This window comes from Pseudoalteromonas sp. Cn5-37, assembly GCF_021532495.1.
In the GTDB taxonomy this organism is placed as follows: domain Bacteria; phylum Pseudomonadota; class Gammaproteobacteria; order Enterobacterales; family Alteromonadaceae; genus Pseudoalteromonas; species Pseudoalteromonas simplex.
Genome location: NZ_JAKGBA010000021.1, coordinates 1 through 54914, shown reverse-complemented (window position 1 = coordinate 54914; position 54914 = coordinate 1). Strand labels below are relative to the sequence as shown.

Annotated in this window: 44 protein-coding genes, 4 tRNA genes and 1 riboswitch; of the genes, 14 read left to right on the top strand and 34 right to left on the bottom strand. The window is 42.6% G+C overall.

Going from position 1 to position 54914, the window contains the following annotated elements; translation table 11 throughout:
• Positions 1 to 259: 259 nt before the first annotated feature.
• The 5 genes from L1266_RS17525 to orn all read right to left on the bottom strand — a co-directional run bounded on the left by L1266_RS17525 (position 260) and on the right by orn (position 1823).
• A tRNA-Gly gene (locus L1266_RS17525) sits at positions 260 to 335 on the bottom strand.
• Between the two features lie 92 nt (positions 336 to 427).
• A tRNA-Gly gene (locus tag L1266_RS17520) sits at positions 428 to 503 on the bottom strand.
• A 264-nt stretch (positions 504 to 767) separates the two neighbouring features.
• Positions 768 to 843, bottom strand: a tRNA-Gly gene (locus L1266_RS17515).
• Positions 844 to 928: 85 nt separating this feature from the next.
• Positions 929 to 1004: transfer RNA gene (locus L1266_RS17510), tRNA-Gly, on the bottom strand.
• A gap of 273 nt (positions 1005 to 1277) precedes the next feature.
• On the bottom strand, positions 1278 to 1823 hold the full coding sequence (gene orn / locus L1266_RS17505) for an oligoribonuclease (RefSeq protein ID WP_054554138.1): 546 nt from the start codon (positions 1821 to 1823) through the stop codon (positions 1278 to 1280).
• Between the two features lie 122 nt (positions 1824 to 1945).
• Here orn and rsgA point away from each other — a divergent pair, with 122 nt between their 5' ends.
• A complete protein-coding gene (gene rsgA, locus L1266_RS17500; RefSeq protein ID WP_058585944.1) occupies positions 1946 to 3004 on the top strand; it encodes a small ribosomal subunit biogenesis GTPase RsgA in 1059 nt (352 codons plus the stop codon).
• An 18-nt stretch (positions 3005 to 3022) separates the two neighbouring features.
• Complete coding sequence (gene asd / locus L1266_RS17495; protein ID WP_235378010.1) at positions 3023 to 3889, top strand: archaetidylserine decarboxylase; 867 nt, start codon at positions 3023 to 3025, stop codon at positions 3887 to 3889.
• Positions 3890 to 3953: 64 nt separating this feature from the next.
• Here the strand turns inward: asd and L1266_RS17490 are convergent, their stop codons facing one another.
• The 8 genes from L1266_RS17490 to L1266_RS17455 all read right to left on the bottom strand — a co-directional run bounded on the left by L1266_RS17490 (position 3954) and on the right by L1266_RS17455 (position 11496).
• The gene (locus tag L1266_RS17490) at positions 3954 to 4709 is read right to left on the bottom strand and encodes a HesA/MoeB/ThiF family protein (protein WP_138601149.1); all 756 of its coding nucleotides are present in this window, start codon (positions 4707 to 4709) and stop codon (positions 3954 to 3956) included.
• 1 nt (position 4710) lies between these two features.
• Positions 4711 to 6234 carry a thiamine phosphate synthase gene (thiE, locus tag L1266_RS17485; protein ID WP_235378009.1) on the bottom strand — a complete coding sequence of 508 codons (1524 nt, stop codon included), beginning with the start codon at positions 6232 to 6234 and terminating at the stop codon, positions 4711 to 4713.
• A gap of 15 nt (positions 6235 to 6249) precedes the next feature.
• The gene (locus L1266_RS17480; protein WP_138601155.1) at positions 6250 to 7032 is read right to left on the bottom strand and encodes a thiazole synthase; all 783 of its coding nucleotides are present in this window, start codon (positions 7030 to 7032) and stop codon (positions 6250 to 6252) included.
• 1 nt (position 7033) lies between these two features.
• Positions 7034 to 7231: a sulfur carrier protein ThiS gene (thiS, locus tag L1266_RS17475; RefSeq protein WP_054554133.1), complete on the bottom strand. Its 198-nt coding sequence runs from the start codon at positions 7229 to 7231 to the stop codon at positions 7034 to 7036.
• Between the two features lie 8 nt (positions 7232 to 7239).
• The gene (locus L1266_RS17470; RefSeq protein WP_235378008.1) at positions 7240 to 8244 is read right to left on the bottom strand and encodes an FAD-dependent oxidoreductase; all 1005 of its coding nucleotides are present in this window, start codon (positions 8242 to 8244) and stop codon (positions 7240 to 7242) included.
• A 73-nt stretch (positions 8245 to 8317) separates the two neighbouring features.
• Positions 8318 to 10270, bottom strand: a complete 1953-nt coding sequence (thiC, locus tag L1266_RS17465; RefSeq protein ID WP_054554131.1) for a phosphomethylpyrimidine synthase ThiC — start codon at positions 10268 to 10270, stop codon at positions 8318 to 8320.
• Positions 10271 to 10415: 145 nt separating this feature from the next.
• Positions 10416 to 10517: riboswitch (TPP riboswitch) on the bottom strand.
• A 63-nt stretch (positions 10518 to 10580) separates the two neighbouring features.
• The gene (locus tag L1266_RS17460; protein ID WP_054554130.1) at positions 10581 to 10982 is read right to left on the bottom strand and encodes an META domain-containing protein; all 402 of its coding nucleotides are present in this window, start codon (positions 10980 to 10982) and stop codon (positions 10581 to 10583) included.
• Between the two features lie 124 nt (positions 10983 to 11106).
• Positions 11107 to 11496, bottom strand: coding sequence for an acyl-CoA thioesterase (locus L1266_RS17455; RefSeq protein WP_054554129.1), 390 nt, complete (start codon positions 11494 to 11496; stop codon positions 11107 to 11109).
• Between the two features lie 123 nt (positions 11497 to 11619).
• Between L1266_RS17455 and L1266_RS17450 the strand changes: the two genes are divergently transcribed.
• A complete protein-coding gene (locus tag L1266_RS17450) occupies positions 11620 to 13719 on the top strand; it encodes a TonB-dependent receptor (protein ID WP_235378007.1) in 2100 nt (699 codons plus the stop codon).
• A gap of 69 nt (positions 13720 to 13788) precedes the next feature.
• On the opposite strand, the gene epmA is transcribed toward L1266_RS17450, so the two are convergent.
• Together epmA and efp are read right to left on the bottom strand one after the other, a co-directional pair.
• On the bottom strand, positions 13789 to 14763 hold the full coding sequence (epmA, locus tag L1266_RS17445; RefSeq protein WP_235378006.1) for an elongation factor P--(R)-beta-lysine ligase: 975 nt from the start codon (positions 14761 to 14763) through the stop codon (positions 13789 to 13791).
• A gap of 225 nt (positions 14764 to 14988) precedes the next feature.
• Positions 14989 to 15555, bottom strand: a complete 567-nt coding sequence (gene efp, locus L1266_RS17440) for an elongation factor P (protein ID WP_235378005.1) — start codon at positions 15553 to 15555, stop codon at positions 14989 to 14991.
• Between the two features lie 41 nt (positions 15556 to 15596).
• Between efp and epmB the strand changes: the two genes are divergently transcribed.
• The gene (epmB, locus tag L1266_RS17435) at positions 15597 to 16610 is read left to right on the top strand and encodes an EF-P beta-lysylation protein EpmB (RefSeq protein ID WP_235378004.1); all 1014 of its coding nucleotides are present in this window, start codon (positions 15597 to 15599) and stop codon (positions 16608 to 16610) included.
• Here the strand turns inward: epmB and L1266_RS17430 are convergent, their stop codons facing one another.
• Positions 16611 to 16823, bottom strand: coding sequence for a hypothetical protein (locus tag L1266_RS17430; protein WP_054554124.1), 213 nt, complete (start codon positions 16821 to 16823; stop codon positions 16611 to 16613).
• Between the two features lie 72 nt (positions 16824 to 16895).
• On the opposite strand from L1266_RS17430, the gene L1266_RS17425 reads away from it, so the two are divergent.
• The 3 genes from L1266_RS17425 (at position 16896) to L1266_RS17415 (ending at position 19365) form a co-directional block, all read left to right on the top strand.
• Entirely contained in the window at positions 16896 to 17186 is a 291-nt protein-coding gene (locus tag L1266_RS17425; RefSeq protein WP_054554123.1) for a hypothetical protein, read from the top strand.
• A gap of 177 nt (positions 17187 to 17363) precedes the next feature.
• Positions 17364 to 18251: an NTP transferase domain-containing protein gene (locus tag L1266_RS17420; protein WP_209328459.1), complete on the top strand. Its 888-nt coding sequence runs from the start codon at positions 17364 to 17366 to the stop codon at positions 18249 to 18251.
• 37 nt (positions 18252 to 18288) lie between these two features.
• A complete protein-coding gene (locus L1266_RS17415; protein ID WP_054554121.1) occupies positions 18289 to 19365 on the top strand; it encodes a phosphotransferase enzyme family protein in 1077 nt (358 codons plus the stop codon).
• A 142-nt stretch (positions 19366 to 19507) separates the two neighbouring features.
• Here the strand turns inward: L1266_RS17415 and polA are convergent, their stop codons facing one another.
• Positions 19508 to 22243 (bottom strand): DNA polymerase I, encoded by a 2736-nt coding sequence (gene polA, locus L1266_RS17410; RefSeq protein WP_235373547.1) that lies wholly within the window; start codon positions 22241 to 22243, stop codon positions 19508 to 19510.
• A 512-nt stretch (positions 22244 to 22755) separates the two neighbouring features.
• Between polA and elbB the strand changes: the two genes are divergently transcribed.
• From elbB to L1266_RS17395, 3 genes are all read left to right on the top strand, one after another.
• On the top strand, positions 22756 to 23406 hold the full coding sequence (gene elbB, locus L1266_RS17405) for an isoprenoid biosynthesis glyoxalase ElbB (RefSeq protein ID WP_235378003.1): 651 nt from the start codon (positions 22756 to 22758) through the stop codon (positions 23404 to 23406).
• A gap of 184 nt (positions 23407 to 23590) precedes the next feature.
• Complete coding sequence (locus tag L1266_RS17400; RefSeq protein WP_054554118.1) at positions 23591 to 23983, top strand: c-type cytochrome; 393 nt, start codon at positions 23591 to 23593, stop codon at positions 23981 to 23983.
• Positions 23984 to 24166: 183 nt separating this feature from the next.
• Positions 24167 to 26746, top strand: a complete 2580-nt coding sequence (locus tag L1266_RS17395) for a bifunctional diguanylate cyclase/phosphodiesterase (RefSeq protein WP_054554117.1) — start codon at positions 24167 to 24169, stop codon at positions 26744 to 26746.
• Here the strand turns inward: L1266_RS17395 and rep are convergent.
• Positions 26736 to 28748 (bottom strand): DNA helicase Rep, encoded by a 2013-nt coding sequence (gene rep, locus L1266_RS17390; RefSeq protein ID WP_054554116.1) that lies wholly within the window; start codon positions 28746 to 28748, stop codon positions 26736 to 26738. The genes L1266_RS17395 and rep overlap by 11 nt on opposite strands.
• Before the next feature lie 111 nt (positions 28749 to 28859).
• Between rep and ubiK the strand changes: the two genes are divergently transcribed.
• On the top strand, positions 28860 to 29123 hold the full coding sequence (gene ubiK, locus L1266_RS17385; protein WP_054561163.1) for a ubiquinone biosynthesis accessory factor UbiK: 264 nt from the start codon (positions 28860 to 28862) through the stop codon (positions 29121 to 29123).
• 44 nt (positions 29124 to 29167) lie between these two features.
• On the opposite strand, the gene can is transcribed toward ubiK, so the two are convergent.
• The 7 genes from can to ilvG form a co-directional block, all read right to left on the bottom strand.
• Positions 29168 to 29830, bottom strand: a complete 663-nt coding sequence (gene can, locus L1266_RS17380; RefSeq protein WP_054554114.1) for a carbonate dehydratase — start codon at positions 29828 to 29830, stop codon at positions 29168 to 29170.
• An 18-nt stretch (positions 29831 to 29848) separates the two neighbouring features.
• Positions 29849 to 31027, bottom strand: coding sequence for a methyltransferase (locus tag L1266_RS17375; RefSeq protein ID WP_054554113.1), 1179 nt, complete (start codon positions 31025 to 31027; stop codon positions 29849 to 29851).
• 50 nt (positions 31028 to 31077) lie between these two features.
• The gene (locus tag L1266_RS17370) at positions 31078 to 32073 is read right to left on the bottom strand and encodes an ABC transporter substrate-binding protein (RefSeq protein ID WP_235378002.1); all 996 of its coding nucleotides are present in this window, start codon (positions 32071 to 32073) and stop codon (positions 31078 to 31080) included.
• Positions 32074 to 32211: 138 nt separating this feature from the next.
• Positions 32212 to 33765 carry a threonine ammonia-lyase, biosynthetic gene (ilvA, locus tag L1266_RS17365; protein WP_138601184.1) on the bottom strand — a complete coding sequence of 518 codons (1554 nt, stop codon included), beginning with the start codon at positions 33763 to 33765 and terminating at the stop codon, positions 32212 to 32214.
• A gap of 2 nt (positions 33766 to 33767) precedes the next feature.
• On the bottom strand, positions 33768 to 35624 hold the full coding sequence (gene ilvD, locus L1266_RS17360) for a dihydroxy-acid dehydratase (protein ID WP_054554111.1): 1857 nt from the start codon (positions 35622 to 35624) through the stop codon (positions 33768 to 33770).
• Between the two features lie 104 nt (positions 35625 to 35728).
• Positions 35729 to 35974: an acetolactate synthase 2 small subunit gene (ilvM, locus tag L1266_RS17355; RefSeq protein WP_054554110.1), complete on the bottom strand. Its 246-nt coding sequence runs from the start codon at positions 35972 to 35974 to the stop codon at positions 35729 to 35731.
• Positions 35971 to 37620 carry an acetolactate synthase 2 catalytic subunit gene (gene ilvG / locus L1266_RS17350; protein ID WP_054554109.1) on the bottom strand — a complete coding sequence of 550 codons (1650 nt, stop codon included), beginning with the start codon at positions 37618 to 37620 and terminating at the stop codon, positions 35971 to 35973. The genes ilvM and ilvG overlap by 4 nt, the downstream gene beginning before the upstream one ends.
• Positions 37621 to 38157: 537 nt before the next feature.
• On the opposite strand from ilvG, the gene L1266_RS17345 reads away from it, so the two are divergent.
• Positions 38158 to 39036 carry a TraB/GumN family protein gene (locus L1266_RS17345; RefSeq protein WP_235378001.1) on the top strand — a complete coding sequence of 293 codons (879 nt, stop codon included), beginning with the start codon at positions 38158 to 38160 and terminating at the stop codon, positions 39034 to 39036.
• A 26-nt stretch (positions 39037 to 39062) separates the two neighbouring features.
• Here the strand turns inward: L1266_RS17345 and modF are convergent, their stop codons facing one another.
• Positions 39063 to 40520 (bottom strand): molybdate ABC transporter ATP-binding protein ModF, encoded by a 1458-nt coding sequence (modF, locus tag L1266_RS17340; RefSeq protein ID WP_235378000.1) that lies wholly within the window; start codon positions 40518 to 40520, stop codon positions 39063 to 39065.
• A gap of 129 nt (positions 40521 to 40649) precedes the next feature.
• Between modF and L1266_RS17335 the strand changes: the two genes are divergently transcribed.
• Entirely contained in the window at positions 40650 to 41273 is a 624-nt protein-coding gene (locus tag L1266_RS17335) for a DUF4097 family beta strand repeat-containing protein (protein ID WP_138601195.1), read from the top strand.
• 13 nt (positions 41274 to 41286) lie between these two features.
• Here L1266_RS17335 and L1266_RS17330 read toward each other — a convergent pair whose 3' ends face one another.
• The 5 genes from L1266_RS17330 to L1266_RS17310 all read right to left on the bottom strand — a co-directional run bounded on the left by L1266_RS17330 (position 41287) and on the right by L1266_RS17310 (position 47563).
• Entirely contained in the window at positions 41287 to 43038 is a 1752-nt protein-coding gene (locus L1266_RS17330; protein WP_235377999.1) for a response regulator, read from the bottom strand.
• 99 nt (positions 43039 to 43137) lie between these two features.
• The gene (locus L1266_RS17325) at positions 43138 to 45474 is read right to left on the bottom strand and encodes a fatty acid cis/trans isomerase (protein ID WP_235377998.1); all 2337 of its coding nucleotides are present in this window, start codon (positions 45472 to 45474) and stop codon (positions 43138 to 43140) included.
• On the bottom strand, positions 45471 to 45851 hold the full coding sequence (locus tag L1266_RS17320; protein WP_054554103.1) for a hypothetical protein: 381 nt from the start codon (positions 45849 to 45851) through the stop codon (positions 45471 to 45473). The genes L1266_RS17325 and L1266_RS17320 overlap by 4 nt, the downstream gene beginning before the upstream one ends.
• Positions 45852 to 45989: 138 nt before the next feature.
• The gene (locus L1266_RS17315) at positions 45990 to 46655 is read right to left on the bottom strand and encodes an SDR family oxidoreductase (protein WP_235377997.1); all 666 of its coding nucleotides are present in this window, start codon (positions 46653 to 46655) and stop codon (positions 45990 to 45992) included.
• A gap of 113 nt (positions 46656 to 46768) precedes the next feature.
• Positions 46769 to 47563, bottom strand: a complete 795-nt coding sequence (locus L1266_RS17310) for a VOC family protein (RefSeq protein ID WP_138601202.1) — start codon at positions 47561 to 47563, stop codon at positions 46769 to 46771.
• A gap of 230 nt (positions 47564 to 47793) precedes the next feature.
• Between L1266_RS17310 and L1266_RS17305 the strand changes: the two genes are divergently transcribed.
• On the top strand, positions 47794 to 49860 hold the full coding sequence (locus tag L1266_RS17305) for a TonB-dependent receptor (RefSeq protein ID WP_235377996.1): 2067 nt from the start codon (positions 47794 to 47796) through the stop codon (positions 49858 to 49860).
• A gap of 65 nt (positions 49861 to 49925) precedes the next feature.
• Here the strand turns inward: L1266_RS17305 and L1266_RS17300 are convergent, their stop codons facing one another.
• The 3 genes from L1266_RS17300 to L1266_RS17290 form a co-directional block, all read right to left on the bottom strand.
• Positions 49926 to 50642 (bottom strand): hypothetical protein, encoded by a 717-nt coding sequence (locus L1266_RS17300; protein WP_235377995.1) that lies wholly within the window; start codon positions 50640 to 50642, stop codon positions 49926 to 49928.
• Between the two features lie 71 nt (positions 50643 to 50713).
• Positions 50714 to 52510 (bottom strand): alkaline phosphatase, encoded by a 1797-nt coding sequence (locus tag L1266_RS17295; RefSeq protein WP_235377994.1) that lies wholly within the window; start codon positions 52508 to 52510, stop codon positions 50714 to 50716.
• 11 nt (positions 52511 to 52521) lie between these two features.
• Positions 52522 to 54111 carry an alkaline phosphatase gene (locus L1266_RS17290; RefSeq protein ID WP_054554097.1) on the bottom strand — a complete coding sequence of 530 codons (1590 nt, stop codon included), beginning with the start codon at positions 54109 to 54111 and terminating at the stop codon, positions 52522 to 52524.
• Positions 54112 to 54914 lie beyond the last annotated feature (803 nt).

The following is a 54914-nucleotide window of genomic DNA, read 5'->3' as shown; positions in this document are numbered from 1 at the left end:
CTGTATCTGTGGTGTCTAACGACTCTTGAACGACTTTTATTTTAAATTCGAGGGAATATCTACGCTGTGACTTTACTTTCATGATTACTGACTCCAAAAAGGTGTCTACTTTTATGGAGTCAGATCAGTAAGCTGTAAGCTGTAAGCTGTAAGCTGTAAGCTGTAAGCTGTAAGCTGTAAGCTGTAAGCTGTAAGCTGTAATCAAATCTTGCTATTAGCTAAATTATTTAAGAAAGTGTTTTTGGGATTTTTTAGAGATTGGAGCGGCACACGAGGCTCGAACTCGTGACCTCAACCTTGGCAAGGTTGCGCTCTACCAACTGAGCTAGTGCCGCATAAATAAGTTGTAAGCTGCAAGTTTCTAGTTTCAAGCTAATGCTTTCAACTTTCCCCTTGAAACTTAAGCCAATTTCTTTTGGTGAGAAATTGGAGCGGCACACGAGGCTCGAACTCGTGACCTCAACCTTGGCAAGGTTGCGCTCTACCAACTGAGCTAGTGCCGCTTTTAAGTAGTCAGTGATTTGTCCGTTGTCGCACAACCTGAAGGTTGCGGTAAAACGTTCTGGCAACTGAGCTAGTGCCGCTTTAAAGTAGTCAGTAATTTGTCCGTTGGCGCACAACCTGAAGGTTGCGGTAAAACGTTCTGGCAACTGAGCTAGTGCCGCATCAAATAGTTTCTAGTTACAAGATTCAAGTTAGAAGTTTGAATAGCTTGGTGCTTTCAACTTTCCCCTTGAAACTTAAGCCAATTTCTTTTGGTGAGAAATTGGAGCGGCACACGAGGCTCGAACTCGTGACCTCAACCTTGGCAAGGTTGCGCTCTACCAACTGAGCTAGTGCCGCACAATAAGTTACTAGTTTTAAGTTACAAGCTTCAAGTTAGTTACTTTCCTCTTGAAACTTAAGCCAATTTCTTTTGGTGAGAAATTGGAGCGGCACACGAGGCTCGAACTCGTGACCTCAACCTTGGCAAGGTTGCGCTCTACCAACTGAGCTAGTGCCGCATTCAAAAGTAGTCAGTAATTTGTCCGTTGGTGCACAACCTTGAAGGTTGCGGTAAAACGTTCCGGCAACTGAGCTAGTGCCGCATTCAAAAGTAGTCAGTAATTTGTCCGTTGTCGCACAACCTGAAGGTTGCGGTGAAACGTTCTGGCAACTGAGCTAGTGCCGCAAATTTCAACTATAAAAGTTTAGCTAAAGACATACCAACCCCGCGGGGGTTAACGTCTTAAGCGGGGCAGGATTCTACAATAATCCGATGTGTTTGCAAATGTTTTTTACAAATTAAAGAATTTTTCTTGGTAAACCTTTAATTCCATGATCGAATCTTTGATATCGTCGAGGGCTAGATGTGAACCTTTTTTGTTCACTTGCGCTAATACGTCAGGTTTCCAACGACGTGCAAGTTCTTTAACGGTACTCACATCAAGGTTACGGTAGTGAAAGTAGTCTTCCAATTCAGGCATGTACTTATTCATAAAACGGCGGTCTTGGCCGATAGAATTACCACACATAGGTGAAGCACCCGCAGGTACCCATTGCTTTAGAAATGCCAAAGTTTGATCAATAGCATCTTGTTCAGTGAATGTGCTTGCTTTACAACGAGCTGTTAAACCAGATTGACCGTGCTGAGTCGTGCACCACTCGTCCATGCCATCAAGCAGTTCATCGCTTTGATGAATAGCAATAACAGGGCCTTCAGCCAAGATGTTTAAATCACTGTCGGTGACAACAGTGGCAATTTCGAGTATTTTATCTGTTGCTGGTTCGAGGCCTGTCATTTCTAGGTCGAGCCAGATAAGATTTGATTTATGAAAAGACATAGTTACCTTAGCGGTGCTTTCCTTTAGATCCAACGCATTTAGATATATCATATTAGTATCATCAGTCGACCTAAAGCTTTTTTTTCAAAAAGCCCGACATTTACTCAAGTTATAGGCCAAAAGTGGCAAAACAAAAGAAATTAAGTAAAGGCCAATCGCGTCGAATTAAGGCCAATCATCAAAAACGCCTCTCTAATGCAGACAAAAAGCAACAGAAAGGGGCAACTGTGCAATGGCAAAATGATAATTTAGGCCCTGCCGAAAATGCGGTTGTGATCAGTCGTTTTGGCCAACACGCCGATATCGAAACCGAATCAGGCGAAGTGCTACGCTGTAATATACGTAGAACAGTATCGAGCCTTGTGTGTGGTGATGAAGTTATTTTTCGCCGTGCAAAAGTTAGCGAAGGCGACTTAGCGGGGGTTATTGAAGCAACCCATGAGCGTCGCTCACAACTAACACGACCTGATTTTTATGACGGCGTGAAAGTCGTCGCTGCCAATATCGACCAAATTTTAATGGTCTCTGCGGTATTGCCTGAGTTTACACCAAACATTATCGACCGCTATTTAGTTGCCTGTGAAGACATGGGTATTGAGCCTATTTTAGTGCTTAACAAAATAGATTTAATAGACGATGAAGGCCTTGCTTTTATTGATGAAATTCTCGATATCTATCGTGAGCTAGGTTATCAAGTACTGTTAGTCAGTAATAAAACCGGTCAAGGCATTGCTGAGCTTAAACAAAAACTAGTTGATAAAAACAGCATTTTTGTTGGTCAAAGCGGTGTGGGTAAATCAACCTTAGTGAACACTGTACTGCCAGATGCAGATATCTTAACCCAAGAAGTCTCTGAGAACAGCGGCCTTGGTCAACACACAACAACCGTATCGCGATTACACCATTTACCAAGTGGTGGTAACCTAATCGACTCACCGGGAATTCGTGAGTTTGGCTTATGGCATTTAGATGTTGAGCGCGTTACATGGTGCTTTAAAGAGTTCCGTGATTTTATTGGTGGCTGTCGTTTTCGCGATTGTAAACATTTAAACGATCCTGGCTGTATAATCCGCCAAGCTGTTGATGATGGTGAAATTTCAGAACTTCGCTTTGACAGTTACCACCGAATTTTAGAAACTATGGCCGACGGCCGTGCTGGTGCACGCGCTCCTCGCGTATAACTATTTAGGAAATAACAAGTGAGTTTAGATAAATTCAAAATTGCTATGCAATATGCCATGCCAAAACATTTCATTTCGCGCATGGTTGGCAAGTTAGCAGCAGCAAAAGCGGGTGGCTTAACAACGGCCTTAATTAAATTGTTTATCAAACAATACAAAATTGATATGAGTGAGGCTAAATACCCAGATCCAGCTCATTACAAAACTTTTAATGAGTTTTTTACTCGCCCATTAAAAGAAGGTATTCGTCCACTTGCTGAAGATAGCGACATTATTGCTCACCCAGTTGATGGTGCAATTAGCCAATTAGGCGATGTAGTCGACGGTCAAATCATCCAAGCAAAAGGCCATGACTACAGCTTACAAGCACTCCTTGGTGGCAAAGAAGAAGACACAGCGCCGTTTTTAGGCGGTAAATTTGTGACTATTTATTTAGCGCCGAAAGATTACCACCGTATTCACATGCCTGTTGATGGTACGCTGAGCAAAATGATTTACGTACCGGGTGATTTATTTTCGGTAAACCCGTTAACAGCGCAAAATGTACCTAACCTATTTGCTCGTAACGAGCGTGTTGTGGCTATCTTCGAAACCGAAATTGGCCCGCTAGCCATGGTACTTGTTGGTGCAACAATTGTTGCTAGCATCGAGACTATTTGGGCAGGCACAGTAACGCCACCAGCAGGTAAAGATGTATTTAGTTGGAACTACCCAACCACAGGTGACAACGCGATTACTCTGAAGAAAGGTGAAGAAATGGGTCGCTTTAAGTTAGGCTCTACCGTTATTTTAGCCTGGGGTGCAAATCAAGCTGAGTTCTTATCAGATCAACACCCAGAAACAGTGACCCGCATGGGCACACCATTTGCGAAAATTAACGACTAATAAGTTCAATTAAGCAAACCACTTGAGCAAAAGTGGTTTGCTTAAAATTCTCTATAAATCGCGCCTATACCCCACGATTACACTCTGAGCACTCACTATCTTTTTGAATATTAAAACGCTGCTGTTTTAGTGTTAGCCCGTCAAATTGAATAAACTCGCTGCCCGTTTTATGGCCAAGCAATATATTGATAGCCAATAAACTTTGCATGCTGCCCATAACACCCAATAACGGGCTCAATACCCCAGCATTGTCACAATTAAGCGCTGTCTGCTCCTCCGTTTGCGGGAATATACAGCCATAGCAAGGGCTTTGTTCATCACGAAAATCAAAACTCATCACCTGCCCCTGTGTTGCAATAGCCGCAGCTGAAACAAGCGGAATAGATTTAGCTAAACAATAGCGATTAACCAAATACCGGGTAGCAAAGTTATCACTGCAATCAAGAATGATGTCAGCACCTTCAAGTAGCTCAGCACAGTTACTTTCATCAAGCTTTTGGCATAGAGGCTTAACCGTAATTTGATTATTTAAACTGCTTAACACCTTGGCAGCCGCCTGTGTTTTTGCCTGCCCCATGTGGTTTACTTTATAGAGTATTTGTCGCTGTAGATTTGAAAGCTCAACTTTATCGTCGTCAATCAAAGTGAGCGTTCCGACTCCTGCAGCTGCTAAATAAAACAGTGCTGGTGAGCCAAGCCCACCCGCTCCGACAACCACAATATGTGCAGACTTTAACTTATGCTGACCCGCATGCCCCACCTCTTTGAGTAGCAAATGGCGGCTATAACGAATTTGTTCTTTGTCGCTTAACGCGCTCATATTATGGCTGACCTTCGACCAGCTGTTTTAACGTGGCAATGGCTGCTTGGTAGTCTTCGGCTTCGGTAATCGCACGCACTACGGCAACACTGCCAACCCCCGTGCTCGCAACTTGCTCAGCACGAGATAAGTCAATCCCGCCAATCGCGACCGTTGGATAATCAGCCATTAACGGCACAAATTTTTCGAGCTTTTCTAAGCCTTGAATCTGCCCTGTCATGTCTTTGGTGGTGGTTGGATAAATAGCGCCAAACGCCATATAACTTGGTCTGTAATTATGTGCACGTAGCATTTCATAAAAGCCATGAGTCGACACACCTAAGCGTAACCCTGCCTCTTTTATGGCAATTAAATTAGCGGTTTGTAAGTCTTCTTGTCCTAAATGCACACCATAAGCGCCGTGCTTAATCGCCAATTGCCAATAATCATTAATATATACCTGCGCATCGTACTTCTGCCCCAGCAAAACCGCACTTGCAATCGACTCTTCAAGTGCTGTATCGTCTGCATTTTTCATTCTTAATTGAACGGTTTTAACCCCTTCGGCTAAACACTTCTCTAACCAATCAACCGTATCAACAACGGCATATAGCCCAAGCTGTTTAGAGTCGCACTCGGCAAAACCTGCTGCCATGGTAAAATCAACCGGGCAATCAAAGTCGAGCTCATCACCCAGCCAACTTCCCGCTTCGATGACTTGTGGGTAATCAGCTAGATTTGTTGGAAAGCAAGTGTGTGCAACGGGGCCAATCCCTTCACCATATCGAATGGCTGCTTTTAATCCTTGGTTTATATAGGCTTTCGCTAAAATAAAGGCATCTTTGAGAGGATACTGTTTGGTTAAACACGCAGCAATCACAGAGGCCATACTGCATCCAGTACCGTGACTATGCGGAGTTTGAATTTTTTCGTTACCAAGCCAATATTCCTGCTCACCTTGCACGCAGTAATCAATGCAATAGCCACTTGGGTAATCCCAGTGACCCCCTTTGATGATCACCGCTTTTGCACCATAGCCTGTTAACTTCTTTGCGGCCTCTTTCACTGCGCTTGGGCCAATCAGGTAAACACCAGTTAATAGCTGTGTTTCGTGGGTGTTCGGTGTTACAACATCGACTAATGGCAATAAACACTCTTTGATAGCACTAACAGTATCTTCTTCTGTTAATAAATCACCACTTGAGGCAATGGCAACCGGATCATAAACAACCAAAGGCGGCTCTGCCCAAGTTGCTTTGTAATGTTTTAAATGCTCACTAATAAGCTGTATTTGCTGCACATTGGCAAGCATGCCAATTTTAATCACGCTGGCAGGCATATCACTGGCTAAGGCTAATAGTTGCGACTCAATCACTTCTGTTGAAATCGGGTTAAGTGCTTCTACACCTAAACTATTTTGTGCCGTTAAAGCAGTAATAACCGTACAGCCATGTACATTAAAACTTTGCATTGCCTTGATATCGGCTTGAATTCCTGCACCGCCGCCCGAATCTGAGCCAGCTATGGTCCATACAACCTGATTCATGTTATTCCTCACATTTTATTCTTGATGCCAAAATGGCATTCCAAGCGTCGGCGTTGATGGGCTTGCTACGTCTTTCTCTGGCATCGCTTTAGCCAAATAGCTATATCGCCCCGCTTCAACCGCACTCTTAAACGCTTTACTCATCGTTACTGGGCAACCTGCACCTGCAATTGCCGAGTTTAATAATACGGCATCATACCCTAATTCAAGCGCTTGGCAGGCATGAGATGGTAAACCTAAGCCCGCATCAACAATTAAAGTATGGTTTGGCAAGCGCTCACGGATCATTTTTAAGTTATAAGGATTCAGCAAGCCTTTACCCGTGCCAATCGGTGCGCCCCAAGGCATAAGTACTTCGCAGCCTAAATCAGCGAGGCGCTGGCACAGCACTAAATCATCTGTGCAATAAGGCAAAACTTTAAAGCCATCGGCCAATAAAATTTTAGTGGCTTCAAGCAATGCGATTGGATCGGGCTGTAAATTATATTCATCACCAATCAACTCTAACTTGATCCAATCAGTGGCAAACACTTCGCGGCACATTTGTGCCAAGGTCACCGCTTCTTTCACGCTATGACAACCCGCCGTATTTGGCAGCACCTTTAACCCGGTATTTTTTATCAATTGCCAAAAATCATCACCCGCAGCAGCGCTTTGCTGACGTCTTAATGAAACGGTGACAATTTCAGCCTGTGAGGCCACTATCGACTCTGTCATAACACTTGGCGAAGGGTACAGTGCTGAGCCAATCAGTAAACGACTCGTAAATTGCTCACCATAAACCGAAAAACTATCCATCTTAGCCTCCTTGAATTGGCGACAATAACTCAATGCTGTCGCCTTCATTGAGGGGTTTAGCATCGCATTGGCTGCGCGGTACAAAGTCACCATTAACGGCAACGGCAAATGGAGGTCTTGCACCAAACTGGCTCAACGCCTGAGTGAGCGATGTATTGTCGTTCACTGTAACTGACTGACCATTAATTAAAATATTCATTTTTATCCTTAAGCAATTAAGCTCACTGCATCATCAACCACCTGAGGCGCAAGTAAATAACCATGGCGGTACAAGCCATTAATACTGATCACTCGACCTTGTTTTGTGACTTTAGGGCGGTTGTCTGCAAACGCTGGACGAAGCCCTGATTGCAAGCTCTCGATACGCCCTTCAGCAAAGCCGCTATGCACGGTATAAGCAGCAGACAATAGCTCCAGCGCCGAGCGCACGGTGACTTTACCGCGGTCTTGCGATTCGATTTCAGTCGCACCAATCACAAATTGATGATTTGGCTTAGGAGCAATATATATGGGGTAACGCGGATGCATCAGCCGTATTGGTCTGGTTAGGTTCACTTCTGGTGCATATAAACGCGCCACCTCCCCTCTTACTCCGCGAAGTAAGGGTTCAGCCTGTTTAGCACCTAAGCCGCGGCAATCAAATACATAATCAAAGCTTTGGCCATTCACTTTATGGGCGTTCAATTCAACTTTACAGCCAAAGTTAAATTGCACTCCTTGCGAGGTAAGCTTTTTAAAACTAGCGCTATAAAATGCCTGATTATCGAGTTGCCCTTCACAAGGTAAATACACACCTTGGTGGAACCGCCCAGCTAGTTCTGGCTCAAGGTCTGCGATTTGAGTGCCAACCAATGCCTGCGCCTGATAGCTTTCAAGCGGTTTTAAGCGCCTCACAAAACTTTGTAAATCGCCCTTATCTTGCTGATGAGCAACCACTAAGCTGCCTGTTTGTTGAAAATACACAGCGTCATCGAGCTCACTTAAAATTTGCTGCCAACGAGTGATGCTATTAAGCCCTTGTAGAGCTAAATCCTGTTCACACAAGACTGATTCAGCAAGGGGGGCTAACATCGCTGCAGCAACGCTGCCAGCACTGTTGCTAGCATGTTCATCATCTTGCTCAAACACACTTAACTGATGCTCTTTAGCAAGTGCCAATGCAGTTAAACGGCCAGTTAAACCAAAGCCCAGTATCGCTATCTTTAAAGACATAAACTTTCTAGGCCCTAGGCTCTAGGCCCTAAGTAAAAACCCAGAGCCTATCGCTGATGCCTAGCTCCATCAATTAAACGGCTTTGTGGTAAATCTCAGAGCCTGTTTTTTTGAACTCGTCTGATTTCGCTTTCATTTCGGCTTCAACATCGACCATTTTGATTTCGATAGCATCGCCTACGTTATTTGGATCAATGCCTCTTGCTTCAAGATCTTTGGCGTAATCACGCACTTCTTGAGTGATCTTCATCGAACAAAACTTAGGGCCACACATAGAGCAGAAATGTGCAATCTTGCCAGATTCTTGTGGCAATGTTTCGTCGTGATATTCGCGGGCGCGTTCTGGGTCTAAACCTAGGTTAAATTGGTCGTGCCAACGGAACTCAAAGCGCGCTTTTGATAATGCATTGTCACGTTCTTGCGCACCTGGGTGGCCTTTTGCCAAATCGGCAGCATGAGCAGCAATCTTGTAGGTGATTAAACCTTCTTTAACGTCTTCTTTGTTTGGTAAACCTAAATGCTCTTTAGGGGTTACATAACAAAGCATAGCGCAGCCGTACCAAGCAATTTGCGCAGCGCCAATACCTGATGTGAAATGATCGTACCCCGGTGCAATATCCGTGGTTAATGGACCAAGAGTATAAAACGGTGCTTCTTCACAGTGTTTTAGCTGCTCTTCCATGTTCTCTTTGATCATATGCATTGGCACATGGCCTGGGCCTTCGATGAACACTTGCACATCATGTTTCCAAGCAAGTTTTGTCAGCTCACCTAAAGTACGTAATTCGCTGAACTGGGCTTCGTCATTAGCATCAGCAATAGAGCCCGGGCGCAAGCCATCACCTAATGAAAAACACACATCATACTGTTTTAAAATTTCACAGATTTCTTCAAAGTGCGTGTATAAGAAGTTTTCTTTATGGTGCGCTAAACACCATTTCGCCATGATTGAGCCACCACGCGAAACAATACCGGTAACACGCTTTGCCGTCATTGGCACGTAACGCAGCAATACCCCAGCATGAATAGTAAAGTAATCAACACCTTGTTCTGCTTGTTCAATCAAGGTATCGCGGAAAATCTCCCACGTTAGGTCTTCAGCCACACCGTTTACTTTTTCAAGCGCTTGATAGATTGGTACGGTACCAATTGGTACTGGCGAATTACGTACCACCCACTCACGGGTTTCGTGAATGTAGCGACCCGTTGATAAGTCCATTACCGTGTCGGCGCCCCAACGAGTCGACCACACCATTTTTTCTACTTCTTCTTCGATTGATGAAGTGACCGACGAATTACCAATATTCGCGTTCACTTTAACTAAGAAGTTTCGGCCAATGATCATCGGCTCAGTTTCCGGGTGGTTGATGTTGTTAGGAAGCACGGCGCGGCCACGGGCAATTTCATCACGCACAAATTCAGGGGTAATAAAATCAGGAATACTAGCGCCAAACGATTCGCCTTTGTGCTGGGCCGCAAGTAACTCTTCACGAATTTTAGCGCGTCCCATGTTTTCACGAATTGCCACATATTCCATTTCAGGCGTTACAATACCTTGTCGCGCATAATGCATTTGCGTTACGTTTTTGCCTGCTTTTGCACGGCGGATCTTTGGTAGATGTTCAAAGCGGATATGATCTAACCCTTCATCTGCCATTCGTTGTTGAGAAAACTGCGAAGTCACTGAGTCTAAAATTTCAGTGTCGCCGCGGCTTTCAATCCACTTTTCACGGTATTTCTCAAGGCCTTTGCGCACATCAAGTTTAAAATCTGGGTCAGTGTATGGGCCCGAGGTATCGTAAACACGAATTGGTGCGTTAGATTCAAATACAGGGTTCTCTTCAGTGCCACCGATAAAGGTATCGCTTAGGGTGATTTCACGCATCCCTACTCGTACATTGTCTTGTGTACCTTCTACATAAACTTTATGAGAATTAGGAAAGGGTTGACCCGTTAAGTTATAAATATAATCTGATGCTGCCGCACGAACTTCGCGGCGAGATGGTTTAGTTGTTGTGTTTGACATGACTTACCTCATTGCTTTAAGGGTTGTCTTGTCAGATATTGCAAATGCAATAGAGAGTGGCAAACGCCATTGGATCGTTAATAAGCTAAATGCTTACTAGTGCAGCCTGCGCCGCTTATACCCCATAAATTTGGCGCACAAGCGCCCAGTGAGGCAGCTTGTTCCCTACGCAGGTGTTAGCCTGATCAGGTTCACGGATCCCGCTTTCGCGATCTCAGCCTTGTTAAAGGCACTCCGACAAGTATAAATTCGTTTCTTTAAAACGCCCTGAGTGTACGCCAGTTAAAAAATTGCTGCAAGCTAAGCCACTTTAGTTTTTTGCAATGAAGGTAAAGTGATGCTCGCCTTGCAGAGTTAGTTTCTCACCTGTTAGCGTAATTGCCGCACCTTCTTTTAGCGCTGACAATAATTGCTGCTCAAGCTCATTAACTTGCTCGCCACATGATTTACGAGTCATACCTAACTTATTTACCGTTAGCGTATCTTCGCTGAGCGCACCTTCACCAAAAAATTTATTACAGCCAGCAAAGCCGTTAACCTGCATCGCTTCGATAAAGCGTATAGAGGCTTTTTGAGATACAGGAATAGCTAAACCATTCACTTTTGATAATTGCCACTGTGTATATTTTAATTGCTCACTAGTGACTGTCCCTGTCGATGAGCAGCCCATGCAAAATAATACAAAAAGAAGAGGCAAGGCTACTAACTTCATATTTTTTAACTATTCAAATTTCAATGTAGTAATAATAACAACATTTAACGCAATTGATCGTTAAAAAAACATGTTTTATCTGTAAAAAATTGTTCTAAGTTAGCTTATCAAAGAACAACGCAGACTATTTGAATAAGTTATCGACTTCTTCTGGTAAAAAAGGACGACCTTTTTCATTTACTGACGTGCCAATCACTAACGCTTGTAGCATCACTTTATCATCATGTTTGCGATACACTGTTTGCCTAAAAGCAAACTTTAATCGGCTGATACGCTCGGGCTCAACGGCAACGTAAAATTCATCACCCGGCATAAGTGATGCCTTGTAATCCATTTCGCTACGCAGTACGACAAGGTTTACTTTTTCTCTTGCGAGCTTTGCAAAATCGATACCTTGGGCATGTAAAAACTCATGGCGTGCATGTTCTAAATAATTAAAATAAACACTGTTGTTTACAATTCCTTGTAAATCACACTCATAATCACGCACTTTAAAGTCTACTTTAAAGGTCATAGTCGTATTCCTAATCAATTTACGTATAATTGCCTGCGTTTATATCATAAAAATTGATTTTATAGCCATTTGGCTAGCTAGGTTGCTAGAATAGCAGTCCCGAAAATGGAGTTAAGAATCCGCATGAAACGACGTTTATCATTATTATCTGCTGCCATCCTGCCTTTATTCGCAGCATCTTCGATTGCATACGCTGAAGACGGTGAGCTTGAAAAAATTGAAGTTACCGGTGATTTCAAAAGAGAAAGCATTCAAACCCTTAGTGCCAGCGCAAGCTTGTTTTCAGACCATGAAATCAATCAACGCGGTGCAAAGTTTTTAGATGAGATGCTTGCTAGTGCAGCGAATGTAAACTTTACCTCAGGGGCATCTCGTGGTCGTTTCGTGCAAATTCGTGGTGTTGGTTTACGCTCACAGTTTGTTGACCCTATTAATCCTTCAGTTGGCTTAGTGATCGACGGTATTAACTACTCTGGTTTAGGCGGCAGTTCACTGTTATTTGATATCGACCAAGTTGAAATTTATCGCGGCCCACAAGGAACTCGCTTTGGTGCTGATGCCTTGGCTGGCATGATTCAAATGGAATCTGCAACACCCACTCTTGACCCAAGTGTGAAAATACAATTAGGTGCGGGCAACTACAACAGCTATGAAGCAGGTATAGCCGCAGGTACGGGTATTACCGACGACACAGCAGTACGCGCCAGCATTTATCAACGTGAGTCTGATGGGTATGTAGAAAACCGTTATTTAGGTGAAGATACCCAGCAACAAGATGAGCTTGTCTCTCGCTTTAAGTTACACAGCCAATTGACCGAGCATTTACGTACTGAACTGAATGTACATTACATCGATATAAATAACGGCTATGACGCATTCACATTAGATAACAGCCGTTACAGTGTTGCTGATGAACCAGGCCAAGACAACCAAGAAAGCATTGCGGTTGGCCTAGCAAACATATACACCGGCTTTGACTTTTTTGATGTTAGCCTAAACCTATCTGGTATCGACAGCGAGCTGTTATACAGCTATGACGAAGACTGGGTGTGTAATGATGAAGCCCAACCTGAGTTATGTGCTGCTGGCTTGCATGATTGGGGCTATAGCTCAACAGATGCTTACTTTCGCGATCGCCAAGATCAAGCGGCTGAGCTGCAATTTAGTGGTAAATCTGGCGAGTGGGTCGCAGGCATTTACTATCAAGGCCGCGAAGTTGACTTAGAACGTCAATACACTTGGCTGGCACAACCATTTGCATCTAATTATGAAACCAGCAATATTGCTGCGTATGGCCAACTAGCAACAGCTATTGGTCCAAAAACAACCTTAATTTCGGGTCTGCGTGTTGAGCAGTATCAAGGCGACTACATCGACAATAACGGTTTTATTGAAGAAACGGATGATGTCATGGTGGGCGGTAAGCTTGCACTTGAATACCAAGTGATTGATCGCACCATGATCTACACTAGCATTACTCGTGGCTATAAAGCTGGCGGTATTAACTCTGAAGCTTTAGCAAAAGCAAAAGACGAAGGCTTAAACCTAGATGCTGATTTCTTTGCTAATCACACATCATTTGCCCCTGAATACCTATGGAGCGGTGAGTTTGGTGTGAAAGGCAGCTCTTTGGACGATAAGTTTGTGTTACGTCTTGCCGCTTTCTACATGTACCGCGAAGATATGCAGTTAAAGTCGTGGCAAGTTGAAGGCCAAAAATTCACAGGCTATATCGATAACGCCAGCTCTGGAGAAAACTACGGTTTAGAAATTGAAGGCAGCTTCCAAGCTACTGACAATTTACTACTAACAGGTAGTGCAGGTTATCTAAATACAGAAATCAATGACTTTGTTGCGCAATCAGGCCTAGATCAAGATGGTCGAGATCAAGCACAAGCACCTAAATACCAATACGCATTCACTGCGCGTTATAACTTTACGCCAGCACTTTATGCATCAATTGGTGTAGAAGGCAAAGACGATTACTACTTCTCTGACAGCCATAACTCACAAGCATCAAGCACTAATTTAGTGAATGCTTCATTTGGTTATGAAAGTGATAATTGGAGCATTAATGCATGGGCACGTAACTTATTTGATGAAGACGTACCAACCCGTGGTTTTGAGTTTGGTAACGACCCATTAGATGGTTACACCACTCATACATACACACAACTTGGCGAACCTATGGTTGCCGGTGTGACATTTATTTACGAGCTATAAACCGTAGGCGCGACTTTATGTCGCGCTTTTAAAATCAATGAAAATCGCGGGGTAAACCCGCTCCTACATTTAAGCCCTTTCAACATCAAAGGCGAGTACGTCTTTAATCTTTTGTTTATTCGTTGCCAGCATAATGAGTCGATCAATACCCAGTGCGACACCCGCACATTGCGGTAAGCCATGTTCTAGTGCAGCTATTAAGCGCTCATCCATTGGCACTTGCTTTAATCCATTCGCTTCACGATATTGATTATCTTCACTAAAACGAGCTGCTTGCTCTTTACCATTGGTCAGTTCATTAAAGCCGTTTGCCAGCTCCATATTTTTAAAATATAACTCAAAGCGTCCTGCGACTCGCTCATCGTGCTGACAAATTTGGGCAAGAGCGGCTTGCGATGCAGGAAAATGATAAACAAAACAAGGCTTTTCTTGGCCAATCGTTGGTTCAACCTTCATACAAAATAATAGCTGCAACAAGGTATCGCGGTGCGTTTCATTCGCGGCAATATCGGCAAAGCCCTGCTCCGCTGCTAATTGTTGTAATGTACCCACATCAGCAGTTAAAGGATCTACACCTAAGGCGTTAATGAAGGCTTGCTGATAAGTTAGTCGCTCTGCGCTATCTACGCCAAGCACTAATTGCATAAGCTCATCCATTTCATCCATAAGCGCAAACTCATCAAAGCCTGGGCGGTACCACTCAAGCATTGTAAATTCAGGATTATGATGACTACCTGCCTCTTCATTACGAAAGGCTTTGCACAGCTGGAAAATAGCCCCAGAGCCCGCAGCAAGTAAACGCTTCATGGCAAACTCAGGTGACGTTTGCAAATAAAGTGGTAAGCCACCAGCATGGCCAGGACCAACAAACTCGGTACTAAAAGTCACTAAATGCACATCGGTTACACTGGCAGCACTAAGGCTTGGCGTTTCAACCTCCATAACATCACGTGCATAAAAGAACTCACGAATACGGCGAATGATGACGGCACGCTCTCGTAAAGTTTCAATATCGGCGCTTGGTTGCCAAAGGACATTAGACATAGTGTTTCCCAAAAAAAATCCCAGCAGAAGCTGGGATTTTATAAAAATTTCATACCAACTCGCTTAATTAAGTGGTCTATTTTGAGGCAATAAAACCTCGTTGATAGCAAGGCAAAAATTTCGTTATTTAGTTGTTCTAAATCAGAAGTTTTTAACGCAGCTAGCGACAGGTTTAATCCCTCAAAATGATTAAGTATTATTGCGAATTGGTATTATAAAAGCCTATTACTTAACACGACTCACGTATTCACCGCTACGAGTATCAACTTTGATCACTTCGCCGATTTGTACGAATAGAGGAACACGAACAACAGCACCTGTGCTTAATGTTGCTGGTTTACCGCCAGTACCCGCTGTATCACCTTTTAGACCTGGATCTGTTTCAGTGATTTCTAATTCAACGAAGTTTGGTGGAGTCACGGCGATTGGGCTACCGTTCCAAAGCGTGATAGTACAAACGTCATTTTCAACTAACCATTTTGCATTGTCGCCAAGCGCTTTTTCGTCAGCAGCGATTTGCTCAAATGTTTCGTTGTTCATGAAGTGCCAGAACTCACCGTCAGTGTAAAGATACGCTAAATCTGTATCCATTACGTCTGCACCTTCAACGCTATCGCCTGATTTAAACGTTTTCTCAAGAACTTTGCCTGAAATTAGTTTACGAATACGAACACGGTTAAACGCTTGGCCTTTACCTGGTTTTACCATTTCATTTTCTAAGATGCTGCAAGGTTCGCCGTCTAACATAATTTTTAGGCCGCCCTTGAACTCATTGGTGCTATAATTCGCCATCGTTTCCTCTGTCTAAATAATTTCGAGTAATCTACGTGTCAATGATACAAAGAAATGAAGTAAATTTGCATAAAAACTGGCAAAAAGAATTGGCAAATGTTGTCACTTGTCCTGAACGCTTGCTAGAAATGCTAGGATTATCAAGCAAAGTAGACGAAAAAGACCTAAAAGCACGCAGTCTTTTTCCTGTCCGCGTGCCACTGCCTTTTATCAAAAAAATGCGTTATGGCGACATAAACGACCCTCTTTTGCTGCAAGTGATGCCAAGACACCAAGAGTTTTTAGCAAAAACCGGTTACGATAAAGACCCTTTAAAAGAGCAAGATAACAACCAACCTGGTTTGTTACATAAGTATCGCTCTCGGGTTTTAGTGATGTTTAAAACCGGTTGTGCGGTAAATTGCCGTTATTGTTTTAGACGCCACTTTCCTTATCAAGAAAACCAATTAAACAAACGCAGCTTGATTGACGCACTGGCTTACATAAAAGCCGACAGCAACATCAACGAAGTCATTTTAAGTGGTGGCGATCCATTGATGGCCAAAGACGATGCTGTGAGTTGGTTTATGGATGAGTTAGAGCAGCTTCCGCAAATTAAACGCATGCGTATTCACAGCCGCTTACCTGTGGTGATCCCTGCAAGAATTACCGATGAGCTATGTACACGCTTTGCTGCATCGCCCTTAAAGGTGGTGTTTATAAATCATATCAATCACGCTAACGAAATTGATGATGACTTTAAAGCGGCCATGCAAAAGTTAAAAGCTGCAGGGGTGACGTTACTAAATCAGGCGGTGTTACTAAAAGATGTGAATGATTCTGTCGAGTCGCAAGTTGCATTAAGTGAAGCGCTATTTGAGGCAGATATACTTCCTTACTACTTACATCTACTCGATAAAGTTGAGGGTGCTAGCCATTTTGACATAGCTGAGAGTCAGGCACGGGAAATCGTAACGGCTATGCTGGCAGCATTGCCGGGTTTTTTGGTTCCTAAGCTGGTGCGTGAGATCGGCGGCGAAAAAAGTAAAACGCCTATCGATCTCAATATACTGTAGTTAAACGTATACGTTTACGTTGTTACCTAGTGTCGCAGTTACCGACTTAGCAGGTGTTTGTGCAGCACTGGTGTTCATTGCTGCGCCTTCGATAAGTGCAAGTGCCGCAGCACCATCAGCCTTTTGCTGTTTTTTAGCAAGTGATGCGCTGTAAACTTCTGCGCTTTCGCCACCGCCACTCATCGCTGGTAAGCTTGATCCTGATATATTCATAGTTCATTACCTGACTTTTTATGACAATCCACGTACTATATCGGCATTGCAGTCTAAAGCTTTAGGAAAAAAATGGATTCAATTATTGAACAACTCAATGCTAACCTAAAAATCGTTTATCGTCAGGCACTTGATGCTGATAAAAAATTAGATGATTTACAGCAGCAAGGCCATGGCAAATTCAAAGCCTTATTTGCAAAAGATGCTGGCTTTGATTTTGAAGCGAAACGCTTTAAACCTTACGTTCTCGATGTTGCAGCTGATGTAGAAAGCTTAAGCAACGACGGTATGGACGAAGAGAAGCTGAAAAAAACCGTTATTAAACTGCAACAGTTATTACAGTTGCTAGCAACCTTCAAATAAACACTTAATCACTACAACGTGCTGATGATTTTTGAGGAGCACTGAGCTCTACTTTGTGCCCTCTTAAATCTCTCTTAACATGGTGCTTTTTAACACTTACAATCCTTATTAACAGCCGTTGCTCGAATATCAAAGGTTCTGGTACACTTTTCCTTTGTTCATCTTATTACTCGCGCAATGACTCATCATTCTCTAACCTTAATCGTATTAGCTGGCGGACTCGGTAGTCGCTTTGGTGGAAACAAACAAATTGCTGATATTCCAGGTCTTAACAGCACTATTATGGAACTAAGTATTCGAGATGCTGTTCAAGTAGGTGTAACTCAAGCTGTTATCATCATAAATGCTAATATTCGAGCCGAATTTGAAGCAAGAATTTTACCCCGTTTGCCTAAATCACTTGAAGTTATCTTAGTTAATCAAGAAATCACTGCAATTCCAGAAAAGTATCTTTCTTTAGCTAAAGAGCGGCAAAAGCCTTGGGGAACAGGCCACGCTCTTTTATGTGCAAAACCCTATGTAAAGAACCCTGCAATTGTAATTACAGCCGATGATTATTATGGGGCCTCTTCGTTTAAAATTATCGCCGAACATTTTAAGCGTAGTAATGATTGGGCTATGGTTGGTTACCCTATAGTTGATACTTTATCGACTCAAGGAGGGGTCAATCGCGGAGTGTGTAGCATCGATGAGCAACAACATTTAATCGATGTTGTTGAATATCTTGATATCAAGCTAGAGCAAGATATTTTGTTAGGTAATAACTCTCTAGGTGAGCGTCAGAGTATTGCTAAGGAAGCTCTTGGTTCAATGAGTTTTTGGGGGATTACAGATGATTTATTCATGGTTCTAGAAAAGGGCTTTGTACAGTTTTTAGAAAATACTGACAACGGTGTCACGAAAGAGTATTATTTACCAAATCAGATACAACTTGCGATTAAAGATTACAATCAAACTGTCGCCGTTTATACCGCACAAGAGCCATGGTACGGCGTAACCTACAAAGCTGAATTGGATGCAATAGCAAGTACATTACGTCAGTTACGCCTCGGGCTTAATGAATAAATCTACACCTCTTCTTACAAAAAGTAATGGAAAATTAATGAAGTCGAATCCTGTTGCAACTTATCTTTCTGAGCATTTTGGCTTAAGTTCAGATCACGTGACACTGAAACCTATTGGCAACGGCCATATAAACACAACGATGCTTCTTAAGTCACAAGATAATGCTGTCGTTGTGCAAAAACTAAATACTGATGTATTTCCTAACCCTGAGCAGCTTGTAGAGAATGCAAGGCTTATCGAAAAGCACCTAAACGACAAACATGTGAAAGGTGAATATAGTCTCGAGATTATTCGTCATGTGCCGACAATAAAAAATGATTTTTTGGTGGAATGTGACCAAGGCGTGTGGCGTGCACTCGAATTTATTGGCGGCAGTTACAGTGAGGATGTTGTAGCAAACATCTCTCAAGCACAAACTGCGGCCAATGCATTTGGTCAATTTGCGCTTGCTTTACAAGACTTTCAGGCTGAGCAACTACATCATGTTATCCCAGATTTTCATAATTTAGCAATGCGTTTTGATGCTTTCAGAAAAGCAATCGAAAATGACCCTGTAAATCGTATCGAGCTTTGCCAACCAGATATCGAGTTCTGTTTAAATCAGCAATCGCTAATTGATGAACTACAGAAACTGGAAGGTAAGATCCCATTAAGACCCTGTCATAATGATACAAAAATCAATAACATGCTTTTTTGTAAAGATTCTGATGATGCAAAAGCAGTTATCGATTTAGATACCTGTATGCCTGGCTATTGGTTATTTGATTTTGGTGACATGGTGCGCACTTTCTGTTCACCTGAGCAAGAGGACTCAACTAACCTGAAAAATGTAACAGTTCGCGAAGAAATTTTTGCAGCTATTGTTAAGGGCTATGTAGAACCATTAAAAAATGTAATCACTGATGCAGAAAAAGAGAGCTTTTGGCTTGGCACAAAAGTAATGACATTTATGATTGGCTTGCGCTTTCTTACTGATTTTATTGATGGTGACAATTACTTTGCGACTAAACATGCTCACCATAATCTCGAACGAGCCCGAAACCAGTTCGCACTGTATCGCGATATTCTTGAAAAAGAGAATACCCTAAAAGCTATTTTAGAAATAAATAAGTAACGAGCTTACAATTAAAGTTTGGGGTTAAACTTTTGGAGCAATTTCACATCAAGCTATGGGGATGATAGGAGCTACCGACCACTCCTTAACTAATCAGACCGAGCCACTCGAATTGTTATATCGGTGGCTCTTAGTTTAGATATTAGTGAGCTTGTTGCCAGTTGTCACCGCTGTCGGCTTCAACAATCAGAGGCACATCAAGAGTAGCGGCTTCTGACATTAACTTACAAATTTCAGCTTTATAGTCGTCCACAGATTCTTCTTTAATTTCGAACACTAATTCATCGTGCACTTGCATGAGCAGCTTAACTGAACCTGCAGCTTGTGCGTTCACCCATTGATGAACTTTTAGCATCGCTTTTTTGATGATATCTGCAGCAGTCCCTTGCATTGGTGCGTTGATCGCAGCACGCTCAGCGGCTTTACGACGAGCACCGTTACGGGCATTGATTTCAGGTAAATGTAAGCGGCGGCCAAAAATCGTTTCTACATACCCTTTATCAGCTGCTTTTTCACGGGTTGTTTCCATGTACTCAAGTACGCCAGGGAAACGCTCGAAGTATTTATCAATATAATGCTGTGCTTCATGACGTGGTACATCTAATTGACGTGATAAACCAAACGCCGACATGCCATAAATTAAACCGAAGTTAACCGCTTTAGCTTTACGGCGCATATCGCTGGTAACCTCTTCAAGGCTAACCCCGAAGACTTCTGCCGCTGTTGCACTGTGAACATCTAAACCATTCGCAAAGGCAGTTAATAGGCCTTTATCTTGAGATAAATGCGCCATGATACGTAATTCAATTTGGCTGTAATCGGCAGCCACAATTTTATGGCCAGGTGCAGCAATAAAGGCTTCACGAATTCGACGGCCTTCTTCTGAACGAATTGGAATATTCTGTAAGTTAGGATCCGTTGAACTTAAACGACCTGTTGCTGTTACAGCTTGATGGTAAGAGGTATGCACTCGCTTAGTGCGCTCATCAACCATTAGCGGAAGTTTATCTGTGTAGGTTGATTTAAGTTTAGATAAACCACGGTGCTCAATAATCACTTTTGGTAACGGATAATCATGAGCAAGTTCTTGTAACACCTCTTCTGCTGTCGAAGGTGCACCCTTAGGTGTTTTCTTGATAACAGGCAGCTCAAGTTTTTCAAACAAAATAGCTTGCAGTTGCTTAGGTGAGCCTAAGTTAAATTTTTCACCTGCAATATCATAAGCTTCTTGCTCAAGCTCTAACAGGCGTTCACCTAAACGTTGGCTATGAGCTGCTAGCATGTTGCTATCAATTGCAACACCAGTACGCTCAATATCAGAAAGCACTGTGACAAGTGGTAACTCAATCTCTTCGAATACCGATTTTAAGTGGCTATCAGCATCAATTTTTGGCCATAATACTTGATGAAGACGTAGCGTTATATCGGCATCTTCAGCAGCATAAGGCGCCGCTTTTTCTAGCTCAATTTGATTAAACGTTAACTGCTTCTTACCTTTACCGGCAATATCTTCAAAGCTGATATTTTTGTGACCAAGGTATTTCAGTGCCAACGAGTCCATATCATGGCGGCTGCCTACACTATTAAATACATACGACTCCAGCATGGTGTCGTATTTAATGCCTTTTAATTCAAAACCTGCGTTAGCTAACACGCTTTTATCATACTTAAGGTTTTGCCCCACTTTCGCTTTGTTTTCGTCAGCTAAGATTGGGCCAATTTTTGCCATTACGGTTTCTAAGCTTAATTGCTCAGGCGCATCTGGGTAATCGTGACCAACCGGAAGGTAAGCCGCTTCACCGGCTTTAACCGCAAAGCTCATACCAACCAATTGCGCTTGCATATAATCAAGGCTGGTTGTTTCAGTATCAAAAGCAAACAATTCGGCGTCATTTAACTGCGCCACTAAGGTATCAAGTTGCTCTTCAGTTAAGATTGTTTCGTAGTGTGCATCAGCAACTTTTGGTAGTTCGTTAGCTTCAGTTGGCACATCTAAATGCGTGTCAGCGTCTTTAGGGTTATCAAGTAGCTCAGCTAACCAACGGCGGAACTCACACTCACCATAAAGTGCAATCAATTCGTCACGATTAGGCTCTTGCAGCTTAAAGCTTTCAAGATCTGACTCAACCTCAACATCACACTTAATTGTTGCTAACTCATAGCTAAGTGGCAAATGATCAAGTGCTGTAGCAAGCTTTTCACCAATCTTGCCTTTTATTTCACCTGCATGATCAATGACACCTTGTAATGATCCATATTTTTGCAGCCACTTCACCGCTGTTTTTGGACCACAGCCATCAACACCTGGGATGTTATCGACTTTGTCACCCATTAGGGCAAGGTAATCAATGATCAATTCAGGACCAACGCCAAACTTCTCAACCACGGTTTCTGGATCTGAAATGCTATCTGTCATGGTATTGATCAGCGTAACATGCTCATTAACAAGCTGCGCCATATCTTTATCCCCAGTCGAGATCAGCACATGACGCTGCTGCTCTGAGGCTATTCGCGCAAACGTACCGATAACATCGTCAGCTTCAACACCTTCAATACTAATCAGCGGAAAACCCATTGCTTTAATAATGTTATGCAGTGGTGCGATCTGTGTGCGTAAGTCATCCGGCATTGGCGGACGATTCGCTTTATATTCGCTGTACATATCATTTCTGAAGGTTTTACCCTTGGCATCAAATACCACCACCATGTGCGATGGATCATATTGCTTGATCAAACTCTTAAGCATATTAACTACGCCATAGATTGCGCCTGTCGCTTCACCTTTTGAGTTAGTAAGGTGCGGTGGCGAATGGTATGCACGGAATAAATAAGAAGAACCATCTACAAGAATAAGTGGATTTTCAGGGATCTGAGCCATGGTGAAATTGGATCCTAATTGAATAACATTAAATTGTTTGTAAGCATGCCATAAGGTCATGAAGAAAACGACTGTGAATTATTAACCAATAAAGCTTTATGACAGAGCAAGCTGTGGATAACTTTGTAGATAACAGACACAGTTAATTCTCCCAAAATGAAAAAACATTTAGGAAAATTAGATAAGCTTATGTTTTTATTTAAAAAAGATATTACGGCGTTCTTTTTTTATTATTTTTGTCCGATGTGGAAAACGGTTTTAGTAGCGATAACCTTTTGCTTATTCGATACCGAATTAACATCCCTTTTCATAACCGGAGGAGTATTCTAGCATAATGGATCAAAGATCATAGCGATCCTTTATACTTTTTTTTTCGTTAGTAATTTATAAAAAGGCATAAACAGCTATTCATCATGCTTTGCGAGTTATCAAGCGACGAAAATTTTTTATTTTGTCGCCATGCTCGTATCCTTGTTAAACTTAAGCTAGTCGCATTAAGGAGAGTTCAAAAAATGAAAAAAGTTGCTGTAATTTTAGCTGGTTGCGGTGTTTACGACGGCGCAGAAATCAATGAAGCCGTGTTAACCTTATTACATATCGCTAAAGCAGGCGCGAGCTATGAATGCTTCGCACCCGATATCGAACAAATGCACACCGTTAATCACCTAACAGGTGAAGAAATGACACCTAATCGTAATGTGCTAGTTGAAGCTGCACGTATTGCCCGCGGTGAAATTAAAGCGCTCACTGAGCTAAATGTAGATGAGTTCGATGCCTTGATCGTACCAGGTGGCTTTGGGGCCGCGAAAAACCTATCCGACTTTGCAGTAAAAGGTGCTGATGCACAAGTTCAAGGTGATGTACTGACAACAGCGAAGGCCTTTGTCGATGCCAACAAAGCAGCTGGTTATATATGTATTGCGCCTGCCATGCTGCCGCTTATTTATGGTAAAGGTGTAAAAACAACCATTGGGAGCGATGCAAAGACCGCTGCAGCTATAGAACAACTTGGTGGAGCACACCAAAGCTGTGCTGTGAACGATATCGTTGTTGATCAACAACATAAAGTGGTCACTACCCCAGCCTATATGTTGGCCCAAAGCATTTTAGATGCAGATGCGGGTATCGAAAAATTAGTTAACAAAGTATTAGAGCTTGCTTAAGCATCAAGCTAAGAGCCAGTATTTTATGCTGGCTTTTCTTGCGCTAACGCAAAAAAATGACGGTTTTTCTCAAGAAAAAGCCTTTTAGATCATTTTATAAATTGTGGCTTAGCGTTATAATCGTTCTAATTTCCGTCATATATATCGTGATTGATCACGTTCAAATCGAAGTGAGCAAGGCAAAATGAAAAAACTATCAGCTGCATTATTACTGCTAGCAACAACGGCATATGCACAAGCGTATGACAACTCTTTGACTGAAGATGCTATCAAAAAGCGTCTAGCGCCAATTGGTTCTGTCTATCTAGAAGGTGATAAAGCTGCAGTCGCTGCTGAACCTACAGGCCCTCGTTCTGGTGAACAAGTTTACCAAGCAGCATGCTTTGCTTGTCACGGCACTGGTGCACTAGGCGCACCTAAATCAGCTGATGATTGGGCTCCTCGTATTGCTAAAGGCATGGACACTTTACTTGACCATGCAATCAATGGTTTCAACGCGATGCCTCCTAAAGGTACGTGTATGGACTGCTCTGATGAAGAGATCAGCGCTGCTATCGATTTCATGACTAGCAAGTAACAGTTTCAAATCTAATACTAAGGGCTTATTTTTATAAGCCCTTTTTTTATGTCTTTATCAGGGCGCGAGGCTAGCTCTGTAGCCAAATATGACCATAATAAATTACTAATTTGTTAACAGCTGTTACTTGACGATCTAATAAAAAAGTGGAACTATTAAGGACGATATTTAAACAATAATAAAATGAGTTCTAAATCATTGGAAGATTCAGCAACACACTTTGATAAGCTTGCACGTAAAAATGTTCGCTTAAAATCGCTTTTACAAAAGTATAAGCAATCACATCACTTGCAACATGCTCTTTTACAATTATCAGAGCAAGCGAGTACTGTTGCCGAATTAACCTTGCTTTACCCTGCTATCCACAACATCCTGCAAGACTATATTCCAAGTAAAAACTTCTTCGTGGTTTTGCATAACCCTGTTTACGATAACCTTGAGTTATCTTATTTTGCCGACGAAAAAGATGGCCTCTCTGTGCCATTGAAGTATGAGCAGTACTTTAAAGAAGGCCTGACAGGTTACGTATTTAAGCAAGGTAAAACCAGCTACTTTACCAAACAACAAACAGAGCTAGCGGTTGAACAAGGCTTACTCAAATGCTTTGGCACACCTGCCGAGCATTGGGTTGGAGTTCCTGTATACCGCGATAAGTCAATAATTGGAGTGATGGTCGCGCAAAGCTATGAAAAAGACCTGAGTTATTCTGAGCAACAAATTGAGTTGCTAGAAGTAATGTCACTTTATTTGGCAACGGCCATCGAACGAGTTAAGAAACGTGAACTGCTCGAATCAGAAGTTAAAATTCGCACTCGTGCACTGACACAAAGTAATCAAGCTCTCAATGAAGAAATACAGCAACGTAAAAAAGCGTTAGAGCGTCAACAGATCCTTTTTAAAATATCAGAGCTGGCAACCTTAAGTGAAAATCTTGACGACGTTTATAAACATGTTCACGAAATTATTAAAACCATTACCTATGCAGACAACCTATATATTGCCCTTTATGATGAGCAAACTCACTGGTTAAGTTTTCCGTACTGTGTCGATGAATATAATGACACAGGCAGGCCGAGACCTTTTGCAAAAGGTTTTAGTGAACTTGTTTTAAGCTCTGAAGAATGCCAAGTCATCGATATTGACAAAGCAAATAATCTAATTAAGTTAGGCGTTGTTGAAAGGCCCGTAGACGTCCCGGCTGAACGAACAGCAACTAGCTGGTTAGGTGCACCACTTAAAACATCGCAAGGTGTCATTGGTCTAATAGTTTGCCAAGCGTATAATAATAAACACGAATTCACGCAAGATGACTGTGAGTTAATTACCTTTGTATCGCATCAAATAGCCAACGTCATTCAAACCCATTTAGCAAATCAAGAGTTAAAGCTAAATCATCAAAAGCTGGAAAACAGAGTTGCAGAGAAAACGAAAGAGTTACGCCAAGCAAACCTGCACTTACAGATGCAAATTGAAGAGCGTAAAAAAATAGAACAACAGCTGTACCACGATGCACATCATGACTCATTAACCAGTTTACCTAATCGCAGTTTATTCCTAACACAGTTAGAAAAAACATTGCAGCATTATCAGCGCTATCCAGAGCAGCAGTTTGCAGTGTTATTTATTGACCTTGATAAATTTAAAGACATCAACGATCACCTTGGTCACCAAGCAGGCGATCAATTTTTAATTGGTGTTGCTGAATCTTTCTCGCATTGTATCCGTGAGCATGATTTACTTGCACGTTTAGGTGGTGATGAGTTTGTGGTATTGCTCACTCACTTAACTGAGCAACAGCAAGCTCAAGATGTTGCCAAACGTATCATCGAAATAATGAGAAAACCTTTCTGTATGAAGGGTCAATGCATTCAAAGTGGTGCCAGTATTGGTATTACTTACTCAAAACCAAGCTACAAGCACACCGATGAAATTATACGTGATGCCGACGCCGCCATGTATTACGCTAAAAATGCAGGCCGTAATCGCTTTGAATGTTTCCATCCGCTGCTTAATGCCAGTAATGTGCAACATGATGCTGACAATATGCATCACTTAGATGACTTGCCTATGCACTTTAGAAGTGCCGAAATCATTACCTTGGATGAGCAAACTCGCGCAGAGTCTTTACTCGAAGCATTTGGTGAACACCCAGTACTTGGCAGCACCAGCTTTGAAGTACTTAAGAAGTTTGCGACCGATAGAGTACAGCACTTTGAGGTTGAACTTAACTTACTAAAACAAGCATTCAGCTTAGTAAGTGACAGTAAGAAAGAAAAAGTATTGTTCCCTTGCTCTGGCTTAGTCCTTGAACGTATTAATTTTCAAGCACTATGTAAGCTATTAAAAGCCCACGATGCGAATAGAATGTGTCTGTTATTCAACGAACAAGAAATTCGTTACGCATCAGCGGTACAAATTGAAAATTTAAAAAACTTGGTCGCACAAGGATTTTCGATTGGGTTGAATGAATTTGCTAAAGATCGCTGTGAGTTAAACTTACTGACTGAGTTTCAATTCGATTACTTGTTATTAAGTTCAACATTTAGCAAGCGCGTATTACAGCAAGAAAACTATCACTTACAACTGCAAGGTGTACTGGCGATTACTAAGCTGCAAAATATCAAAGTAATCGCGAAAGGACCGTCGATTTTTAACTACCGCACGTTACTCGATAAGCACGGGTTGTCGTTGTTTATTGGTAAACAGCATGCGCTGGCGCCCTTCGAATACGAAACACCAAGCGCACAAATAATTACTTCTTAAGCATCGCTCTTAGATTAGCTACACGGGCTTGGCCTTTTTCCATACGCTCAGCCTGTGAAGACGGTGGCTTTTTCGCTTCAAAGGCTAAGTCATCTTGTGGTAACTCCTGCACAAAGCGACTGAGCTCAGTATCTGACGTTTCACCAAATTGACGACGTAACTTAGCATAAGTCATTACCAACTCTTGTTGAGCACGGGTTATACCTACATAAGCAAGACGACGCTCTTCTTCAACGTTATCTTCATCGATACTTACTTGGTGTGGTAGTAACCCCTCTTCCATGCCAACCATGAACACATACGGATACTCCAAACCTTTTGAAGCATGCAGTGTCAGTAATTGTACCGCATCAGATTCGTCTTCCTCTTCGTTGCGTTCAAGCATGTCACGTAAAGTCAGTTTACTAACCACCTCAGCAAGGTTCAGCGGCGGGTTGTCTGCGTCCCCTGTTAGCATGTCAGTGATCCAACGATAAAGCTCTGAAACGTTCTTCATGCGCATTTCAGCAGCTTTTGCACTTGGTGATGACTCATAAAGGTATGCTTCGTAGTTAATTTGTCTAACTAACTCTTTCACAGCCTCAAGGGTATCGCCGCGTACCGCATTATCAGAAAGCTCAACCACCCAGCGAGCAAAGCCAGCTAAGGCATTAAAACCACGGCCTTTTAATCGGTGAGCAAGTTCAGGTTCAAAACAGGCTGCAAATAAGCTGATATGCTTTTCATTAGCAAGGGTGCCAAGTTTTTCGAGTGTGACCGTACCAATCTCACGGCGTGGCGTATTTACAATACGTAAAAAGGCATTGTCATCATCTTGGTTCACCAATAAGCGTAAATACGCCATGATATCTTTAATTTCTGAACGCGAGAAAAACGACATGCCGCCACTGATCTTATAGGGAATGCGGTTGCTCATAAGTGCTTTTTCAAACACGCGCGCTTGATGGTTACCACGGTATAAAATCGCGTAATCTTTGTAGCTGGTGCGTTTCATGAATTTATGAGAAATGATCTCTGCCACCACTCGCTCTGATTCATGCTCTTCATCACGACAACCAATCACTTTGATTGGCTCACCATAACCAAGTTCACTGAATAGCTTTTTATCAAACTCATGAGGGTTATTGGCGATCAAAATATTCGCCGCTTTTAGAATTCGCCCTGCGCTTCGGTAGTTTTGTTCAAGCTTAATTAAACGTAAGCCCGGAAAATCTTTACTCAATAGTACAAGGTTTTGAGGCTTAGCACCGCGCCATGAGTAAATTGATTGGTCATCATCACCTACCACTGTAAAACGAGCTCGTTCACCCACCAATAACTTAACCAACTGATACTGACTGGTGTTGGTATCTTGATACTCATCCACCAGTAGGTAACGAAAACGCTGCTGCCAACGCTCACGCGCAGTAGCATTTTGGCCTAACAATAAAGTAGGGATCATGATCAGATCATCAAAATCAAGGGCATTATAAGCACGTAGTTGATTTTGATAACGCGCATACAGCTGAGCAAATAAGGCTTTTTGTGGCTCACGGGCTTCGCGAACAGCACGCTCTGGCAGAATCAATTCGTTCTTCCAGTTACCTATTTGCATTTTTAGTAGGTTGAGTAAGTCTTTGTCTTTTTTTAGTTCTTCTTCGGTCAGCTCGGCTAGTAACTGGTTGGTATCTTGATCATCAAACAACGAAAAACCGGGTTTAAACCCTAGCGTCGTTAACTCTTTTTTGATGATCTCAAGCCCAAGGGTATGAAACGTTGAAACCCATAAGCCTTTCGACTCTTGTTTACCCAGTGTTTGCGTTACACGCTCGCGCATTTCTTTTGCCGCTTTATTGGTAAAAGTTACCGCCGCAATATTGCGCGCTTGATACTCACACTTTTGCACCAAGTAAGCGATTTTATTAGTAATAACACGCGTTTTACCAGAGCCCGCACCGGCTAATACCAGACACGGTCCACTGATATACTTTACCGCTTCATCTTGTTTTGGGTTGAGTTTCATAAGCCCCTAAAGAAATTATCCAAAGACAGGACGGGCAATTTTACCGTAATCACTACACTACGCCTAGCCAATAAGGTAAGATTGTTTTTTTACGTGACTCAAGGGACGAAGATGATCAACCCAGCAAAACTTGAAGAAATCGCTAAGCAAATTACTGACAACATGCCTCAAGGCGTGAAAAACCTTGCCGAAACAGTTGAAGGCAAAACAAAGCAAGCTATTCAAAACAAACTTGCTGAGATGGACTTTGTAAGCCGTGATGAGTTTGATATTCAAAGCCAAGTACTTATTCGTACTCGAGAAAAACTCACTGAGCTTGAAGAGAAAGTTGCATTACTTGAGCAGCAACTTGCTAGCAAACAAGACGAACAATAAAAAAGGAGAGCGAATTAGCTCTCCTTTTTTCTAACTAGCTAGTTTTAGCTTTTTTCTGCCACGCGTTCAAATACGCGCTTAACGGCAATACCGTAGGTATCACTAGCTTCTTCTGCACAGGTCACAACCGACTCTAGATCATTAAGATGACCATTTGCTAAGCCATACACCCAACCATGAATTGTTAAATCTTGGCCTTTCGCCCAAGCATCTTGCACAATGTTAGTACGGCACACGTTACGTACTTGTTCGATAACGTTTAGTTCAATTAAGCTATTTAAACGCTCTTGCTCAGGTAATGCATTGAGTTGTTCGATGTGTTTTTCTTTTACATCACCTACATGGCGTAGCCAGTTATCAATTAAGCCAAAACGCGCTTCGTTTAATACTGCTTGAACACCACCACAGCCATAGTGACCAACGACCATGATGTGCTTCACTTTCAGCACTTCAACAGCGTATTGCATTACCGAAAGACAGTTATGGTCAGTATGCACAACGACATTTGCTACGTTACGGTGAACAAATAGCTCACCCGGTAATAAGTCTACAATTTCGTTTGCAGGTACACGCGAGTCAGAACAACCGATCCACAAATACTCTGGATTTTGCTGCATTGATAGAATTTTAAAAAACTCAGGATCATTTTCACTCGTACGCGCTGCCCAACGTCTATTATTTTCGAATAAATTTTTTAACTTTCTCATTGCGCCTCTTTACGGTTTTTAATAATTAGCTTGGATCAAGATATTCCTTGGTGTCAGCTGCTTTTCGCAAAACGTACTAACTGTTACTTGATACCCTTGTTGTTGCAAATATAAAGCACGATCGAGCACGAGCCAAACTTCAATTGCCCTTCTGAACACATGTCGGACGAGTTCAACTCGCTCGGTGACCCTTTTGCGCTTTTTACCTATCTCTAAAAACTTATTGTAATCAATGCCTTCAGGCAAATGTAATGATTTTTTCTCAGCAGCCCATAAACAAAATGAGTTAAACGAATCAGAGAAGATCGCTTTGTTCACTGACGGTACACTCACATAGTGCATTTCACCGGTCAGTGATTTACGTAACGCATCAAATCCAAGACGCCATTCAACCTCTGTTTTTCTGACCTTATCAACTCGGCTCGGTGCGGTTACCGTTTCTTGCAGCGCCAGTTTTAAATCGCGATGAGTAAGCGCAAGTTGGCTTTTTTTTACGGGCTCGCTCATTGCTTGATAAGCGTTATCAGTGAATAAATGATAACAGCACGGTGAAAAACTAATTTGCTGGGTTTTCGCTTTACTTGCTTGCTGCATAAATGTTTGATGCAAACGACCACAGGCATGCAATGCAACTGCATGCTGCTGGCTTTCAAAAAAGCCATCTGTGTCATCGGTTAATACATCAGCTTGTGAAAACTGCATCGCCAATTGCTGTTGCTTAGCACTGTGTTGACCTTGATCGCACAAGTGTTGTTGTAGCTCAATGCTATGGACACGTGGTGCCCCATTAAATGCCAACATACGACCTAAATGCCCTTTACCTGCACACCATTCTAAAACAGGCTGGTTTAATGACTGCTGACTAATGGCCGCGACAAAGTCTTGTAGTTGTTCAAACTTACGGCCCTTAATGCCATTACTTATCCAAAATGGAAATTCATTACGGGCAGCACTTATAGCAGGCAAATTACACAACTCAGCCAACTGGTCGATACCCTCTATTGCCTCAGTAAAATAACGATATAAAGCTTGCTGATCGGCATCAAGTTCACTCACTTGTTGGTCATCAAGCGCCCATAATAAGTTGGCTAATTCAGGCCAAGGAAGATCATCAAAATCAAATGCGGTACATTGCCAGTATTGGCGGGTTGAAAATAGCAGTGCATCTAAAGCTGCAAAGTGCTCGGCAAGTGTCATAACTACTTAGCGACAAGAAATAAAGAGCAGTATAACAGCTTTTATCTTATTTAACGTCGGTTACTGCTGATCAAGCGACTGTACAATGGCACACACGCAATACTTAAAATGATGGCGAGGATCAACATCCACGACAGCTCAATAGCTTCAGCTTGCTGCTGATCATACATAAAGCCATCAAAAGCCTGATCAAAATCAGCTTGCTCGATGCCATATAGATCTGCAATTAAACGCCATTTTGCCATCGACATATTGCCTAACTTAATCCCTGGAGGTTGAATATAGCTTGCCAAAACATGTGCTTCATAAGCCAGCTCCTGTACGCTTTTATGTTTAGCATAGTGCTGCTTGGTCACATCGATGCTTTCTTCTAAGTGCAATAAAGCATACCGCCACCCTTTTAGGCTCGCGCGGTAAAAACGCTCTACAACCTCAGGCTTCTTCGCTAAAAACTGCTCAGAGGTATATAAAATATCACCATACACATTCAAGCCGAACTTTTGCGGGCAAATGAGTCGATAGCCAACCCCTCTAAGAGTCATGCTGTAAGGCTCATTGGTGACATACACTTGCACCGCATCTAAATCACCGGCAAGCCACTCTTTAACGCCGCCTTCTTGGCTAGCTGCCATCAAGCTTTCTTGGCTCAATCCAGCACGCTGTAACATGACCAAGAGTTCTGCATTTTCTAGTGAGCTAACTTTGCTGAGTTTCTTTCCAACAAAGTCTCTGGGCTGAAAAATATCTGAGTTATTCTTTACCATCCAGCAGTAAGGCGAAAACTGCAGAATGGCTCCAAGGGCAACAACCGATGCGCCTTGCTGGCGTTTTTGTAATATGCCTGAGTGAGTAATGGCAAAGTCGGCTTGGCCGTTTAACACTTTAGGAAAGGTATCAGGGTCATTTGGGTCGGCAGGTATAATAGCAACATTAAGGCCCGCTTCCTTGTAAAAGCCTTTTTCTGCAGCCATATAATAACCTGCAAATTGAAACTGGTGAGTCCATTTTAATTGTAAGCTAACGTTATCAACGCTCTGTGCGCTCATAGAGAGCATTAGACAGATTAACCCTAGTAGACTTTTCATTCCTTGCACGCATCATCCTTGATTGAGAACCGTGCAATAACTATAGGAAAAATAGACAAAAAAACAAGGCTACTAATTAGCAGCCTTGATTATATTAAGCTACTGATTTGCCGCTTTAACCTCACTTAATTCTTGACCTTGGCTAGTTAAGAACTGGGTGAAACATGGATTGTTCGTTTCATCTTGAACGTTGTATCCCAAACGGTTCAAATGCTCATTGAATACCTCATAATCACTCGGTTCAATAGCAAAGGCCGCCAGCACATTACCAATCGCTCCACCATGATTACGATAATGGAATAAAGTGATATTCCAATTACTACCAAGGGTATCTAAGAATCGCGCCAGTGCGCCTGGGTATTCAGGAAACTCAAAGCGTAGTAAACGCTCATGAAGTTGAGCAGGCGCTTTACCACCCACCATATAACGAATATGCAATTTAGCCAGCTCGTTATCTGATAGATCGCAAAACGTGTAGTCGTTTTCTGTCAGTGCCGCTTTTAATTCATCAAGCTCTTGCTGCCCTTGCCTTAATGCAATACCAACAAAAATTTGTGCTTCGCCGGGGCCTGCGTAACGGTAATTAAACTCGGTGATAGCTCTGCCACCTAGTGAATTACAAAACTGCTTAAAGCTACCCTTTTCTTCTTTTATGGTCACAGCAAGGAGTGCTTCGTTCTTTTCACCAAGAGCAGTCCGCTCTGCAACATAACGTAAGCGGTCAAAGTTTAAGTTTGCACCCGATAAAATTGCAGCAACGTTTAAGCCTTTAACACCATTTTGTTGGCACCATTTTTTCAGCCCTGCTGTTGATAGCGCCCCTGAAGGTTCTGCTATCGCACGAGTCGAAACAAAGATATCTTGCATTGCGGCGCAGATTTCATCGCCCGTTACAGTGACCACTTCATCACAAAACTTTTGCGCTAAACGAAACGTTTCGGTGCCAATAACTTTTACGGCTACACCATCAGCAAAGCTGCCAACACGGTCAAGCTCAACGGGCTTGCCCGCTTCAAGCGCTGCTTTTAGGCAAGCACTCTCGTCAGCTTCAACACCAATGACTTTGATATCAGGACGTAACGACTTAATGTACACCGCCATGCCTGCAAGTAAACCACCACCGCCAACAGGAATAAAAACAGCATCGAGGTCGTTCAATTGCTGCATTAATTCACGGGCAACGGTACCTTGGCCAACAATCACATCAGGATCATCAAACGGTGGCACAAACACCCCGTTACGCTGCTCTGTCAGTTCTAAAGCATGGGCTTTTGCCGCATCAAAATGATGGCCGTGTAATACCACTTCACCACCGAGTGAACGTACTGCATTCACTTTAATTTCTGGTGTTGTAACTGGCATCACAATCGTTGCGTTATGCCCTAAAAATGAGGCACTGAGTGCAACCCCTTGCGCATGGTTACCCGCTGAGGCTGTGATCACATCAGACCCTTTTGGCAACTTGCTCAGTTTATGAAAAGCACCACGAAGCTTAAATGAATAAACCGGTTGTTGGTCTTCACGCTTTAACCACACATGGTTGCCTAACCGTGCACTAAGATCAGCCATTTCGCTGACCTCAGTGACTTTTGCAAGCGGCTCCATGTTCGCTTGGATGATAGCGCGAAAATAATCGAGCTCTTGAGAAACCATAATTAACTAAGCTCCTCAAGTTTTGCTAAATCGCGAACAGCTCCTTTGTCTGCACTGGTTGCAAGTAATGCATAGGCTTTAAGTGCAGATGAAACATAGCGGTCACGATCAAGTGGTTTATAAGCGTCTTTACCACGTGCAAGTTGCTTTTGTTTACGTGCTTCAAGCTCTTCATCTGACAGCGCTAAAGTGATTTCGCGGGTTGCAATATCAATTACTATTTTATCGCCATTTTCAACATAGGCGATTGCACCACCACTTGCTGCTTCTGGTGAAACGTGACCTATTGATAAACCCGATGTACCACCCGAGAAACGACCATCGGTGATAAGCGCACACTTTTCACCTAAGCCCATTGATTTTAAGTAACTCGTTGGATACAGCATTTCTTGCATGCCTGGGCCGCCTTTTGGTCCTTCGTAACGAATTACAACAACGTCACCGGCTTTCACTTCGCCGTTAAGAATACCCTCTACCGAATCATCTTGTGATTCGTATACAACCGCAGGGCCTTCAAAATGCAGCATTTCTTCAACTACGCCGGCACTTTTAACAATACAGCCATCAAGGGCTAAGTTACCTGATAGTACAGCTAAGCCACCATCTTGACGAAAGGCATTTTCAACACTGCGGATACAGCCGTTTTCACGGTCATTATCAAGTTCTGGCCAGCGGCATTCTTGGCTCATTGCTTTTGTAGTGCGGATACCTGCAGGGCCTGCTTTATAGAATTTTTGCGCTACTTCATTATTAGGATCGGTGGCATCCCATTTAGCCACCATTTCAGCCATACTGTGGCCTGCAACGTGATCAACAGATAAATCAACAAGGCCTGCTTTACCTAACTCACGGATAATTGCCATCATGCCACCAGCGCGATGCACATCTTCAATGTGATATTTATTGGTTGCGGGTGCCACTTTACAAAGGAAAGGAGTTTTACGGGAAAGCTCATCGATGTGCGACATGTCAAAATCGACACCCGCTTCTTGCGCGGCAGCTAATAAGTGTAAAACCGTATTTGATGAACCACCCATAGCAATATCAACTACCATTGCATTCATAAAGGCAGTGCGATTAGCAATAGCACGTGGTAATACTGCTGCATTATCTTTTTGATAATACTCACGGCATAAATCAACAATGCGCGCACCTGCTTCAACGTAAAGTTGTTTACGGTCTTTATGCGTAGCAAGTGTGGTACCGTTACCCGGCAGCGCTAAACCAATCGCTTCTAATAAGCAGTTCATTGAGTTGGCAGTAAACATACCCGAACACGAACCACAAGTAGGACACGCAGAGCGCTCTACTTTTTCAGAGTCTTCATCGCTTACTGTGGTATCAGCGCCTTTCACCATGGCATCCACTAAATCAAGTTTAATGTCGATATCAGCAAGGCGTGTTTTACCCGCTTCCATTGGACCACCTGATACGAAAATAACCGGAATATTTAAACGCAGTGCAGCTAGCATCATCCCTGGGGTGATTTTGTCGCAGTTAGAAATACAGATCATGGCATCAGCACAGTGTGCATTAACCATGTATTCCACTGAGTCAGCAATTAAGTCACGCGATGGTAGTGAATACAGCATGCCGCCGTGACCCATTGCGATACCATCGTCGATCGCAATAGTATTAAATTCTTTTGGTACACCACCGGCTTCGGTGATGGTTTCAGCCATCAGCTCACTAAGTTGGTTAAGGTGAACATGACCCGGTACAAACTGAGTATATGAGTTAACAACAGCGATAATTGGCTTACCGAAGTCTTTATCTGTCATCCCTGTTGCACGCCACAAAGCACGCGCCCCTGCACGTTTGCGACCTTCTGTTGTTGTTGCACTTCTTAATTTAGCCATAATTACCTCAGTTGTTGCAGTGGCATGCCACTGACTTCCTCATTCCTAATTTATTTCTCACTAAAGCATCACTCTGACTGCTCTAGTTACCTGTTGATTTTTTACTAGATTGCTTGTTGTTGAAATTGGTTTTCAACATTAACGTGTTTAACATCAACCAATTTATTCAATTGTGATGTTAGTAGATAAATTGGCTTATCGCTGTCTACCGTCATGGTGACGTGAAACGCTTCATCAGCCATTTCTAAATTCATGGTTGTTAGGTCAAAGCCGCGATGACGTGCAACGCGTAAAAAGCGCTCTACAGCGACACTTTGATTCTTTAGTGCAATCGTTAGGGTGTGTTTCATTTTACTGTCTCCGTCATCATTTCATCATTAGCTGCACCCGGTGGTACAAGCGGCCATACATTTTCTTTATCATCAATACAGGCATGCAGAATGTATGGACCTTCACTATTAACTAACGCATCAACCGCAGCATCGACTTCATCTGCTTTAGTGATGGTTTGACCTGGAATGCCAAACACCGCTGCTAACTGCACGAAATCAGGATTATCTGAAAGGTTTGTTTCAGAATAACGACCTTCAAAAAATAGCTGCTGCCATTGACGTACCATGCCTAAGCGCTGGTTATCTAAGATTAGAATTTTAACTGGCAGATTGTTACGGCGAATTGTAGCCAGTTCTTGAATGTTCATCATGATTGAGCCATCACCCGACACCGTGATCACAAAATCATTTGGACGAGCAACTTGAGCGCCGATAGCGGCCGGTAAACCAAAGCCCATGGTACCTGCACCACCACTACTTAAATGATTGCTTGGGTGGCTAAACTTCATGTGCTGCGCCACCCACATTTGGTGCTGACCCACATCACAGCACACAACACCCGTTGCTGGCATTTTTTGGCTTAGTTGGTTTAATAAATATGGGGCAAATACTTTCTCGCCTGGATAGTCATAACGCCATGCATGCTCTTTCATCATGCTTTCGATATGCGTTAACCATTCATCAGGTGTTACAAAACAATCAAGTTGCGGTAATGACGTTTTTAAATCTGCGACTAATGACGCTTTTGCAGGCTTACGCTTACCAACCTCTGCTGCGTCGATATCAAGGTGTATCACTTTTGCTTTTGCGGCAAACTTGCTTAAATTGCCAGTAACACGGTCGTCAAAACGGGCACCGATACAAACCAAAACATCACACTCTTGCACTGCTAAGTTAGCTGCTTTACCGCCATGCATACCTAGCATACCCAAATCATATTCATAATCAGGTAATACACTGCCTAACGCTTTCAACGTTGATACCGCAGGCATATGTGTTTTTTCTAAAAACTGCATAAGCTCGTTTTGTGCATCAGCAGCTTGTACACCACCACCGATATACGCCACAGGGCGCTGAGCTTCACTTAAGATTTGATTAGCTATTGCAACTTGGTTAGGGTCTAATTTTGGTAAATGATCTTCGGCAGCTAACCAAGGGTGGAATGGCACTTGTGCCATTTGGATGTCTTTCGGGATATCAACTAACACAGGACCTGGGCGGCCGCTTTGCGCTAAGTGGATGGCTTCTTGTAGGATTTCGGCTAAATCTTCTGCTCTTTCAACCATGTAACTATGTTTAGTACATGATAACGACATACCTAACACGTCCACTTCCTGAAAGGCGTCGGAGCCTATTGCGGCGGTAGGTACTTGCCCTGTGATGGCAAGTAACGGCACTGAATCCATCATTGCATCAGCAAGAGCGGTTATTAAGTTGGTTGCACCAGGGCCTGATGTTGCAAAACACACACCTAACTTACCTGTGCTGCGGGCAAACCCCACTGCTGCAAAACCCGCTCCTTGCTCATGACGCGTCAAATAATGTTTGACTGGCGCACCGTACAAGGCGTCGTAAATAGGCATGATGGCACCGCCTGGGTAACCAAAAACATCCTTAACGCCATGTTTGGCTAATAAATCGATTGTTAACTCTGCGCCTGTCATCGTAAATCCTCATTCCTCAGTGACATTGTGTATTTGCTGCGACTCAAACCTTAAAACAAAAAAGCCCCCCGGACTGTTAAGTGCGGGGGGCTTTTTAAATGCTTCACTTTTCTCTAAGCACTAACTAGCCCCCGCGGTAATAATAATCACCACGACGTTAATTAGAATTAGAGAAAGTTTGTTTGTAAGCATTTATCTGTAACCAAATTCTGTTCATTTGTAGCGGAAATCTAGCCATCCCGCTGTCTTTTTCTATTAGTACCGCGCTGGGGGCGTTAAGTCAACATAAAATTCAATTCAAAAAACAAGCAAAAAAACGACTTTATAGAAATAAATATCTAAACCTCACCATTAATAAGATTTATTTTTCGCTATTTGCTAAATATTGAAATTTCATACCTCTTTATCTGCCATTCTATGATTGATTAATTTTTGGCAATTAAATGTAATTTTTTCTGCTTAAAGCCGATTTAATTTAACGCCTCTTTAAAAAATTAGTTTAGTATTGAAAATAACCACGTAATGAAAAGGAAAGTTATGAAATTCGTCCAACGTATAAATGCCCTGTTTTTTATGGTGCTACTGCTTGGTTTTAGCCAACATGCACTTGCCGAGCCGGGATTATGGAAAGTAGAAAAGAACGGCGTTGCTTCATATTTATTTGGTACCGTACATGTGGGTGACAACAGCATGAAAGGCTTACCGAGCAAGGTAAAAAAAGCACTCGATAACTCAGATAAAGTCATTGTTGAGGTGGATATCAGCGCTATTTCACCGATGGAAATGCAGCGTCGCTCATTACCATTTATGATGCTGAAAAATGGCAAAACCTTACAATCAGAATTATCACCAGAAAACTATGCAAAACTGCAAAAGTACTTTGCGGATAAATCAATTGATATTGCGATGTTTAAGAACTTAGCACCGTGGGCGGTGATGGTCACCATGATGCAAATGGAGTTCCAAAGCGTTGGTTTTTCAGATCAATACGGCATAGACAAGCAAGTACTTGCTTATGCTCAAGAACATAAAATTTCTGTTGGTGAGCTAGAAACTCTTGAACGACAAATGGAAATGTTTGAGCACTTAGCAATCATGAATGACAAAATGATCGAAGAAACGTTCGACCAACTTGCAGATGTAGACACCTACTTTTTTGGCCTGATCAAGGCTTGGAAATCAGGAGACATGAAAACACTTACACAGTTTTATAACGAAAGCTTTGATGACTCTCAGTATGGTCAGCTAAGCGAGCAAGTGATGTTGATAGACCGTAACAACGATTGGGTTAATCAACTATCTACTCGCATCGGTAAAGAAAAGCTGTTCATTGCAGTGGGCGCTTTGCACTTACCAGAGCAACACGGCTTATTGAAGCAATTAACAGATAAGGGTTTTACCGTTACCCGTATCTAAATGATTTCAATCGTTTAAAAAGCGCCTTATGGCGCTTTTTTTGTGAAATCAGCCATCTCTAAATAATTGTTGATACCGACTATTTTGTCACTCGCGTGGTGATTAACATACACCACGGTGCTGGTGCCTGCAGCACAGATTTTTTCTATTAGTAATAACACGCGCTGCCTATTCGCTTCATCAAGACCTAAGCAAGGCTCATCAAGAATCAATAAGTTAGGGTGTTTAACCATAGCCCGAGCAATCAACAATAAGCGCTGATCACCAAAAGACAGTTGGCTGAATGAACTGCTTTGTTTATCACTTAAACCTAATAACGCTAACCACTTTTTGGCAATGGCAAGTTGCTTATCAGTGGCTTTTTGGTAAAGACCAATGCTGTCATAAAAGCCCGAAACAACCGTATTGAGTGCGGTGATACTCACTCGATAATCCATATGCAGCGCGTTAGAGATATAACCAATGTGTTGTTTAATTTGCCAAATACTCTCACCGCTGCCGCGCTGGTAGCCAAACACCTTGATATCGTTGTTGTAACACTGCGGGTTATCACCCGTGATAAGGTTCAGCAAACAGGTTTTACCTGAGCCATTTTTACCTGTTAACTGCCAATGTTCGCCTTGGTTAATTTGCCAGTTTAGTTTTTCAAATATAGCCTCGCCGCCATAACTGACTGATGCGTTGTTTAATCTTACCAGCATAGAGTCTGTGAGCGGAGGCGCTTGATGGTCAATATCTGCCTCAGGTATTTGTAGCTGAGTATGAGTAAGGTGCAATAGCTTAAGTAAATCATCGCGCTGCTCGGCTGTAGGCTTTGCTAATTGCTGAGCCACATGACCCTCTTTAACGTAGGCGTAATGATCCACAAAGTCAGGGATCTCAGTTAAGCGATTGAACACAAAAATAAGGGTCGTTGTTTTACTAAGCTCAGTGAGTAGCTGATTAAGTTCAGCCATTGCCGTAACATCTAAACCATCAAAAGGCTCATCAAGCACAAGTAAATCTGGTCGACCGATTATGGCTTGAATCAGCATTAGTTTGCGGGTTTCGCCGGTCGATAAATCGCGAAATGCCTTGCTAAGTTTGTCACTAAAATCAAATAGGCTTATTAATTGCTGTAGCAAATCACTATCAAGCTGTTGCTCGTCTCGACCTGCAATAATCAGCTCATAAACTGTACTCGTAGCCGTAACACCCTCAATAATATCATCTTGATCTTTAGTTAACTCGGCCGCGAGGAGCTGCTTTTGGCTGTCTGGCGATACCAATGCTATACGCTCAAAGCTATTCTCATACTGGCCTTGCTCTATTTTCGCAAAACCAGCAATGGCAGCGGCCACAGCCGATTTACCCGCCCCATTAGCGCCAAGTAAAACCCATTGCTGCAATGGCGATACATTGATATTGAGCTCATCTAAATAATAAACGTCATTGCCTTGGCCCTTCAGGCTGGCTCGAACATTAACCAACTGCACTTGTTGCACTTTGAATCCTCATTCTAAGTTACCGTTAGCTTGACGTTACCGCATTCGATAAAAAATTAAAAATCGTTTAAACCTTTTTTGAACACGGCTGCGACTAAGGTATAAAAGGTCATTAACAGGAATCAGACAATGAAAAAATTACTTTGTGTAGCAGCAATAGGCCTAGCACTTACAACAACATACGCAATGGCAAAAGACTCACGTGAGCTAAATCATAACTTTACAGTGAATGGCGCAAGCCAGCTTGATATTGATTTTCCGGTGGGCAGCTTAGAAGTCGAAAGTTATGACGGCAGTGAAGTCGTGGTTACGGTTCGCATTGAACCAAAAAATGACAATAGCTGGTTCAGCTCTGATGTTGACTTATCTGATATCGAATTAAGCCACTCGCAAAGTGCCAGCTCACTTAGCTTAAAATTAGATAACGATGACATTCAACAAAACTGGTATGTAAAAATGCCTAAATCAATGGCAATTGATGTTGAGCTAGGTGTAGGTGATATTGAAATTAACGACGCAAGTAATTCAGTTGAGATTGAGCTTGGTGTGGGCGCAGTAAGAATTGATAGTGCGCTTGACGATTACAGACGCATTGAACTGGATACCGGTGTGGGCGACACCAAGATTCGCGGCTTGAAAAAAGAGGCTAACACCAGCCGCAAAGTCGTTAGCTCTCACTCAAGCTACCGAGGCAATGGACTGCATGATATTGACGTTGAAGTAGGGGTTGGCGACATCAAAGTAACAAACTAATTTAACGCTTTGGTTATCCCTGTGAGCTCTCGGTAAATAAAATACTGAGAGCTTTTTGCACTGAATCTAGCGAGATCGGTTTGTATACATGTAGGTTAGCCCCAAGTTCATACACACGTTGTAAATCATCATTTGATGTATTGGCCGTCACCACCAAAATTGGCACCTGTTGCCCCTGCTCATTACGAATAATATCAATCGCTTTAAAGCCATCCATAACTGGCATATTCAAATCCATAAAGATTAAATCATACTGCTTATCTGACGCTTTATCTGTGGCGATTAAGCCATTTTCAGCGATATCAAAGCTGTAATTTAACTGCCCTAAAATACGACCTAATATAGTGGCATTCAACTGATTATCTTCCACAATTAAGCAGTGTAACTTATTGGGTAATAAAACCTCAGCGTCATCACCAGCGGCATTACTTAACTCTAAGCTGAGCACTACTTTAACACCTTGCGGTTGAGCACTTAAAAACTCAATATTCCCCTGCAAAGCTTTAACAATATGCACCACCCTCAACAAACCAGTTTTAAGGCCTTGAAAATGTTGCTCGCTATCATTTTCCAAGCTGAGTATATCGGTCGGTGGCTTTTCAAACCCTTTGCCGTTATCTTGCACTTCAATAATATAGTTTTGTTCGCCTTGGCTTCTTGCTGTGATCGCAATTCGACCTTGTTCAGCAGTAAACTTTACTGCATTGTTGATGAGTTCAGCCAAAACTTGCTGTAAACGAGCATGATCAGTGAGTACATCTTTGTTAAGAGATTCTGGAATATCGATACTAAGCAGAATATTCTTTTCGTCGCAAACATATTCAAATGGGGTGATCGCGTGTTTTAGAGTCGACTTTAAATTTCCACGACTCGGGTTTAATTGCCAATTTCCTGTTGTGAGCTGTTGTAAATCAACAAGTTCATCTAACATTGCGACTAATCTATTCACACAATAAACAGCTTGTTTTTTAGTTGCGAGCTGTTGTTCATTGATATCAAGCGCTTCAATAGAGGCTGTAAGGCCTTGTATTGGTGTTCGAAATTCATGACTTGCGCGAGCTATAAAGCGCTCTTTATTTTTGCTTATTTGCTCCGCATATTCTTTTTGAGTTTGATACTTATTAATTGTTTTAGCGATTAATGATTCCATTGGCTTAAAGACAAAAAATAGTTCAATCAATAACAACAGCAAAGCCGTTAACCAAAATATTAATTCAACTGTTGCAATAAATGTGACTTTTTTTACAGACTCTTGCTCAAGCAACTCAACAGCTACATCTAATTCATTTAATAAGACTTCAACTTGTTGAGTTTCGAAAACTGGCCCGTCAAAATCTGTGTAGTCGTCACGGCTATTTAATAACTTCTGTGCTTTGCTAACATAACGTTTAACACGCGCATCAAGATTAATTGGAGCGGCAAAGTAATGTGCCTCTAACTCCTGATTTAAATGACGAAACGTATTTGGACCATCGCGAGCAACCAAAAACTGGTGACCTGCAATAAACTGCTCAACGGTGTCTTGTAGCAGCTTGCGATGCTGTTGCTTTACAGGCAGAGACTTGTCATAAATTAATGCGTTACCATGCAAAGCAATCTTTTGAGAGAGCATTCGTTGCTTGCCAGCAATATTGATCACCTCGGCATCACCCTTTTGGATATACAACAAAGATTGAATCAAGGCCGCTGACAAGGATATTAGAAGCGCTATCGCTAATAACCCCCAGCGATATCTTTTACGGATATCAATAACTAGGTTTAACATGCATTTCTCTGATCTTTTTTATTTTATTCTAGTCTAAATTAAGCAGTAAAGCCCACTATTAAGTGGGCTTTATCAACAAACAAAGCAAGCACTTAAAGGTTACCTATTTTCGAGGCGGTTATAATCAAATAACCCAAATTCGACACCTCGGTACTCTTTAGCTACACGATGCAAAATATCGCTGTATTGCCAAAACTGAGGGTGCGTTCGACGAATCGCAAATTCGCTTTTCAGGTCTCTATATGCCGACTCATCAGTCACTTTAGCAAGCCCAGCTGCAAATGCAGCAACCTGTTGTTCGTTATGTAGATACCAAATTGCTTCTGGGTAATCACCAATAAACCCCGGTACAATTGTTACAGTATCTTCGTCATAAGCTCGCTGCCCTTCTTCATTCAATAAACTCGAAATATTGTAATGAGCATTGTGATGAATAAGAGTATAGGCTTTGTGCTGTTCATCGCCCTCTTTGACTAACACAAACGAAATTTGCGGCAGTAGATTAATTGCTTTGACAGGCAAATCATTTATTTGTGCAAGCGGTTCTGGCACTTTGGTGTAGTCATAACGAGGACTCAAAATTGGTTTGAGCTTCTCTTTAAGCATGTTATACAGCTCAGACTGCTGATCTGCTGTTTTGAATTCAATGCCAGTAGGTTGACTAAATGACAGTTCATCTTCAAAGAAACTGGTTAAACTAGGTGGCGATTTACGATACCACTGAGCTTTAACTTCTTTGCGTTTAGCTTCTGGTAATAACGCCAGATAATTCGCTTCGCCTTCTAAGCGTAAAAAGTCCATATACAAACGAGTTAAAAGCTGATGACCTATATTGCCGTACACATCAAACCCCGCCACCAGCAGGTAATGAATACGCTCAAATAAGGCATAATCGAGTATCCAAGCAGTCTTTGGTTGCTGGCCTATCCAACCTTTTACAACCGTTGCACTATCGAAATGACGGAACACCGTCAGCGCTGCATTTTGGTTATGACCATCACCTTGCCAAAGTAAATCGGTGGTAAGGTGCTGACCGTTCTCAAACATCTTATTTGCCAGTGCAACTTTTGCTGATAAGTATTTGTTTTGGCGTTTTGAGTACTTTACCCAACTAGAAATCGGTAAAGCGTTACTTTCTTCTTCTGCTGGTAAAGCTAGCGCATCTTCATGTTGTAACAACATTTCACCGACTTTAGGTGTCGCCGCCATTTCAGGCTTAGCAAAACCAACCCAAAACTGATCGTTAATCACGTTTAACGCGATTTGACCACGACAAACAGGACCTTTAATAAAGCCCATGATTATCAGCTCTGCTTCATCAAGCATAAATTGATAACGCGAGTTTACTGGAATTGCTGCAAAAGCTTTAAACGGATTTGATGCTACTTCAGGCTTATAGCTTGGCAATTTATTTACTTGATAATCAGCTTCAATAAATTGCGAATGTAAGCGGGCAAGTTTTTCATCATTTAATGCTAAAGGTAAATGTGTTTTAGCTAAAATAGTCGAGCGGTCATGCATTAAACGATAGTAAACTCGTTCAACTTTAGGGTCTTCATAAGGGCGACGCGTGCTAATATGCTTGATCTCTTCTCCCGGCGGAGTCGAAGAGCGAACTAGTTTAAAGTAGCTGTGTTTATCGCCATGCTCAGGAAAATAAATATGCGCTAAGTACCAGTGCTCGTAAATATAACGAGCAGCTAGTTGATGCTTTAAACCATCTTGATTTAAGAAAGCTTCCCAGCGCTCCACTTGCTTAAGTACGCCTTTTTCAGGGGGCTCAATATGAGCAAGATATCCGCCTTTTCTGAGCCATTTAGCAAGGTGCTGAAACTCTTCGCTTGAGATCCCCGGTAAACCATATGGCATACCACTGTGTGGATTATCTTTAGCAAATGAATCAAACTCATTCATTGTGGTGCATGTTTGTTCACGATCGAGTGAAAAATCAAACTCATCGCCTAAAATAGCTTGCTTAGGCAGAGGGCTGCTTTGCTTAAGCACCAAAGAGTTATAAAGCACGCTACCCGCTAGGTTCGCTTCTTCGGTTTGTACTCGCTCGTTAAGCACTGGCGTAAAGCCTTTTTCACGCCACTGAGCTGTGGTTGTAGCATCAAATAGTAAACGACTTGGCTCTTGTGCAAGCAAACGTGTGCCATCATAGACACGCTCTTTACTTAAACCTCGGTCAATTCCTTCCACAGAAGATAACTTAAGCTGACAAGGTGCATCATAACAGCCGTGACAAACCACACAACGAGTGTCAAGAATAGGTTTTACGTCACTTAAAAACTCGGCGCCTTCAAGTGTTGATGCAGCAACAACACGCTCTCTAGGTTGCTCTTCACCAAACAATTCATCGTAATGAGCAGCGCCTAAATATGCACAGCCACTTAAAAGAATAAGGCCGAATACGGTCGTGAGGGTTTTTCTCATCCTTCCTCCTCGATATCTTCAACGTCATCACCTAAATCGAAGGTTGGCATCATATCTACTTGCGGCGACACAAAAGTTTGATCATTGTCACAGCTAAGCATTGCGCTCAATAATGGCCCGCGAACTAAAGTTAACTGCGCGTCGTGCTCACTATTAATCAATACTTGATAATCATCATTTAACGCTTCAAGACGATATTCATTAATAGCAATAGCGACACTGCTATCAGCAGCTGGGTTTTGACAAAGCTGCGCGAGTAACTCTTCGCTTAACGTTACATGTAATAATAGATCTGGAGATTCAATATCGCGGCTATGAAGGTTTTCATCGAAATAAAAAAGAGGAAGGGTTAATTCGCTATTTTGCTCTAATTCCATGTGCTGTTCTCTACATCAAAATGACTTTTAATTGTACGAGTATAGCAAACTATAAGTTCAAAAATTAGCGAAACTTATCAGCAGTTAGCAGCTTTTTAGCTACTAACTAACCGAGTTATAAAAACAGTGAAAAAAGTATTACCAAGGTAGCGTTTCACCATTTGAATGCCAAAACCCACCTGTGTTGCTTAGGTTTAGTTCATCAATACGTTTGATGAGACGCTCTGCTGCAGTTTCAGGGCTGATATCGCCAGCAAAATTAACCATTTGCGTTTGTACAAAGCCTGGGTGAAATAAGCCAACAGCAATTTTTTTATCTTTTAACTCATAGGCTAAACTAACACTCGCGGCATTAAGGGCCGCCTTTGACATGCGATAACCAATGTAACCGCCCGAGCCGTTATCAGCAATTGAGCCCATGCGCGATGTGATCATCGCCACTTTAGCATCAATGCCTAAACTTTGCTGTAATGCATGCGTAATACGAATAGGCGCGATACTGTTCACGCTAATTTGCTTTTCGATGGCAGCAAAGTCCATATCAGCGAATGTTTCGTTGTGAAAAATACCGGCGTTATTAACCAAAATATCAATTTTGTCGCCGTGTAAGTAATTGGCAAGTGTTGCAACGTCATCGGCATCAGCCACATCAATGTCGCTAATAATTTTCACATCGAGTGCTTGAAGTTCTTCGCTTGGGGTGCGAACCACCGCGGTAACACGGTAACCTTTGGCTGAATATTGTTTACATAAATTAAGACCAATCCCTTTATTGGCCCCTGTAACCACCACATGCTTAGTCATCAATCTGCTCCTTAGTTGGGGGATTTATACCTAAACCACCTCAAGGTGCGAGTTTCTGCATCTTGATGAGGCTTAGGTGTATACTTTGGGACAGATTGGCAAAAACCAAGAGCTTAAGTTAATTCATCAATGGTTGACTTAAGAATAGAAAAAACGGCCCCTTGTGGGTCGGTAATCACACTAAAACGTCCAACATCTGGAATGTCTGTTGCTGGCACACAAATAGCGCCATTAAGCTGCGTTGCTTTGGCAACCGCCTGATCGCAATCTGCTACCGCAAAATACGGCATCCAATGCGGTGGAATATCATCTGGCCATTCATCGGTCATTTCGAGCATGCCTGCTATCGGTTGCTCATCAATAGTGAATAAGGTGTAGTCCATACCTTCCATGGGTTTCACCTCAAACTGCCATCCGAATAACTGACAATAAAAGTCGCGACTTTTTTGCATGTCTTTCGACACAAGCTCAAACCAATAAGGTAGGTTAAGCTCTTGCACTCTTTTAGCCCCGATATGCTCACCCGCTTGCCACAAGGCAAATGTTGCGCCGCCAGGTTCTTGCAGCATCACCATGCGACCCGCTGTCATGACATCATGTGGCCCTGCCAAAACCGTTGCCCCCAATGATTTTGCCAGCTCAGTGCTTTGGTCAACGTCATCAACAGCAATATATAATAACCAATGGGTTGGCATCTCACTCATACTTGCTGGCAGTTGATACATAGCGGCAATATCATCACCTTGCTTTTGCAGCATGGTGTAATACATGTCTTCACCTATTGGCTGATCATCAAAACCCCAGTCAAAAAGTTGCGTGTAAAATTGCTTTGCAGCTTGCCAGTCTTTTGCGCATAACTCGGCCCAACAGAAAGTACCCGCTGGGTGTTTTGTATTTATTTTTGTCATGGCTGTTCCTCCTTCATTAACGGTAATCAACAAGCGGCTTTTTTGCCAATTATTTTTAAATTAATTAAATAACCGTTTAGAAAAATTAAATAATCATTATCAGTCACTTACAGAAAAACCAAAGTAAACCAAGTTTTTATAGCCTTTACACAATATTGATTGCGGCAATAAACACATGTATAAATACGAACAATTTTTAATAACAATTATATAGCGATTTAATGATGTCAATGAAATTTGCGCTTCCTTTTTTACTTACTCCTATCGCTGCGTTAGCAAATCAGGCTCAAGATATTGAGCGTATTACTGTTTCTACAACGCGTAGTACTGCACCTGTTAGTACTGTACCTGCAACTATCAGCGTTATTACCAGTGAAGACATTGCTGAGCAACTTGCTCACACTCAAGATCTATCGCAAATTTTAGGTAATTTATTACCGAGCTTTTCACCAAGTCGTCAAAAAATGACCAGTGCAGGTGAAACACTACGTGGCCGTGAACCGCTATACATGATTGATGGTGTACCTCAGTCGAACCCGTTGCGTAATGGTTCTCGTGACGGCAATACAATTGATCCTGCTATGATCGAACGCATCGAAGTGATCAGTGGTGCTAATGCAATCCAAGGCATGGGCGCAAGCGGCGGTATTATTAATATCATCACAAAATCAGCAGGCGATTTTAATCACCAAATGAGCGCGGGGTTTAGCACTCCGACAGACGGTGGCAGCGACAGCCAAAGCTATAAAGCCAGCTACTTATTCAGCCAACAGCTAGATGATATTAGCTTTATTGGTGGTGTATCGGCTCGTAGTACAGGTATGTATCGCGATGGTAACGGAGACTTTGTTGGGTTAGATGGCACACAAGGTGATACGCAAGACTCAACCAGCCTAGACCTATTTTTAAAAGTTAAATATCAGCTTGATAATGAACAAAGTATTCAAGCGATGCTGAATCACTACAAAATTGAGGGTAATGAAGATTTTGTTGCTATTAATGGTGACCCAACAACAGGCCTTGCCACATCAGCTGAAAAAGGCGATATAGAAGGTGATGCACCACGCAACCGTGTAACAACTTTCACCCTTGATTACAACCACACGAATATCGCTGGCGGCAACCTTGCAGTTCAGTTATTCACGCAAGATTTTGCGGCAATGTATGGCGGCGGTACATTTGGCACTTTCCAAGATCCTGAATTTGGTGAAAACCTTTACGACCAATCTCAAAACAAGTCACAAAAGTTTGGAAGTCGCGTTACTTATAATAAAGATAACCTATTAAGCAGCCAGTTTGATATTGCGACCGGTATCGATTTACTTTCTGACGAAACATACCAAGAGCTTGCGCAAACAGGTCGTCATTGGGTGCCAAAAACCAAGTTTAATAACATCGCACCATTCGCTCAGCTACGTTATGACGGCTTAGAAGATTGGACTTTCAATGCCGGTGTTCGTTACGAGTACGGCAAATTAAAAGTAGATGACTTTACTACCCTAGCATCTTACAACAGCAGCTTTGTAGAAGGCGGTGAGCCAAGCTTTAACGAATTATTAGAGAACTTAGGTGTTGTCTACCAAGTGACTGATGACCTTCGTTTCTACGCAAGCTACAGCGAAGGCTTTAGCATGGCCGATGTGGGGCGTGTACTGCGTGGTATAAACCAAGCTGGCTTATCGGTTGAAAGTTTCTTAAACCTAGAACCTGTGATTTCTGATAACCGCGAATTAGGTTTTGAATATGCAAGCGATAGCTTCAACATTAAAGCCAGCTACTTTGAATCTGACTCAGACTTAGGCTCTCGTTTACAAGCTGATGCTGATGGTATTTACAGTGTAAAACGTGAACGCACTGAGATCTCAGGTTTTGAAGCCAATGCACAGTATTACCTAACTAACAGCACAACATTCGGTGCAAGTTACGCTGATACAGAAGGCCAATATGACGGTGATGGCGACAATAAAGTAGAGAGCGACTTAGGCGGCAGCAATATTTCACCGACACGGTTAAACCTTCACTGGCAGCAACAATGGCCAGCAAGTTTGTCTAGCCGCTTACAAGTTAATAAAGTGTTTGACCGCGACTTTAATACTGGTGAAGAATTTGACGGCTACACAACCGTTGATTTATCAGTGCAATATCAAAGTGCTGAGTATGGTGTATTTAGCCTAGGTATCGATAACCTGCTAGATAAGTACTACATCACTTATTATGGGCAAACAAACCCATCGGCAACTCGCTATTTTGCAGGCACTGGCCGTACTGTAAATCTATCTTGGAACTATGCATTTTAGGTTTAAGCTAAGTAATTAAACAATAAAAAAGGCACCTTGGTGCCTTTTTTTGTGGTTGGTACTAATTAGTGATGATGGCCATGCTCACCTTTGAGCTGATTACCTTGCGCATCATAAAATCCACTTGCACCATGCTCAACAAACCCTAAGTTGATCATTTTAGCTAAAAACGGATCGCTTTCATTATCACCGATATCTGCGTAATCGGTCGTTTGATAGTTATCCCATTTCGCAAACTCTGCCTCAACCTTTTGCTGGTTGTGATGATTGGCTGTTAAAGCAATTTCACGGCTATAAGTGGGTGTTGAAATACGAATTGCTTTGAGTAACTTTTGATTGGCAAGCCAGCTTAGCTCTATTTTGCTCTCACCCTGCTGTTGTGTGTAATACTCTGTTAGCTCACAGCCTTCACCCGTGCTTTTTTGGTGCGTCATTGAGGTTAAAAACTTATCGCTTACTAGCTGATATTTGCTACTCCAATCTTGTTCACCTTGCACTTCCGATGGTTGATACTCAATACCACGCTGGGCATGCTGAAAATAACGAATTGGGCGAATTTGTTGATTGCGCAACTGTTGCCATAATTCAATAAACTGTGGATTCTGCTTAGCCACCTGGTGAGGCGTACGCCAAAGGGTAAAGGTGTTTTCAGTATGCTGCTTATTAGCAACTATATCTGTTGTGACCGTATAGTCTGCTTGCGTAAAACCGGTGTTCATATCGCATTGCCCTGCAACAGCTAGTGGGCTAAGTAATGAGGCAAGTAAGATGACTGCTTTCACGGGATTCTCTTTTGTCTGGTTTACTTTATAACTAATTGAGTAAGGGAGGCTCAGAGCCTCCCAAGAACTCATTACTGTGCTAATTTAGCATCGGCTTGTTTAACAAGGTCAGCGGCATAATCCATAACATGGAAGATAAGGCTTTGCTCATTAGTGCCTGTTACTAAATGTGCACCTGGGCCTACTGCATACACACCCACATCTTCTGCTGCGTGTGTTTCAGAGCCTAGTGGTACAACGGCTTCTTGGTGGAAACCTGGTGTTGTTGTGTCAACATCAGTTAAATCAACACGACCCGTTACCGGCGCAAAGTTATAACCTGCATCAGCATCAGTCTCATCACCTAAGTCGCGGAAACCGCCACCATTGGTATAACCAACCGTTGTGTATGGCATGTTATCTGCTGCAAGTGATGGTTCATCACTACCCACAGGTACCACTTTACCTAAGATTGGGTTACCGCGTTTTGGGTAGCCTGCAATGGTAAATACGTGGCTGTGGTCAGCTGTTACTATGATTAAAGTGTCTTCGATGCTGGTTTTATCAAGAGCAACTTGGACTGCTTTTGAAAGCTCAACTGTATCGCTTAGTGCATTGTAAGCATTACCAGCGTGGTGACCGTGGTCAATACGGCCAGCTTCAACTGTTAGCATGAAACCATTGGCGTTGTTATCTAAAACATCAATTGCTTTTGCTGTCATTTCAGCAAGTGAAGGCTCGCCAGCTACATCATTTGCGCGATCTGCTTCGTATTGCATATGTGATTCATTGAATAAACCAAATACGCGCTCTGTTGACTCAGCATCGATTGCATCAAAACCAGCTTGGTCCATCACATATTGACCTGCTGGGTATTTAGCTTTCCATTCAGCTGTTAGGTCGCGACCATCTGTACGGTCACCTTCTACTGAACTAACAGCATCAGCAGAATTAAACGCTGCGTCTTTCGGTAAGAAATGACGACGACCACCGCCCATGACAACTTCTAAACCATCAACATCTAGGCCTTCGTAGCGTGCTTCTAGGTTTGCTTCAAAGTTAACTAACTGCGATGCAATATCTTCACAGCCAGCGGTTACTGCCGCTTCTGGCATGTCTGATACGTCTTCCCAGTTACGGTCAGCCGATTTTGCATAGGTTGCTGCAGGCGTTGCGTGAGTGATACGCGCTGTCGAAACAATACCAGTCGACTTACCGGCGATCTCAGCAAGCTCAGTGGCTGTGACTAGTTCATTACCTGCAACCGTTGCACAGTTACCACGTTCGATGTCTTCATCAACACCGATAACCCCTGCATCCGTTTTTACGCCCGATGCCATTGCTGTCATCGTACCCGCAGAATCTGGTGTTTGCGCATCAACATTATAGGTTTTAGCAAACCCTGAGAATGGTAGTGTTTCAAAGCTTAGTTGATGTTCTTCTCCTAGCTTACCCTCTAGTTGACCGGCCATAATACGTGCTGCTGTGACAGTTGAAATACCCATGCCGTCACCAACAAACAGAATCACGTTTTTCGCTTTACCTGACTCTTTTACAACGGCAGCAATGTTTTCTTCGCTACTAGCGACTTTAACTTGTGCTGACTTGAACCATTCATTATCAGTCAACGGCGCTAATTGCGATGCCGTTAACGACGTTGCTGGTGCATTACATTCAACGCTTGTATCCGTTACTTCTGCTGAGTCTAGCTCACCGTTATCGTTGCTATCTTCACCGGTAAGGGTTTCTGTACCACCGTTTACGCACTGCTCAGAGCCAACAGCTAATGTATTTTCAATGGTTAATGTTTTTGGTGAGTTGTCATCGTCATCAGAACAACCCGCTAATGCCACTACTACAGCAAGAGAAATTAAATTTAGTTTTTTCATCGTCGTCGCCATTATTCTTCAATTAGTTCTAGAGCTTGGTTAATGATGTGGAAAATTACGTTTTGCTCCACAACGCCTTGTGCTAGTTGCGCACCTGGACCTTTTGCATGCAGTGAAATATCTTCACCTGCATGAGTCTCTGAACTTAGTGGCACAGTGGCTTCTTGGTGATAACCAGGAGTAGTCGTATCAACACCCGTTAAATCAACACGGCCTGCAAATGCCGCTTCGCTATAAGATGCATCAGCGTCGGTTTCATCGCCTAAATCGCGAAAACCTAAACCATTAGCATAACCAACTGTGGTGTAAGGCATACCATCTGCCGCAAGGCTTGGCTCTTCGCTACCAATAGCAACTACTTGACCTAAGATTGGATTACCACGCTTTGGGTAGCCCGCGATAGTGAATACATGGCTGTGGTCGGCAGTAACAAGAATAAGAGTTTCTTCTGGGTTGGTGTTCTCAACTGCTGTTTGCACTGCTTTGGCAAATTCAACGGTATCGTTTAACGCGTTATAAGCATTGCCCGCATGGTGGCCATGGTCGATACGGCCTGATTCAACCGTTAAGAAAAAGCCTTTTTCATTGCTCTTTAAGATATCAATTGCTTTACCTGTCATTTCAGATAATGACGGTTCACCCGCTACATCGTTAGCGCGATCTGCTTCGTATTGCATGTGTGATTCGTTAAATAATGCAAATACACGTTTGCTGTCAGCATTTAGTGTATCGAAGCCTGCTTGGTCCATGACGTACTTACCATCAGGGTACATTTCTTGCCACTCAGCCGTTAGGTCACGCTCATCCGTACGGTCACCTTCTACTTCGCTCACTGCATCAGTTGAGTTAAACGTTGCGTCTTTTGGTAAGAAGTGACGACGACCACCGCCCATCACAACTTCAAGACCATCTACGTCAGTCCCTACGAAGCGTGCTTCTAGGTTTTTCTCAAAATTTACAAGTTGTGAGGCAATATCTTCACAACCGGCTTCTACAGCATCAGCCGGCATATCTGATACGTCTTCCCAGTTACGGTCAGCTGATTTTGCATAGGTTGCAGCCGGTGTTGCGTGAGTAATACGCGCCGTAGAGATAACACCTGTTGCTAGACCTTTAATTTCTGCCAGTTCTGTTGCGGTAATTAACTCGTTACCAGCAACAGTTGCACACTCGCCACGTTCGATATTTTCGTTAACACCAATTACACCTACATCGGTTTTAACACCTGAAATAATTGCTGTCATTGTGCCCGCTGAGTCAGGGGTTTGCGCATCAACGTTATAGGTTTTGATTTGCGCTGAGTATGGAAATTCTTCAAAGCTTAGTAAGCCTTCTTCGCCTGACTTGCCTTCCATTTGTCCCGCCATGATACGAGATGCAGTCAGCGTTGAGATACCCATACCATCGCCAACAAATAAAATGACATTTTTAGCTTTAAACGTTTGCTCAGCCTGAGCCGCCGCCTCTTTTTCCGTTAATTTTGTTTCAGCGGCACTATACCAATCATTTTGTTTTTGACTGTCTGGTAACACACCTGCATTGGCTGTCGCTGACAATGCCAACGTTAAACCAATTGCAGTAGCAATTTTATTAATTTTCATCGTTACGTTCCGTTAGTACGTTATTTTAAGAATTTGAGTGCTAACTAAACTGCACTTGGATAATTAGCGCAGCCATACTAAGAAGGCATTGTTACTAAAAAAGTGACTTTTCATGACGAAATGATGAAACCAAAACGACTTTAGATATAAGTAAGTAATTAGTTTTAGGGGAAATAATAGGGTTAACTGCTAGGTGTGAGTTAGCGAGGGTAAAGGCTCTAGGTTATAGGTCAAGCATAACCTTGGGAGTTTTTTATGATGGTTGGGTTTACCAAAGAAAAGGTTTACATGGATTATGTTGGGTTTCGCTGCGCTCAAACCAACCTATCCGAAGAATGAACAGGCCGAATGCTGAGTGAGATACCACACAAAACAACTCCACCAATCTAATCTGACGTCTGAAAGCTGATAGCACTGTTTACGTTGGGTTTCGCTCCGCTCAAACCAACCTACCGAAGAATGAACAGGCCGAATGCTGAGCGAGACACCACACTAAACAACCCCACCAATCTAATCTGACGTCTGAAAGCTGATAGCACTGTTTACGTTGGGTTTCGCTCCGCTCAAACCAACCTACCTGAAGAATAAACTGATCGAATGCTGAGTGATACACAGAAGTAAACAACCCTCTCGATCTAATCTGACGTCTGAAAGCTGACAGCTGATAGCTGATAGCTTTTTCACCCATAAAAAAACCCGAGACTAAGCTCGGGTTTTTCTTAATGCTTAATGCATCACTATAGTTGATTACTCAACGATAGTTGCAACAACACCAGCACCAACTGTACGGCCACCTTCACGGA

What these genes read in the sequence shown, in the direction of transcription:
- orn (WP_054554138.1), bottom strand. Translation starts at nt 1,823, where the DNA reads ATGTCTTTTCATAAATCAAATCTTATCTGGCTCGACCTAGAAATGACA.
- L1266_RS17490 (WP_138601149.1), bottom strand. Translation starts at nt 4,709, where the DNA reads ATGAGCGCGTTAAGCGACAAAGAACAAATTCGTTATAGCCGCCATTTG.
- thiE (WP_235378009.1), bottom strand. Translation starts at nt 6,234, where the DNA reads ATGAATCAGGTTGTATGGACCATAGCTGGCTCAGATTCGGGCGGCGGT.
- L1266_RS17480 (WP_138601155.1), bottom strand. Translation starts at nt 7,032, where the DNA reads ATGGATAGTTTTTCGGTTTATGGTGAGCAATTTACGAGTCGTTTACTG.
- thiS (WP_054554133.1), bottom strand. Translation starts at nt 7,231, where the DNA reads ATGAATATTTTAATTAATGGTCAGTCAGTTACAGTGAACGACAATACA.
- L1266_RS17470 (WP_235378008.1), bottom strand. Translation starts at nt 8,244, where the DNA reads ATGTCTTTAAAGATAGCGATACTGGGCTTTGGTTTAACTGGCCGTTTA.
- thiC (WP_054554131.1), bottom strand. Translation starts at nt 10,270, where the DNA reads ATGTCAAACACAACAACTAAACCATCTCGCCGCGAAGTTCGTGCGGCA.
- L1266_RS17460 (WP_054554130.1), bottom strand. Translation starts at nt 10,982, where the DNA reads ATGAAGTTAGTAGCCTTGCCTCTTCTTTTTGTATTATTTTGCATGGGC.
- L1266_RS17455 (WP_054554129.1), bottom strand. Translation starts at nt 11,496, where the DNA reads ATGACCTTTAAAGTAGACTTTAAAGTGCGTGATTATGAGTGTGATTTA.
- L1266_RS17450 (WP_235378007.1), top strand. Translation starts at nt 11,620, where the DNA reads ATGAAACGACGTTTATCATTATTATCTGCTGCCATCCTGCCTTTATTC.
- epmA (WP_235378006.1), bottom strand. Translation starts at nt 14,763, where the DNA reads ATGTCTAATGTCCTTTGGCAACCAAGCGCCGATATTGAAACTTTACGA.
- efp (WP_235378005.1), bottom strand. Translation starts at nt 15,555, where the DNA reads ATGGCGAATTATAGCACCAATGAGTTCAAGGGCGGCCTAAAAATTATG.
- epmB (WP_235378004.1), top strand. Translation starts at nt 15,597, where the DNA reads ATGATACAAAGAAATGAAGTAAATTTGCATAAAAACTGGCAAAAAGAA.
- L1266_RS17430 (WP_054554124.1), bottom strand. Translation starts at nt 16,823, where the DNA reads ATGAATATATCAGGATCAAGCTTACCAGCGATGAGTGGCGGTGGCGAA.
- L1266_RS17425 (WP_054554123.1), top strand. Translation starts at nt 16,896, where the DNA reads ATGGATTCAATTATTGAACAACTCAATGCTAACCTAAAAATCGTTTAT.
- L1266_RS17420 (WP_209328459.1), top strand. Translation starts at nt 17,364, where the DNA reads ATGACTCATCATTCTCTAACCTTAATCGTATTAGCTGGCGGACTCGGT.
- L1266_RS17415 (WP_054554121.1), top strand. Translation starts at nt 18,289, where the DNA reads ATGAAGTCGAATCCTGTTGCAACTTATCTTTCTGAGCATTTTGGCTTA.
- polA (WP_235373547.1), bottom strand. Translation starts at nt 22,243, where the DNA reads ATGGCTCAGATCCCTGAAAATCCACTTATTCTTGTAGATGGTTCTTCT.
- elbB (WP_235378003.1), top strand. Translation starts at nt 22,756, where the DNA reads ATGAAAAAAGTTGCTGTAATTTTAGCTGGTTGCGGTGTTTACGACGGC.
- L1266_RS17400 (WP_054554118.1), top strand. Translation starts at nt 23,591, where the DNA reads ATGAAAAAACTATCAGCTGCATTATTACTGCTAGCAACAACGGCATAT.
- L1266_RS17395 (WP_054554117.1), top strand. Translation starts at nt 24,167, where the DNA reads ATGAGTTCTAAATCATTGGAAGATTCAGCAACACACTTTGATAAGCTT.
- rep (WP_054554116.1), bottom strand. Translation starts at nt 28,748, where the DNA reads ATGAAACTCAACCCAAAACAAGATGAAGCGGTAAAGTATATCAGTGGA.
- ubiK (WP_054561163.1), top strand. Translation starts at nt 28,860, where the DNA reads ATGATCAACCCAGCAAAACTTGAAGAAATCGCTAAGCAAATTACTGAC.
- can (WP_054554114.1), bottom strand. Translation starts at nt 29,830, where the DNA reads ATGAGAAAGTTAAAAAATTTATTCGAAAATAATAGACGTTGGGCAGCG.
- L1266_RS17375 (WP_054554113.1), bottom strand. Translation starts at nt 31,027, where the DNA reads ATGACACTTGCCGAGCACTTTGCAGCTTTAGATGCACTGCTATTTTCA.
- L1266_RS17370 (WP_235378002.1), bottom strand. Translation starts at nt 32,073, where the DNA reads ATGAGCGCACAGAGCGTTGATAACGTTAGCTTACAATTAAAATGGACT.
- ilvA (WP_138601184.1), bottom strand. Translation starts at nt 33,765, where the DNA reads ATGGTTTCTCAAGAGCTCGATTATTTTCGCGCTATCATCCAAGCGAAC.
- ilvD (WP_054554111.1), bottom strand. Translation starts at nt 35,624, where the DNA reads ATGGCTAAATTAAGAAGTGCAACAACAACAGAAGGTCGCAAACGTGCA.
- ilvM (WP_054554110.1), bottom strand. Translation starts at nt 35,974, where the DNA reads ATGAAACACACCCTAACGATTGCACTAAAGAATCAAAGTGTCGCTGTA.
- ilvG (WP_054554109.1), bottom strand. Translation starts at nt 37,620, where the DNA reads ATGACAGGCGCAGAGTTAACAATCGATTTATTAGCCAAACATGGCGTT.
- L1266_RS17345 (WP_235378001.1), top strand. Translation starts at nt 38,158, where the DNA reads ATGAAATTCGTCCAACGTATAAATGCCCTGTTTTTTATGGTGCTACTG.
- L1266_RS17335 (WP_138601195.1), top strand. Translation starts at nt 40,650, where the DNA reads ATGAAAAAATTACTTTGTGTAGCAGCAATAGGCCTAGCACTTACAACA.
- L1266_RS17330 (WP_235377999.1), bottom strand. Translation starts at nt 43,038, where the DNA reads ATGTTAAACCTAGTTATTGATATCCGTAAAAGATATCGCTGGGGGTTA.
- L1266_RS17325 (WP_235377998.1), bottom strand. Translation starts at nt 45,474, where the DNA reads ATGAGAAAAACCCTCACGACCGTATTCGGCCTTATTCTTTTAAGTGGC.
- L1266_RS17320 (WP_054554103.1), bottom strand. Translation starts at nt 45,851, where the DNA reads ATGGAATTAGAGCAAAATAGCGAATTAACCCTTCCTCTTTTTTATTTC.
- L1266_RS17315 (WP_235377997.1), bottom strand. Translation starts at nt 46,655, where the DNA reads ATGACTAAGCATGTGGTGGTTACAGGGGCCAATAAAGGGATTGGTCTT.
- L1266_RS17310 (WP_138601202.1), bottom strand. Translation starts at nt 47,563, where the DNA reads ATGACAAAAATAAATACAAAACACCCAGCGGGTACTTTCTGTTGGGCC.
- L1266_RS17305 (WP_235377996.1), top strand. Translation starts at nt 47,794, where the DNA reads ATGAAATTTGCGCTTCCTTTTTTACTTACTCCTATCGCTGCGTTAGCA.
- L1266_RS17295 (WP_235377994.1), bottom strand. Translation starts at nt 52,510, where the DNA reads ATGAAAAAACTAAATTTAATTTCTCTTGCTGTAGTAGTGGCATTAGCG.
- L1266_RS17290 (WP_054554097.1), bottom strand. Translation starts at nt 54,111, where the DNA reads ATGAAAATTAATAAAATTGCTACTGCAATTGGTTTAACGTTGGCATTG.